Below are 57671 nucleotides of genomic sequence, written 5' to 3'. Positions count from 1 at the left end.
CCGTCCATGTCCCATATTGCATGAAGCAAAGCCGGCGCCATGCCGGCTTCGCAAATGGGCTCCGGCCTAGGAGCCCGAGTCGATCACGACAGGGTGAAGGTCCCGATGTTGGTGTTGTTGAACGGTGTTTCCGAGCCGCTGTCGATAATCACCCCGGTGAACAGGATGCTGAACGCCGAGCCCACGTTCTGCAGTTTGACCTGGGCACCCTTGCGCAGGATGACCGGGCCGGCGGAGGTGTCAGCGCTGAGAGTCTGGACAGTTGCGGTGTTGTTGACCTGGGTGGCCCACAGCAGGTTGTTCTGATAGCTGAAGGTCACTTTGGTGGTCTGGTTGGGGTCGCCGTTGTAGGTCGCGGTGGACTGGCTGTTGATGGTCAGGGGGGTGGTGACGGTGTTTACCGAGGTGAAGGCGTTCATGTTGAATATCCTTTTCGTGTGTTGGGCATGATTCAGCTGGCTGAACCGGGTGAGAGTCTAGGTGTGCTTGTTCGTCTGTCGAGGTCGCTGAACAAGCGTTCGAAAGGCGTTTTTGACCCTCTGGCGATGCTCCGGACCCACCGCGTTTAGCGCTGTAGGCCGCATAACTTAAAGGCTCTTGGCCTGAATTCGAGTTCGAGGAACAAGGCCTCTAATAGCGTTTTGTTATCACTGTTAATACAAAATAGTTGGACAGTCCCGAGTTCTGCGTCGATGCCCACGGATAGAGCGAAACCGCAACTAAGCCGGCAGTTGTGGGGCGAGGGGGATATTGGAAAGAGGACGCAGGATTAACTCAACTAAATTACTATTTAGTTGAGTTATAATTAAAATTCATATGATTGGGGTAGGGTATTGCAACCTTTATCTCCAGTCTGAATGATGATGACTTCCGGCATTGAGAAATCACTATGACTGAATCGCCTAATCAACAGATTGACTTCGTTGCTTTAGCTCACGCTTTCACCGAAAAGCTTGCCCAAATTGCAAGCCTTGCGGTACCTATCATGGCGGCTTTGGCCGAGGTGATCCCTAAGATTGCCTTAGAGATCCGTAGCGACTGGCGGGAGTATTTAGCGAAACTTGACGCGCTTCCTGCACAGTCGAAAATAGCTATGACTGTTGCCGCTGATAAGGGATGGTTTTTTGGCTGGTCAACATCTTTAGATGATTTGATGCCGCTAATCGAGCGCATTACGAGTCTGCCTGATGATGAAATTGATCAATGCATGGTCGATTACTACCGGGCTAATTTTCAGGAATTTGTTGATCGTCTGGTCGCTAATAATCCCTCCAGATCGGCCGCAATTAAAGCTGCTGCACGTGCTCATGTAGAACTAGGTGCTGATGGATTTTTCCTTTCAACCCCGGTTTTTATCGCTCAGGCTGATGGATGGCTCTCTGAAATGCTTGGCGTTGAATCACCGTTGGGCATGAAGCGAGACGTCAAAGGTGAACCTAAAGTCCGCTCCACAACGGCAGGCTATCTGCTCAAGCAAAGGTTCGAATCTGACCAGGAGTCGCTAGATCTTCTTCATCCGGTTTTCACGCTTCATGAATCTGATTTTCTTAAAAGCTCAGCAGCCCGAAGCCAGCCACCCAGTTCACCTGGATCATTCACAGCACTGAATCGTCATCAGGTAATGCACGGGGAGTGTTCGGACTACGGTACTGAAGTGAACAGCCTGAAAGCGTTTTCATTCCTTGTTTTTGTAGGCTTACACCTGCAATCCATTTGGGCTGATAAGAATCTGCTTAAGTGAGCTTCAAATCTGACCATTAGAGCCCCCCAGCTCTGCATAGGAAGGTTCGCATAATGTATATTATGTTAAATTACGTATTATGCTGGCATTGATCTGCTGCTCGCTCACGCGGTTATGCATCTTTCGCATTCAAGGCACTGAGGCTGATGGTTCATTCAAAATCAGTCGACTGGGTCAAGGTCATATCAGCGCCAACAACTGGATGACTCCACTGCTCCTTGAAGAATGATCCGTCTAGACGCGGTAGGCTTCATTCAGGCCAACCTAGTCATCCACACTGCCATCTGCAAGACACTTAAAGCTTCTACCATCTCCCATCAAGTACTGACTTGAGTAACACCTACAGTGCCACGGACTTAACCTTAACTAGGCGCCAAAGAAATTTCTCATCTTCATCGAACAGACTAGTTCTTTGCACTCAACAAGTCCTGGGAACAGCAAAGATCCTTACAATTTCCTCAGCGCAAACGGCGTCATGAAATCTACTTTCATAAAAATCAAAAGCAGTTTCTACCCCGCAGTTAGAAAAATGGCTTTTTACTTCTTGCATCTCCCATGACTCAAGACCTCCATCATTTTCTCGTACTTTTTCCAAAAAACCGACCGAGGCCGGCTTTGGATAAATAAATATATTAGGTATGAGGATGCCTTGTTCCTCCAACCCCTCAAAGTCTGTAAAGCTCACGGCAAAAAACACACTTTCACTTCTTGATACTTCTAACAATCTTAAAGTATTCAAAAGAAACACAGCGAGCCCTGTCAGAAAGTTAGAAGCCCCGCTGCCGCTCAGTTCATCCTTCAAGAGCTTTAAGCGACTGTATCTTGACACAAGTGGAATTTCTTCAAAGCTTTCATAGTTCTCGAAGAATACATCCATGTCATTGTACGGTTCTTCGCTGATTATTTTACTGTAGATATCTGTAAGCTTCATTTTTAGGAGGGGCTCCATCCGTACTTGTTAAGTCATTTATTTATTTTCTTTTGCTCTGCTATAAACTTTGAAAGCTTTTAATGAAGTGCGGACTTATATCTGGAACGTAAGTGCCACTCACCCCGTCACCGCCTGATAAACCACCCGGTGCGCCTCGGTCGGCAGCGGCACTTCCCACTTGAACAACATGCGGCGGATATCATCGTTGCGCAGCGAGGTGTCGCGCTTCTGGTTGCGCCGCATGATTTCGTCCTCGGGCCGCTCCAGGTAAAGAATTTCCACCTCGGCGCCGTAGCCGTAGAGCAAGTCCAGGGTGCGGTTGCGCATCTGCGCCGACAGGTGCGTGGAGTTCCACACAAAGGGTTTGTGCTCGCGCAACAAGGCCTTGGCCCGGTCGATGGCGTAATGCGCAGCGGCGCCTTCGTTCTGTCCGTGGCGCAGGCCCAGGGCCTGGCGCGCGTCGTCGAACGACACCACCGGCAGCTCCGGGTAATGTTGCGCGGTCCAGGTGTCCTTGCCGCTGGCCGGCAGGCCCGAGAGCATCACCACCGACGAGCCCTGCGGCGCGTGCAGTGGGTAGTCGGGATGTACCCGGGCGCCACGCAGGTACTGAATGCGTGTGTACTCGTCGACAAAGGCCCGCGGCCCGTGCAGGCAGCCCTCCTCCTGCGCCAGTTCGCGCCACAGTTCGATGGCGTCCAGTACATCGGCCTTGCCGGCGTAATCGCGGCCCTGCATATCGGCCTCGGCCACGGCACAGAGCATCCACAGCGGCAGTTCCCAGGACAGTTTGTGCAACAGGAACTCAGCGCTGCGGCCGCTGCGATCACCCTGCAAGGCGAAAAACGGCACCTGATGCACGGCGATGATGCGGCAGATCTGCTCGCGCAGCTCGAATGGCACGCCGGCGCGCCACAACAGCAACCGCGCGTCCACTGCGCCCCGGCGCGAGTGGCCGGGCTGGCCGATACGCCCGGTATCCGGGTCGATCACCGTGGTGTCGGGCTTGGCGATATCGTGCAACAGGGCGGCGAAAAACAGCACAAAGCGCTGCTCGGCGCTGGCCTGCTGGTAGGCGGGTTGCGCCAGCAAGGCTTCGACTACCAGACGGGTATGAATCCACACATCGCCCTCGGCGTGGTAGGTCGGGTCTTGCGGTGTATCGGCCAGGCGCGCCAGGGCCGGGATGGCCGCCAGGCAGGCGGCGACGTCCATATCGCGCCCCGGCTCGGGGACCAGTTGTTGCAGTTGTCGAATATCCATATCGGGATGCTCCTTCAGTAGCCGTGGCGTGGGCCCTGCCAGTCCATGGACAGGTGCGGGGCATAGAGGTCGACGCCGTCGGCCAGCTGATTGGGGATGAAGGGTTGGTTGGCATGGTGCTGGTCGGCATCGAGGATGGCCTGGACGAAGTCCTGGCGTACCCACTTGAGTCGGCCGAGGGTCTGCTGCTCGTCCTCGAGCTTCAGGTACAGGCCCTCCATGCGGCTGGAACGGTCGCACTGGCGCCAGGCACGGGCCAGGTCGAGGCCTTCTCGGCGCACCACCTGCTCGAACACCTCGCGCCAGCGCTCGGTCTTGGCCAGCGAATCGCCCACCAGCGCCATCAGCTCGGCATGCCGGCGCGGCGCCGGGCCTTCGTACAGCACCGGCACCGACAGCACCGGCCCGCCCTCGAGCAGGCACCGGCGCGCCGCGGTGGAGAGGAACAGCCCTGTGGCGCGGTCCCACACATCGAACTCGCAGAAATAATGTGGCAAGCGGTCGTAGAACACCGAGTGCTTCTTGTGCAGCCATTCGCCATACAGCACGAAGCGATCTTCCAGGCGCTCCAGCAACCAGTGTTCGTGAGCCACGGCCCACTGCTTGAACAGATTGAACTGGCGCTCGCGCCCACCGCCAGTGAGGTAGTGACCGCGAGATTGCAGGCGCAACTCGCCGCTTGCGCTAAAGCTGATGCCGGCGTTGGCGCCATCGAGTTTTTCTTCCACCACCAGCCACTGCCCGGCCAGGGCGGCATAGCGCACCTGGCCAGTGTCAGTGTCGCCATCTTGCAGGCGCGAGCCTTGCAGATGGGGCGTGCGGGGGTATTTGAGCAGTTCCAGGTTGTGCGCGGTGGCACGAATATCCGTGTGCATGGGTTTGTCCTCGAAAACAGAGAAAAACCAACGACAGGATCAGGCAGGCATGGCAGTGAAGCGCCGCCGCGCGCAAGCACGGGCAGCCATCAGGCAGGATGGACCGTCGTCGGTATCAGGCGTGTTGGCTGGCGTAGGGCACTGGCTTCACCACTTGGAGAAAAGGTTGCAGAGGCTTTAGGGCGCGCATTCAACAGCAGACAGCGGCATCAGGTCAAGCCCAGAAAGGACAAAACTCCAGCGGCCCTGTTTGCGCGCAACACCCGAGCTTTTGTCATGAAAAAAACCGCCTGGTGCTCATAGGGTGCAGCCAGTCATAACCCCGATAAGGAATCGATCATGAAACTTTCAAGCGTGCTGATGGCTGGCGTCATTGGCCTGGCCCTTGCACCTTTGGCCCAGGCCTCGTCCACGGCTGACAGCGAAGAAAAAGCCCAGTTACGCAAACTCTTCTGCGAGTCGAAGGGCGGCGCCGATATCACTGCGCTGGGTGAGTTGAAGAAGTCCGACGACGTCGGCGCCGTGGTGGTGTGCAAGCTCCCGCCGTCGCCCACCACCGTGGTGGAAAACCAGGCGGCATCGAGCCTTGCCGCCCTGCCATTGACGCCCGTCACGGCAACGCTTGCGCCACCGTCCGGGGTCTACAAGCTCGCCCCGGGCGCCAGCAGCGTCAACACGTCCTGCTCGGCCAACCTGGCCATCGCCAAATGGGCAGGCTTTCCCAATACCAGCAACGGCAACGCCACCTTGAACTGTCGCGGATACAATGCCGGCGCAGCGGGCGGTACGCTGGGGTGCAAGATCGAATGGACCGGGCCGACCCAGGTCGCCATCGGGGTCACCCCTTACGGCGGCCAGGTGGCGGTGAACTTCAATTGCCAGGCCCTGTACTTCGGCTCCGTCGGCACAGTGATGGATTTCAGCTACGCCGATCCGACTTATCCGCGCATCCGCTACGGCTCGGTCCAGGCCACCAGCAGCATGACCATCACCCAGTAAGGCCGTGCCGGCTCGGCTGAACTTCGGTCAAGCGCCGGCGGGGTCGCTCCCTGCCGGTCACCCTCCTCTGCATCACTGCTTGCCGCGCATGCTGTTGCGCCATATGCGGTAGGCCCTGATCCCCGAACGCACCGAACTGAACAGCAACTGGCCGTCCATTTCCCGGGTCATCCCCGAGCGTTCCAGCATCGCCAAGAAAGTACCGCGAGCGCGGGCGATCGCGAAGTAGATGCCCTGGGCGGCCAGGGTTTCGCGGATTTCCCGCAGCACCGCGATGCCGCTGACATCGATATCGGTCACCGCCTCGGCATTGAACAGCACCACCTCGGGCTGGCTCTCGCGCTGCACGGTTTCCAGCAGGCGCATCTTGAAGTAGTCGGCGTTGAAGAACAGGATCGCGTCGTCGAAGCGATACACCACCAGGCCGGGCACGGTGCGCGCTTGCGGGTACTGGCGGATGTCCACCTGGCCTTCGATGCCCGGCATCCAGCCCAGCACCGCGTCGGTGGGTTGGTAGATGCTGTACAGCAGGCGCAGGATGGCCAGGGTCACGGCGAAGATGATGCCCGGCAGCACGCCCAGGCCCAGCACGCTGACGGTGGTCAGCAGGCACAGCCAGAATTCGAAGCGGCTGAGGCGGTAGATTTGCTTCAGGGACTTGACGTCGAGCAAGCCCCAGCCCGCCATCAACAGCACCGCGCCCAGGGCCGGCTGCGGAATCCACGCCATGGGCGCGGTGAAAAACAGCAGAATCAGCGCAATCGCCAGGGCGGCGATGATGCCCACCAACTGGCTCTTGCCTCCGGCCATGTCATTGACCGCGGTACGCGAATCCGCGCCACTGATGGCAAAGCCCTGGGAGGCTCCGGCCGCCAGGTTGCTCAGGCCCAGGGCGATGAACTCATGGTTGGCGTTGATCGCGTAGCCATGGCGCGCGGCGAAGCTGCGGGCCGTGAGCATGGCGCTGCAAAAACTCACGGTGGCGATGCCCAGCGCGTCGCGCAGCAGGCTCTTGCTTTCCTCCAGGGTGGTCTTGGGCCAGGACAACTCGGGAATCCCGGCCGGCACAGGGCCGAGGATCGCCACCCCGAAGCGGTCGAAGCCCAAGAGCCCGGCCAGCAAGGTGAACAGCGCCACCGTCAGCAGCGCTGCCGGCAGCCGCGGGTAGCGTCGCGGCAGCCAGATCAAAAGGCCCAGGCTGGCCAGGCCAACGACCAGGGTCAGGCCATGGATCTCCCCCAGCCGCTGGAGAAAGTCCGCCAACCCCAGAATGAAGCCGTCGCCTTCGATCTTGAAGCCCACCACCTTGCCCATTTGCCCGGCGATCAGGCTCAGACCGATGCCGTTGAGGTAGCCGATGAGGATCGGCCGCGAGAAGAAGCTGGCGATAAAACCCGCCCGGGCGATCCCGGCGGCAATCAGCATCAGGCCCACCAGCACGGTGACGATCATCGACAATTCGACGGTACGCTGCAGGTCGCCCATGGCCAAGGGCGCCACGGCCCCGCCGAGCATGGCGCAAGTGGCGGCATCGGGGCCGACCATCAGTTGCCGCGAGCTGCCGATCAAGGCATAGACAATCATCGGCAGCACACAGGCGTAGAGCCCATATTGCGGCGGCAGACCGACAATCTGCGCATAGGCAATGGCGATGGGGATCTGGATAGCCGCCACGGACAACCCGGCCCGCAGGTCGGCGCGAAACCATTCGCGGCGGTAGTGCAACAAGTTGGACAGGCCAGATAGACAGCGCGATAACGACATGCCGGGTCCTTTCGAAGTATTGCGTTCTAATGTTTGGTTGCGCTCTGGCGGCCCTCTTGTTTGGCCAGGCGACGCGGGCGCGTATTCAAGCGAATCGGGCCACTTGGCGCCATGAGCTGGAGCAGCTTTTGCGTCGATCGAAAGGGTTATGTACTTTCACAAGTAATTTCACTAACCCCTAGGTATGCTCCGCTTTTATTGCCGATCACTGATACCGGGATGCCAGCCCAAGCCTCTGCTGCGCAGGCGCAGCTCATGGAGCCGTATCCTCAAGGATGTTTGAACGATGAGTACCCCCGCGCTGGATATCACCAGCCTGACGCCATTGCCTTACCACCAGCAGGTGGTCGACTACCTGAAAACCAGTGAACCTGCGGTGTGGGCTTGGGCCTCATCCCTGGGCGTTCAGCAGGAACACGCCCAGGATGTGCGCGCCCAATTGCTGCGAGACACCTATCGCCTGAGCCCGGAAACGCACTCGCAGGCTTATCAGGCCTGTGAGACGGCGTTGCAACGCCTGCAGATCGAGGCCCCCGCGACCCTCTACCAGGCCGGCGATGGCACCATGAATGCCAGCCTGTATTACCTGGCCGGTGAGGTGCATGTGGTGTTCTACGGGCCGATCCTTGAACGACTCGATGCTCAGGAGCTGCTGGCGTTGCTGGGGCATGAACTGGCGCATTACCGCTTGTGGTCGGAGCACGAGGGCGACTACCTCACCGCCGAGCGGATTCTCAATCACGCGATGGCCGATGTGTATACGCCTCCGAGCCTGGAACAGACCGCACGTTTATATAGCCTGCACACCGAAATCTATGCCGACCGCGGGGCGGCGTTGGCGGCTGGCTGTGCGCAAGCCTCCATCACCTCGCTGGTCAAGGTCCACACCGGGATTCTCAGCGTCGATGCCGCCAGCTATCTGCAGCAGGCCCGTGAACTGGATGGCAAGGATGCGCCGTTGTCCCAGGGCGTTTCCCATCCGGAGACTTTTCTGCGTTCCCAAGCGGTGGAAAGCTGGTGGCGACAGCTCCCGGATACCGACGCCTGGCTGCACCGCCGACTGCGCGGGCCCTTGTCGCTCAACCGCCTGGACGTGACTGACCAGGTCGAGTTGACCGCCCTCACCCGCGGCTTCATCGCCAGCTTCATCGGCAATACGGTGTTGCAGTCCGAGGCGGTGCTCAATCAGGTGCGCGGCTTCTTTCCCGACTGGAAGGCGCCTGAAACACCGCTGGACCTCGGCACGCTGAATGCCGAGCGCATCGACGCGAGCATTCACGAATACCTGCACTTCATCATGCTCGACCTGTGCCTGGTCGACCGTGACCTGCGGGATGAAGCCTTGCTGCATGCCGCTCGCACGGCGAAAAAACTCGGCAGCGCCGACGACTTCATCAACGTGCTCAAGCGCGATATCAAATTCCCCAAACGTGAGCTCGACCCGATTGTTCGTGCGCTCAAGGCGGAGGTCGACACATGGACCCAATAACTCAACCGCTGAACTTCGCTCAATTGCTGCAGAGCCACGATGGCGCCGCCGTGCCCATCGACGATGTGCTGTTCCTGGCGCTGCCGCTGCTGCGCCAGGTGGCGCAACTGCATGAGCGTGGGCATGTCGCCCAGCTCAGTTACCTGGATGTGGTGCTAGGCCCGGAACGCACCCTGCAACTGCGCCACCCCGACGGCCAGTCGCCGCGCCTGGCGCTGGAGGCGATCAAGCAGGTGCAGCCCAATCCAGAGTCGGCGCTGAACATCGTCGGCAAGGTCCGCCTGACCCGGGATTCGGAAACCGGCGTGGCCATTACCGACCTGCAAGTCCAGGAAGACCCGCAGCAGCCCATCAACCACCCGGTGTTCCTCACGGACTTGCACAGTTGGGAACATCGGCTCGGGCATCACGACGAAATCACCGATATTTTCCAGCTCGGTCAGTTGCTCGCGTGCCTGGCCTGCGGCTTGGATTTTGCCGACGTCAACGACCTCAAGTCGTTCGCCGCGCACCGGCGCAACCTGTTCCAGCTCAATGGCCGGCTCAACCCGGTGCTGGCCAACTTGATCGTCGAGATGACCGAGCTCAACCGCCATGAACGCGCCACTGATGTGGGCTCGCTGGCACGCCGCTTGGAGTCCTGGCGCGAACAGCCGGCCAGCCTGGATGTCGAGCGTGTATTGGCCCAGGCCGAAGGCCCGGCTTCGCGACGCACTGTGGTGCTGGAACATCTGCGCAACCGGTTGTTTGACCTTTCGCGTTGCAATCGCCTGCTGTATTTCCGGCCGACCCAGACCAGCGTCAACTTGACCGTGGCCAGCGTTCCGTTGGTGATGCGCATTGAAAGTATCCGGCCCGAAGCGCTGTGCACCTGGCAACCCACCTTCGGCGGATTCTCCGAACAAGTGCTGGGCGGCAAACCTGTCGGCCTGCAGCAATGGCTGCGCTTTGAAGACCAGACCTGGCTGCAGGCGTCGCTGGAGCGCATCATCCAGGAAACCCGTCGCGACCGCGCCGAATTCGGCTTCAGCAACCTGCGCCTGGTGGTGGCGTTCATGCGCTGGCACAACCTCAAGGACACGCCGGAAGAACGCATCGTCACCCCGCTGCTGTGGTTGCCGGTAGAGTTGAGTCGCAAAAAAGGGGTACGTGACCAGTTCGTGTTGCAGTGCGACGAAACCGAGGCCGAATTCAACCCGGTACTGCGTCATCAATTGCGTCAGCTCTACGACATCCAGTTGCCGGAAACCGTCGACCTGCAAAAGACTTCGGTGGAAGACATCCACGCCGATATTGCACGCCAGATCAAACTGACCGAGCCCGGCGTCGAGTTACACCTGCAAAGCAAACCGCAAATCGAACTGATCCACCAGAAAGCCGTGCAGCATCTGCACCACTTCCAGCGCCGTCGTGCCCGCCAGCGCATGTCGACGCCCTTGGTGAAGCCGGATTTCAGCTACGACCGCGAAGATTTCCGTCCGCTGGGCCTGCAGTTGTTCCAGCAGAAGGTGCTGCCCAGCGAGTTGCCGCTGCGTCTGGCCATAGGCGCCAAGCCCGTTCTGCGCAACCAACACCCTCAGATGGTTGCCAGCAGCGCCGAAAACAGCACCTTCGCCATGCCCGAGAACCAGGGGCATCGTTACGCCTGGGACATAGACCTGACCCAGGTGACCCTGGCCAACTTCAATTATCGCAAGATGTCGCTGGTGCGTGACTATGCACAGTTGATCGACGAACCGGCGCAGAACGAAGCCTTTGACCGGATGTTCTCCATCGAGCCTCGGGACGTCGAGGTCCAGGCCCCCGAGCCGACCCCGTTGCCCGAACAGTGGAACGTGGTGGCGGGTGACGCCACGCAGAATGCGGCCGTCAGCCTGGCCCGTACCGGGCGTAACTTCATCATCCAGGGACCGCCAGGCACCGGCAAATCCCAGACCATCACCAACCTGATCGCGGACTACGCCGCTCGTGGCCTGCGCGTGCTGTTTGTCTGTGAAAAGCGTGCAGCGCTGGACGTTGTGTTCCATCGCCTGCAACAAAGTCAACTGGGTGAGTTGTGCTGCCTGATCCACGATTCCCAGACCGACAAGAAGGCCTTCGTGAGCAACCTGCGCGAGTGCTATGAGCGCTGGATCGCCGGTGATGCGCAGTCGTCGCAGTTGCAAGCCCAGCGCGACACCTTGCTGGCTGGCCTGAGCCAACAGCTGGGCTTGATCGAGCGTTTTGAACAGGCAATGCGTGGGGTGCCGGAGTCCTTGGCATGTTCGGTACGCGAGCTGGTACGTCATCTGATCGAACTGCCGCCCGTTGCTGCCAAGCTGCCCCCCGAAGCCTTGGAACGTTTACCCGAATGGCGTCAGTGGCAGGCACAAAGCGAGCTGACGGGGCGCGTGTATCAGGCGATCAAAGAACGTTTCGGCCTCGACAGCTTCGCACGTCATCCTTTCAGCCATTTGGCCTCAAGCCTGATTACCCACGAACATGCCTACGGCCAACTCAAGGCGTTCCTGGATGAAGCCAGTGGGCTGATGGACAGCGTCGAGCAATTTTTGGAGTCATCGTCGAGCCTGTTGTCCGGGGACACCCGCCTGGCGGATGCGTGCGTGCTGACCCAGGCCGCCGAACAATTGACCAGCGCCAACCTGGCAGCGCACCTCGACCTGCTGGAACCGGGCTCATCAGGCGCCCAAGCGCTGCACGCCGAGCAGGCCGCGCTGCAAGCACTGGCCGTACAGCAACACAACGCCCGTGAATCCACCCACCACTGGCGTGAAAAACTCGCGCCCCAGGACACCCAGGCTGCCATCGATCTGGTACAGCGGCTGGAAGGCTCGCTGCTGCGTTGGCTGCAACCGGCCTGGTGGCGGCTGCGCGGTGAATTGCAACGACGCTACGACTTCAGTCAGCACGCGATTCGACCCAGTTTCGGGAGCGTGCTAGACAACCTGGCCCGCGAGCATCGCGTCACTGCCGAGCTGCACGCCGAGCAGCAACGCCTGCAAGAGCGTTACGGCATCCCGGATGTCGACCTGTTCCTGCACAACCTGCAAGCCTTGCTCCAGCAACTGAGCGCATCACCGCTGTTGCGCCAATGGGTTGAGGGCCTGCGGGGAAATCCCGACGCCCTGTCCGGTGTACGCCAGGAAGCCAGCCTGCGCCAGCCGGTGGCGCGCTTGGCCGAGCTGGTCGCGCAACATTGTGTGTTCGACCCGGCGCTAAGCCTGGTCGAGTTGGCCGAGTACCTGCGCGATCTGCGTGAAGAACTCGACGAACTGCCCGACACCCTGCCCCTGCTCAATGAGCTGCACCAAGCCGATCCTGTCTGCCTGGCGGTCGTGCAACAGTACGCCTTGGCGCAACGCGTACTGGACGGTTTGATTGCCCAGGAAAACCTGACCCGCCTGTACCGCGCCAATCCGCAGCTGGCGCGCTTCGACGGCCCGGCCTTGAGTTTGGCCGCGCGCGAGGTCAGCCAGGCTGAATGCAACCTGCTCAAAAGCAACGCGCAGGTGCTTAGCGCCACGTTGCACCAGCGTTTTCTGGAGCATGTGAAGCAATCGGCGATGTCGGTGACTCAACTCGACGCCCAGGCCCGTGAGTTCAAGAAAGCCTACGCCAAAGGCCGACGTGAACTGGAACATGAACTGGGCAAGACCATGCGCTATCGCTCCATTCGCGAAATGGCGAGTGGCGACAGTGGCCGCGTGATCAACGACCTCAAGCCCATCTGGTTGATGAGCCCGCTGTCGGTGTCCGACACCCTGCCTTTGACCCCGGACCTGTTTGACGTGGTGATTTTCGACGAAGCCAGTCAGATCCCCAGCGAAGAAGCCGTGCCGGCACTGAGCCGTGCGCAGCAGGTGATTGTGGTCGGTGACGAGATGCAATTGCCACCGACCAACTTCTTCTCCAGTGCCGGCGACCAGGACGACAACGAACTGATTGCCATGGAGGATGGTGAGCAGATCGCAATCAACCTTGATGCCGACAGCCTGCTGAGCCAGGCCGCGCGAAACTTGCCGGCAACCCTCCTGGCCTGGCACTACCGCAGCCGCCACGAAGCCTTGATCAGCTTTTCTAACGCGGCGTTCTACGAAGGGCGGCTGATCACCATTCCCGACCGTCGTATCGAGCGCCCTGCCCCGGCCCAAACCGCACTGGACTCCACGGACGCCCAGGCCGTCATCCGCGGTGCCGACGCGCTGCTCGACAGCCCGATCAGCTTCTTGAAGATGACCGATGGTGTCTACCTCAGCCGCAGCAACCTGGCCGAAGCGCGGTACATCGCCAACCTGGTACGGGAGCTGCTGCAACGGGAGACGGGTCTGAGCCTGGGTATCGTGGCCTTTTCCGAGGCCCAGCAAGGCGCCATCGAGCAGGCCCTGGAAGACTTGGCCAGCGGCGATTCGGCCTTTGCCACACGGCTTGAGCGCGAGTACGTGCGTGAAGATGCCGGGCAATTCAATGGCCTGTTCGTCAAGAACCTGGAAAACGTCCAGGGCGATGAGCGTGATGTGATCATCCTGAGCATCTGTTACGCACCAGGACCGAACGGCAAGATGCTGATGAACTTCGGCCCGATCAACCAGCGTGGTGGGGAAAAACGCCTCAATGTGATCTTCAGTCGCGCCCGCAAGCGCATGGCGATTGTCTCCAGCATTGAGTCCGAAGCCATCACCAACACCCACAACGATGGTGCCGCCGCACTGCGCGCGTTCCTGCAGTTCGCCCAGGCCAGTGCCAGCGGGGATGCGCCGCGCTCCCAGGGTATCCTCGCCAACCTCAATCCGGGTGCTAAGCAGTCCTTTGCCGTCAGCCTGCCCAAGGATCACCTGCGCGGCGCCCTCGCTGCCGCGTTGCGAAAGCGCGGGCATTCGGTTCAGGAATATGTCGGACGTTCGCAGTTCCGTTGCGACCTCGCGATCAGTGACGCCAGTGGTGAACACTTCAGCCTCGGCGTACTGCTGGACAGTGATACCGCGGCCGCCCCTGACGTACGTGAGCGCTACATTTTCCGCCCGACGGTACTACGCAGCTTTGGTTGGAAGATCATCGACGTGCTCAGTAATGACTGGCTGCGCGACCAAGAAGAGGTGCTCAATCGCATCGAAGCGTTACTCAGGGGCGAGGAAGCCGCTGCACTTCCAGAACCGCAACAGCCAGAGGAAACCATCGAGATCCAAGCCCAGCCGCCAGTCACCACTCAAGCGTCACCCTTGATGCGCGAGTTCACCTTTGGTGAGGGCAATTCCAACAAGTTCTGGCGTATCGGCGTCGCCGAGGCTGAGGTGATGGTGAATTTCGGCCGTATCGGCACCAAGGGCCAGACCCTGATCAAGTCCCTCGACAGTCCCGAACGCGCTTTGCGTGAAGCAGAAAAGCTGATCGCGGAGAAACTGCGCAAAGGCTATCAAGAGCAGGCAGGGTCAATCGCCCAGGGGTGAGCTGCGTCGGTCTAGCACGAAAGAGACAAGCGCATTCAATCTGCACGCGCTGCAGCGGCTCGAAAAAGGGGCGGCCCCATAGGGAGCTGAATGCTCATGAACATCAATTCATGAGCATTCAGCTCCACAACATGAGCAAGGCGCCGGACGCTGCGCTATTTCATCACCCCCAGGGCGCAAATCAAAAGTGCTTGCCCGCCTTATTCAATGGATCAGACATGCTTAGAGTGATTGGTGAAGAGCAAGAGATCCGTTCAGCGATCAACAGCTTCAACTCCTCCTACCATGAGGACTTCTTTCGGGTTAGGGAGGTCTCCAAGGCCTACCTGGCGACACTTACGCCGCATAACGCCGAATTATTAGCCGACGTGCTTCGAAATGCCTTGTTGAACTGGGGCGCTGGCTCGCGGAAAGCCCCAATACTGCATCTGCCGGCTGAAGCCGCAGCCGGGCTTTGCAATCCGAACCTACACGCCAAGCTTGTCCGTTTTGACACTCACCAACTGGGGGCATTCGCGCTGTCATCCGAAGATCGACGGATCTTCACCACCGAGGGAATGTATCCGTCAGCGGTTCACTTTGATGCAGAGCTGCTCGGGGTCTTGAGGATGTTGGCAGACGCGCTGTTCGCTAATAACACCAACGTCACCTACCCCATGAAAGCATTACTCCTCATAACGGGATTCATGCCAGCACTGGATAGCCAGGTCAGGAATGGATTGAAGCACGCGGGCTTTCGAGGATTCAGTAGCACTCAGTACCTGCTCCCCAACGACACCCTCAAAGCTGCTGGTCAAAAGCTCTGCAGACTGCCCTTCTCGCTTGGCCACTGTTGGGGGCAAAACAAGGAGTTATTGATTAAGGCCGTTCAGAAGAGCGATCACCCTGCCCTTCAAGTCGAACCGGGTCGGGTTTTCGACATCCTGCTCTTCATGCAGCAAGACCCGAGCAGGAAGCTAATCGCCCTCTGAAGTGTAAAGGCGTACTCCAGCCGCACGCCTTGGATTCGACACTGGCCATCAGCACCGCCACAGCTGCCGCAGCATAGTGCGGATGACTGCGGTGTCGCCCCGAAGGGCGAACTCGGCGGGCTTAGCCCTTGGCTATGCAAGATGAGTTGACGAACGTTGCGGTGTGCTGCAAGGACTGACGTATATCCGGCTTGGCGATTCCATGGCTTTTGGCAAACTGCTCGACCGCCGCCGTATCAAAACGAGTGGTCTGGATAAAGTCCAAGGCTTCGGGTTTTGTATTCATAAACCGGGCGACGGGAGGAATGCTCAGCAGCAACTTCAGCAATCGCAGCGAAATGTGATGCCTGGGAGGCTTCAAGCCCAAAGGTTGTGCCACCTGTACCAGCAGTTCTTGCAAGTTGGGAGTTTGCTCATCCAGCGCCAGCAGTTCCTGGCCCACCATGGCAGGATCAAAAGCGCTCACCACCATCAGCTCAACCAGGTAATCCACGGTGACCAGTGGCAGCCAGTGCTTGGCGGTACCGGGCACGGCAGTGAGCTTTCCCTGTATCAGGTTGCGTATCAGCTCCACCAGCGGCTGGCCGTCAAGGATATGCCCCGTGCGGCTGTGGCCACAAACTGTCGCGGGGTGGACAACGGTGATCTCCCCGCCTTTGGCGGACATGAGCTCCAGGGTCGCAAAATGCGCCTCCAGCTTGCTCGCCTCGTAACCGCCGACACGCCGGTAGACGGCAGGCCAATGGGTCTGCTGCGCAGAACGAGGATCTATTCCGATGCGTTGCAGATGTTCATGGTTTTTCAGCATGTAGCCGCCGATCATCACTAAGCGGCTGTTTTGCTCCACCGCCAACAGCGCCACCCGCTTTGCCCCTTCTACGTTCACCGCACGAGACTGCTCCAAGGACAGCCCCCAGGCGAAGTGGGCGCCCAGGTGAAATACGACTCTGGCCTGCCTTAGCTGTTCTCGGTCAGCAGGACTCAGACCGAGGTTGTCCCGCTCCAGATCGCCAGCTACGGCAAATACCCGGGCTGCACTCCCTCCCAATTTGACGACTTGCTCGCGCAATTCAGTCAGTCGCTCTGGGCGCCGCATCAACACCCGAACGGTGTGACCTTTTGCACTCAGATGAGCCACCAGATGTTGGCCGATAAAGCCGGTACCCCCCGTGACAAAGCACTCCACGCTCATTTCCCCGTTCCTTGTTTAAGGTAAGAAATCAAGCGTAAACTATCGACCCAACTCTACAGTCAAGGGATGTTTTATGAAGATCGGTGAAATCGAGGCCCGCAGTGGTGCCAGTCGCCATACGCTGCGTTACTACGAGCAAATCGGCCTGATCTCATCGCAGCGGCGAACGAACAACTATCGCGTTTACACAGCGCAAACCCTGCAAGATCTGGACTTTATCCAGCGCGCGCAAAGCATGGGGTTTTCCCTGGGGGAAATAGGCGAGATTCTGGATGCGCAACGCAACAAGCAGATCGATTGTGCTGAAGGCGCTAAGTTAATCGAAAAGAAGATGGCAGAAATCACACAGAAGATCGCCAACCTCCAGAGCATTTATCAGTATCTGGATGAAGAGCGTGCCAACCTCGAAGCCAGTGCCGCCAGGCAACTTGAGCTTCAGCGATTGAGCAACGCTTCCAACTGAACGCTAGGTAGTGAGCAAACCTTCCACATCAGTCAGCGAAGGAGCATGGGCTCCGGCATGGCGGCAGGATATGGATGCGCAAGCCGCTGAAAATCGCAGGCGCTCTCTCAAGCCTGCGATCCCCAACAACTCTGCAGCCAGCCAACCGGCCATACAAGCGTCCCCTGCTCCAACCGTGTCTTGCACGTTCACGGCAATAGCCGGCTGATCGAGTTGGCTGTCCGGGGTGTGGAGAGTCATCCCGTGTTCCCCTCGGGTCAACAATATCTGCGCCTGAGGATTAAGCGCGCGAAGCTCATGCATTGCCTGCTGTTCGCTCAGCCCTGGATAAATGTGCCGCAGGTCTTCGTCGGACAGCTTAATCATGTCAGCAAGGCTGGTCATGGTCGGGAAGGTCTGCTCCCGATAATGGCTACCCATTAAATTGCGCCAGTTCGGATCATAGCTAACCCGTTTACCGGCTGCTTTGGCCTGCTGAGCAATGTTAACCAGCGTATCTGCGAGTGGCTGTCGAGCTAAACTGATGCAGCTGAAATGACACAGCTCTGCTTGCTTGAGCCATCCTTCGGGCATCAGGTCCGGATCAAAAAACAGATCGGCCTCTCCAGCAAAAAAGTACCTTGGAGGACGGCTCGATGGAACGATGGCGACCAGAGGATCTCGATCGACTCGTTGGATAAAACGCATATCCAATCCTGCCGCTTCCGACTGCAAAACGATCTCGTCACCCAATGAATCTAAGCTCACCGACCCAGCAAAAGCGCTGCTGACACCCAAGCGACTTAAGGCTCGTGCAACGTTCCAGGGTGCACCACCGGGGTAACCCTTCCACTGTCCAGGCGTGCCTTGGACAAGGTCGATCAGGGCTTCGCCAAATATGACCGCGCGAGGCAATACCATCTCATTTCCTCAATTTTTTGTTACCGGGATAACTGCTGGCTGATCAGTTCCGACCGGTAGTTTCTTACTCAATGCAACAACAGCCGGCAGACGCGCTGAAGGCGTGTTTGCCGGCGCGTTCAACTATTAAAACCAGGTTTCCATTTGTATACCGTATTGCCATACACCTCCGGCGTTGAAGTCCGTCTTGCCGAAGGAGTCTGAGGTACTGTACTTGTCCAGATCCGAAGACCAATTCATGTAGCTTGCGAACACTCGCATTTCCGGACGTGTGAGAAGGTCTCCAACGTCAAGTTTGAATGTCGGGGCGACGGTGAACTTCCAGAAGTTACCGTCGACCGCATTACGTTGTAGATAGCCCTTGGGGTCGAGGTCCATGGTTTGCCAGCTCAGTTCGTAGGCCATCTCGAAGTTGCTGTTGATTGTGTTCGCCAAGCGCATGTTCAGGGTCAGCCAGCGGTAGTCGTCACCCTTGACGTATCTATCCTTGCTCTGCTCGGCCAGCAAGCTGGGTCCGATGCGCCAGTCAGGCGCAATTGGAGTCTCGCCGTAAAGAGCAAGACGCAGAGCCCGGGCCTCGTCAATCAGTTCACCATCCGAACCAACGTTCTTGACCTCGGCCCCCAGACCTTGCCCATAGAGCAGTGCCGTTTTGAAGAAGCCTTCTCTGCCGAAAAAGTTTTTCTGGTGATTGGCCAGCATGCTGTGCAAGCCGGAATCCGCAGGCGTCAAACCCGCTTTATTGGTGCGGGTACCGAAATCGTTTTTCTTTGCGCCGATGCCATTGAACATCCACTGCCACTGGCCCTCCTCGAAGAACTGGTTGGAGGTCAGGATGTAACTCGCCACATCGGCATTAAGCCCCCCTTGACTGAAATCCCCGTAGCTACGCCCGATCAAGGAGTAATTCGAGCGCCAATTCTTGTTCATCTGCACGTCGTAGATTCCACCGCCGGTACCGGCCAGGTAGACGACGTCCGAGTCCATCCAGTGGATATCGAAGTTATCCCGGTCAAATCGCTTGCCTGCCCACAGGGTGGCGTTCTCGAACACGGGATTGCCCTTGAACGCAGCGATATGGTCGAGCGTTGTGAACACCTGGCGCACGTTCAGTTTGCTTTCGTCGGCGGTCCAGTCATTGGAGCTTTCCACTCCGTCGGCGATGGACACCGTGAATTTGGAACGGGTGCCATTCTGCGCATAGATTTCTTTCGACAGGTCTATGCGCATGTAGGTGTCGTCTTCGTTACCGAGCCGCCCGACTGCTCCCCCCACCGATCCGGCCGGAGTCGTATAAGGGCCGCCGCGACCACCACCAAGCCCCTCGTCGATCAGCAATCCGGAACGGGCGTAGCCGTTGAAGCTGAATCCATCAGTGAGGTTTGAAGTGCTGGCCTGCTTTTCCATGCTTTCCTGGCGGGCTTCGAGTTTTGCCAGTCGGGTGTCCACAACGGGATTCGTGGCCTGGGATGCAGTGGATGCTGCAGGCTGCAAAGCGGAGGTGGCGAGCTTGATCTGTTGCAATTCTCTGGCAAGTGCCTGGGTTTGCTGTTCGGCTGCGGCTGCGCGCTTTTCCGCTGCACTGGCGCGGGCCTCGAACGCGGCCATGCGCTCTTCCAGAGTCGCGGCCTGAGAGGTCGCCGCCGAGCTGCTGAGCACGCCTGCAAGTAGCCATCTTGATGCTTTCTGCATGTGGATTTCCCTGTTTTATTTTTATTGTTTTGTTCCAGCGACAGAGCGCTTTTTTCGCGAGTGGTGAGGGTCCAATTCGACAAAAAAGATGCCTTATCGAAAATGTGCTGTTACATTTGCCGTGTTAACGTTAACTTCTCTAAAAACAAAAATAAAGAGGCCTTCATGAAACAGCTCAAATCTCTCCTTCCAGCAGTGCTGCTCACCCTCAGTGCCGGACTTCCGTCTGTCTCCAGCGCAGCTGATTTGACGATCTCGTGCGGTGCGGTAGGTGCAGAGTTACAACTCTGCAAGGAGGCAGTCGACGCGTGGTCGAAGCAGACCGGCAACCACGTCGAGGTGGTCTCCACGCCTAACTCGGCGACCGAGAGGCTGTCGTTCTACCAACAGATCCTCAGTGCGCAGTCCACCGACATCGACATCATTCAAATCGATATGGTGTGGCCGGGGATGCTGGCCAAACATCTGATGGATCTGCGCGAGGGGCTGCCAGCCGACGCGACCCAAGGCTACTTCCAGGCCCAGATTGATAACGCCACAGTAAACGGACGGCTGGTGACCATGCCCTGGTTCACCGACTCGGGCCTGCTGTATTACCGCAAGGACTTGCTCGAGAAGTACAACAAGCAGGTGCCCCAGACGTGGGAGGAAATGACCGCTACCGCCAGAGATGTGCAACAGGCCGAGCGCAACGCCGGCAACCCCAATGTGTGGGGCTACATATTTCAGGGGCGCGCCTACGAAGGGCTGACGTGCAATGCGCTGGAGTGGATCAGCAGCCAACCGGGAGGCGGACTGGTCAATCCACGAGGAGACATCATCGTTAACACCCAGGCCTCAAAAGCTGCCTTGAGCCTGGCCAAAAGCTGGGTAGGAGACATCTCCCCGCGTGGCGTGCTCAATTACACCGAGGAAGAAGGACGTGGCGTATTCCAGTCGGGAAATGCGCTGTTCATGCGTAACTGGCCTTATGTCTGGGCCCTGGTGCAAAGCCAGGACAGTGCCGTAAAAGACAAGGTTGGGGTCGCTCCCCTGCCCCGAGGCGGCGAGACCGGCAACCATGCATCCACCCTCGGCGGGTGGGGCCTGGCGGTATCGCGCTACAGCACCCACCCCAAACTGGCCGCAGAGCTGGTGAGCTACCTGACCAGCGCCCAACAGCAAAAACACCGTGCCCTGATAGGCGCCTATAACCCGGTGATCGAGTCGCTGTATCAGGATCCCGAACTGCTCGCGGCCATGCCTTACTACGCTCAGCTCCACAGCATCCTCAACGACGGGGTCATGCGCCCCGCCTCAATAACCGCCGATCGCTATCCACGGGTCTCCAATGCGTTCTTCGATCGCGTGCATGGCGTGCTGGCGGGCGAATTGCCTGTCGATCAGGCACTGGCCGAACTGGAAAGCGAACTCACACGCATCAAACGTCGGAACTGGTAAGCCACAGGGAAGGAAATCACCATGTCTGTCTCTACTACCCACGTCTCCAGTGACGCACTCCTGCTCACCCGGGAGACGCCTATACAGCGTCGCCGAGTACGCGCCGCATGGCTGTTTCTGACACCAATGCTGCTGTGTCTGGCCCTGGTGGCGGCCTGGCCGCTGTTGCGCACATTCTGGTTCAGCCTGACCGACGCCAACCTGGCGGACACCGCTGGCGGCACCTTTGTCGGCTTGAGCAATTATCTGTTCCACGACGGTTCCAACTGGTCGGGCATCCTGGTCGATCCACAGTGGTGGAACGCTGTGCGCAACACGTTGTATTTCACCCTGGTGTCGGTGGGACTGGAAGTCGTCCTGGGGCTGCTGGTGGCGTTGCTGCTGAACATCCAGTTCACAGGCCGTTCCCTGGTGCGTGCGCTGATCCTGATTCCATGGGCGATTCCTACCATTGTCTCAGCCAAGATCTGGTCATGGATGCTCAATGACCAGTTCGGCATCATCAATCACCTGATGCTGAGCCTCGGGCTGATTGACGCGCCTCTGGCCTGGACCGCAGATGCGGATCTGTCGATGTGGGCAGTGATCATCGTCGACGTCTGGAAGACCTTGCCTTTTGTCACGCTGCTGATGCTGGCGGCCTTGCAGATGTTGCCGAGCGATTGCTACGAAGCCGCCAGGGTCGATGGGATTCATCCGCTGAAAGTGTTCTGGCGCGTCACGCTTCCACTGTTGATGCCGGCATTGCTGGTGGCCGCGATTTTCCGCATCCTCGACTCCCTGCGGGTATTCGATGTCATCTATGTGCTGACCTCAAATTCGTCCAGCACCATGAGCATGTCGGTCTATGCCCGCCAACACCTGGTGGAGTTCCAGGATGTTGGCTATGGCAGCGCGGCCTCGACTCTGCTGTTTCTGGTCGTTGCGCTAATCGCCACGCTTTACCTGTACCTCGGACGCCGTCAGATGGAGGTTCGAGCATGAGCCCGCGCCTCCTCAAAAAAGCGCTGTTGCGCTGCGGATTCTGGTGCCTGATCGGGGTGCTGTTGCTGTATGCGGTCTTCCCTTTCTATTACGCCATCGTGACCTCACTCAAGCCGTCCAGTGCCTTGTTCGCAGTCAGCTACTGGATCGACAGCCCCGACTTCTCCCACTACGCGGCGGTACTTCACCAAGCCTCATTCCTGCGGGCGATCGGTAACTCGCTGATGGTCGCACTGTGTGTGGTGGCCCTGGCGCTGTTCCTCAGTGTGACGGCCGCCTATGCCTTGGGAAGGGTGAAGTTCCGTGGGCGTGGCACGGTATTGATGATGGTTCTCGGCGTGTCGATGTTTCCCCAGGTCGCTGTACTGTCGGGGCTGTTCGAAGTGATCCGCGCCCTGGGTCTGTACAACACCTCTTGGGCGTTGATCCTGAGCTACACCATTTTCACCCTGCCCTTCACTGTCTGGGTGCTGACCACGTTCATGGGGCAGCTCCCTCACGAACTGGAGGAAGCGGCAATCATGGATGGCGCTTCGCCCTGGGTCGCGCTGACTCGTGTGCTGCTGCCGCTGCTCTGGCCGGCACTGGTCACCACTGGCTTATTGGCCTTTATCGCCGCGTGGAACGAGTTCCTGTTTGCCCTGACCTTCACCCTCACAGACACCCAGCGCACGGTGCCGGTCGCCATCGCCCTGATTTCCGGCGGGAGTCCCCACGAGCTGCCTTGGGGACTGTTGATGGCCGCATCCGTGCTGGTCACCGTTCCCCTGGTGATTCTGGTGCTGATCTTCCAGCGCCGAATTGTTTCCGGTCTCACGGCCGGCGCGTTAAAGGGTTGATGCCCAACAACTACAAGGAACAGCATCGTGATCAAACTGAAGCTAGATAACGTGAACAAACAATTGGGCGGCGTGCGGATTCTTCGTGATGTCAGCCTGGAGATCGCTGCGGGCGAATTCGTGGTCTTCGTCGGCCCTTCGGGCTGTGGAAAGTCGACCCTGCTGCGACTGGTCGCAGGACTGGATTCGATCTGCGCCGGCGACCTGCTGATCGATGGGCGACGGGTCAACGACCTGGAGCCGCGCGAGCGTGGCGTCGGCATGGTGTTTCAGTCCTATGCGCTGTACCCGCACATGAGCGTCTACGACAACATCAGTTTTGGTCTCAAACTGGCCAAGACTGAAAAGAGCAGCTTGCGCGAGCGGGTGCTGAAAACCGCGCACATCCTGCAATTGGACAAACTGCTGCAACGCAAGCCCAAAGAACTGTCTGGAGGGCAACGTCAGCGTGTGGCCATGGGCAGAGCCATGGCGCGGGAACCGGACATCTTGTTGTTCGATGAGCCGCTTTCCAACCTGGATGCGTCCTTGCGGGTGCAGATGCGCAACGAGATCGCCCGCCTGCATGCTCGACTGGGCTCGACCATCATCTACGTCACCCACGATCAGGTGGAAGCCATGACCCTGGCCGACAAAATTGTCGTGCTCAATGGCGGTCGCGTAGAGCAGGTCGGTTCACCGCGCGAACTCTATGAACGTCCGGCCAGTCGCTTCGTCGCCGGCTTTCTCGGCTCGCCCAGAATGAACTTTCTGGCGGCGCACCTGCATACACCCGGCCAAACCAGCCTGGTCGACACCCCCGTTTGGGGCATGAGCTCCCTGCCCTTCGACAGTTCGAACCTGGCGGCAGACACGCCGCTGAGCCTGGGGATTCGCCCGGAGCACATTTCCCTCAAAGCGGCTGAGGGAGCCGCCGGCATCGTCGTGACCGGGGTCGAATACCTGGGCAGCGAAACCTATGTGCACCTCGAAACAGGTCAGGACGAGCCCCTGGTCTGTCGTTGTGAGGTGAGCGCCGGATGGCAGGCGGGTGATCGGGTCGAACTGCAGCTGGAAGTCGACAACCTGCATCTGTTCGCCGCCGACGGCACGGCCTTGAAGCGCCACCCACAAGCCGTTGAAAACCTGCCGAATGACGTCTCTCTGCGCTCTGCCCGCGCCCTATGACCTTGTCTTTGAATAGCGTGAACGCCCCGTCGCTCCTCCGTCGAGGTGTTTGACGAAAACGGGGGCTGCAGTACATGACAGCTGCGACGGTTCGCCGCAGTGCCGGCTCCCCGTGCCAGGGTCCAGAGCGGCCACCGCCGCAACTGGGGGTTGTAGGAAGCGTCTGTGCAAGCAGGAAACAACCTGCGTCAGCCTGTCGCATGTAGGTCCTGCAGCCCCCGGCAAGACTTTCGATCCTGGCCCGCGGACAATAAGCCCCATCACCGCCCCCATCTCCTTTCCCCAGCCGGCGTAGCGGTTCGGCCGGCGATTTGTGCCCCAGGGAAAACCTGGCTGTCTGGAAGTTGCTTATGCTCATGCCTGTTCGTGTTGCTTTGCCTCGGGCAAAGACTGTGTCCGTCTCCCCTGCCCTCTGGCCGCTGCTGAGCTGCGGTCTGCTGGCCCTGAGCCCGCTGTCTGCCGCCCTGGCTGAAACGCCCAAGGTCGAGAACTCGACCCTGACCCTGGGCACTGTCACCGTCCAGGGCGGTGATGCCGAAAGCAGCGGCCCCTTGAGTACCCGCAGTGTGCTCAGTTCGGTGGACATCCTGGGCAGCGACATCCTGGAAAAAATGCCGGTCAACTACAGTTGGGAACTGTTCAGCCGCGCACCGGGGGTGATGCTCACCGAGTTCAACCAGGGCACCACCTCCGGCAAGATCTCCTTTCGCGGATTCAACGGCGAGGGCGAGGTCAACGCGGTCAAGCTGCTGATCGACGGCATCCCGAGCAACAGCAACGACGGCAACATGCCGTTCATGGACATGATCTTCCCCATGGAGCTGGACAGCATCGAAGTGGTGCGCGGCACCAGCGATGCCCGGTACGGCCTGAACAACATCGCCGGCAACGTCAACATGCTCACTCGCAGCAGCGGCGACTACACCAAGGCCCGCCTGCGCTACGGCAGTTTCAATACCCAGGAAACCCAACTGGCCAAGGGCATCGAGGGCAGCAACTGGACCCAGAACTACTTCTTCGCCTACCAGAAGGCCGATGGCTATCGCGACCATGCCCAAGCGGACAAATTCTCCCTGTCCGGCAAATGGTTCTACACACCGGACGACGGCAGCTACCGCCTCGGCCTGATCGCCCGGCACTACGAAACCGAGGCTCAGGAGCCGGGTTACCTGAGCCAGAGCGATGCTCGCCAGCACCCGACCATGAGCAACAGCTACAACGCCACGGACAAAGGCACGCGGCGCATGAATCAGCTCAGTCTGCATCTGGACACGGACCTGGCCGACACCCTGGCCTGGTCGGCCAAGACCTACGTCAACACCTTTGATGACCGGCGCTGGACCCAGTACTGGCGCACCAGCTCGCAGCAGGAGCGCGACACCTACGAAACCCAGTACGGCGCCCTCACCTCCCTGACCTGGCGCCCGCAAGTCAGCTGGCTCTACGCCTTTGCGCTGGAAGGCGGCGCGGATGTGCAACAGCAACAAAACCGCAGCGAGCGCTACCGCACCCAGAACCGCGCACGCCTGGCCCAGACCCGGGATCAGCAGTTCGACTTCGACACCTACGGCGCTTACGTGCAGGCCGAGATCAAGCCGTTCGAGTCGCTGAAGATCGTGCCGGCCTACCGGGTGGACAAGATCCAGGGCGACTTCACCAACCAAATGACCGGCCTGGACTACGACATCAACGACTACGGGCTGATCAAGCAACCCAAACTCAGCGTGGTGTATTCGCCCTGGACCGTGGCCAGTCTGTACGCCAACTGGGGCCGCACCTTTCAGGTCGGCACCGGCGCGGCGGCGTACAAGATCCCGCCCCGCGACACCGACCTGGCGCCGTCGATCAACGAAGGCTGGGAAACCGGGGTCAAGTTCACCCCAACCGATTGGGTTGACGGCCGAGTGGCTTACTGGCGGCAGGATGCCAGTGGCGAAGTCAGCCGCCGGCTCAACGACCCCAGTGGCGAGTCGGACAACGTCGGCGAAACCCGGCGCTGGGGTTACGACCTGCAACTCAACCTGCGCCCCGACGAACGCACCGACCTGTGGCTGGCCTATTCCTGGCAGTACTCGAAAATCCTCAAGCCCAGTGCCACCTTGCCCAACAGCCAGGGCCAGGAAATCGATCACATTCCCCATCACCTGTACAACGCGGGGGTCAGCTACCACCTGACCCCTGCCCTGCAACTGACCGCCTGGATGAACGGCCAGACCCACTATTACCTGGAGCGGGAAAACACCCAGGGCACCTATGGCGGTTACGTGCTGATGAACCTTGGCGCTACCTACAAAATCAGCGAATCGGTGAGTGTCGACCTGCAGTTGAAGAACCTCACCAACCGCTACTATGAGTACGTCTGGTATGACCCGGACGGCGCCAAGGCCTCGCTGCACTCGCCGGGCGACGGTCGCGCACTCTATACCGGCATCACCCTGGACTTCTGATGAACCACCCTGCCCGGGCGCAGGACGTCCGGGTTGACCCACGCATCTGTACCCACCCCTGACAAGAGGCACTCCCCATGACCGCCTACGGTTCGAAAAAAATCCTCACCACCCTGGCCCTGCTGGCCTCCCTGACCAGCGCTGGTTCGGCATTCGCCCATGCTCATCTGAAGAGCGAAACCCCGGCCGCCGACACCACCGTCAGCGCGCCGAAGGAGTTGCGCCTGGTGTTTTCCGAAGGCGTCGAAGCCCAGTTCACCCAGGTCAAGGTCAGCACCGCGGGCACGGACGTGGCGATCAAGAGCATTGCCAACGCTGCGGGCGATCAGAAAACCCTGATCGTCACCCCACAACAGCCACTGGCGCCCGGCGAGTACAAGGTTGAATGGCATGCGGTGTCGGTTGACACCCACAAGAGTGATGGCGCCTACGGTTTCACCGTCGGTCATTGAATCCTGTCGCCGCGCATGGCTTCACAGAGCCCGCCGGGGTGCGGGCTCGTTGCGCGGATACACTGAATGCGCCTGGCCAGCCAAAGCAGGGCCAGCACTTCCGGTACCAGCACATAGCCGTAGGCAACGAGGGGCATGTCCAGGCGCAACCCGAGCACCAGGAGCGGCAGGCCAACCGCCCATCCCAGCAGCGCATCCAGCTTGGCAATGGCGACAAACTCACCCAGGCTCTGCAAAGCCGCGCGCAACGCATTGGTGGCCAAACGGACCGGCAGCGACACCCCCAGCATCAGCACAAAGCTGCTCCACCACCTGCCCTGCTGGGCATACACCCATTGCCCCAACCAGGGGCCGAGCAGAATCAGTAGTCCACCCAGCAATGCCATGCCCGGCACCCCCAGGCGCAACAGCTGCTTGAGCAGTCGCGACACCTCGTGCGGGGCCAGGCCGGCAAAGCGCATGGCCAGAAAGCGGATCAGCGCCACCAACGGCGCAAACACCAACAGCGCCAGAAAGCTTGCGGCCGCGAAGGCATCCAGACGCTGGGTATCGACCGGTGCAATCTGCGGCGCCGCGAACAGCACCAGGGTCATCAGCCCCAGCAGTTGCATGGACAGCAGTCGCAGCCCTTCCCAGGCGCTCTGACGCAGCACCGCTCTGGCCCAGTCCGCTGCGGGCAGCCAGCGCCCCCGGCCCATCAGCGGCCGCAAGCGCCACAGCACCCAGGCGCAGGAACCCAGGTGCATCAGCAGCGATGCCATGAAACAACCGGCGAAGCCAAACCCCAGGCACTCGATGAACAACAGGTTGAGCACCACCTTGGCCAGCAGCTCCCAGAGTTTCCAGCGCACCACCAGCGGCCCCTGTTGCGAGGCGTGCAGGATGAACGCCGCGCAGCCATTGAGCAGGCGCAACGGCGCCGTCGCCGCGAACCAGGGAATGGCGCTGAGCAGCAGTGCTCGCAGTGCGGCATCGTCAGCGCTGAGGCTGGCCGCCAGCGGCGGATAGGCCAGCAAGCCGACAAGGCTCAGTAGCAGCCCGAGGATTGCCGCCAGCGTCAATGCACCACGCATCACCGGCCCCGCTCGCCCCTCGCGGAGCGCTCGGGCGACCTGGACCGAAACCACCGATCCCAGCGCCATGCTGGCCAGCAGATCGAGCAGCGCCAGACGCGCCAGCATCACGTAGGCCGCCGGCATGCCCGGGGCCTGGTGCGCCAGCATGCCGAGGTCGATCTGGGCCAGCATCTGCGCTACCGCGAAGGCCAGCACCAGGGCCGCAAAGCCGGCCCAGAACGCCCTGCTGCGCACCGTCAGCGCTGGCCTGTCCCGCTGTTCAACGCGGGACATCGGTCCAACCGGGAAAGCCGTCTTGCAGATGCCGACTGTGCACCGTGAAATAGCCAAAGGCGGCCTCCGGTGCCGGCAGTGGTTCGGCCAGCTCGATCTGCTCGATGTCCCTGGCGCCTTCCAGGGTCTGGGTTTTCCAGCCACAGACCAGATCCGGCAGGTCCGCGGCGGCGAGGAAGATGCCGTTGGCCTCGCTGCGGTCACCGGTGGCCCAGCGCGCCGCCGAGGCGCCCATCAGCTGGTAGCGCAGGGCCGGAGTCACTTGCCGGGCAAAGTCCGATTGCTGCAACCAGACATCCAGCCACAGGTAGTAGGTCCAGTTCAGCGACAGCCGCTGCTGCGCCGCCCAGCTCATGAACGGGCGAAAGATCGCCAGCCCGTCCGGCCCGGACAGCTCCAGCAAGCCCGGGCAGATATCGAACAGGGTGTGCCAGTAGACCCGCAGGCTGCTGTCGATGCGTACGAAGGCGCGGGAGTCACGGGGGTAATCGCCCTGGCGTTGCGGCACGCTCAAGGCATGCAGCAGCTGCTTGTCGGTCCTGGGCAATGGGTGCTCGGTCTTCATGTCCGCGGCTCCACAGGCGACGAGGGAAAAATGCCCCGCAGCCGTTGCAGGTCGCCGATGATTTCGGCCTCGTCGAAACGGCCGTCGCGTTCGTAGGTCAGCGTTGCCTCGGGACCGTCGAACAGCCCGCGATAGCGTTGCAAGAACCCCAGGGTGGCCTCGGAAAGCACCTGATCATGGGTGTCGAGAATCAAATGCGGCTGCAGGATCGACAGGTTGTAGCCGGCGGTATGAAAGTGCGATGAGTGTTCAATCACGCCCTCCCAGGCCTCCAGGGGCACGCCGCAGTTGAGGTGAGCACAGACTGCGTTGGAGGCGTCGAACAGCACCCCGGCACCGGTATCGCGATAGAGCCGTTCATGAAAGGCCGGAGCGTCGTGGCCACCGTCCATGATCGACGGGTAATTTTCCAGCAGCAACTGACAACCCAGTTGCTGCTGCCACCAGTCGACGCGCTCGCGCACTTGCGGGTAATCGCCCACATAGTCGATTTCCGCCAGGTGATACAGCTGACGCCCGTCATGACTGAAGCGCGCCACGTGATCGGACACATACAGCGGCCGCAAGCGCTCGATCAGCTCGCGCAAACGTCGGGCCAGGCTTTCAAGGGCCGGCGTGTCGTTTTCAATGAACTTGGAAAACATGATGTGAAAGCCCACCGGCGCGGCAAAGCCAGCCTCCAGTTCGTCGATGGGCACGGCCAGAAAGTTGTCGATCAACAGCTCGACATAGTCGATGTGACCGGCCTCCAGCAGCTTTCGTACCAGGGGCGCGGTGTCTCCCAGGGTGTAGTTGAAGCCGATACGCATGGTCTTGCACCTCCTTGCTCAAGACCCGCCACGCACGCCGGGCGCCCGTGGCGGGAAGGCTTTTAGTTAACGCCTACCGGGGCACAGCACGAGGCGCAGCAGGCCCCGGCGCGACCGGCGATGTGCAGGGTGTGTTTTTTAGCGATCTTGATGCTCATGGGTATTGCTCCTTGCTTGATTGAATGGGCGCAGGCGCCCGGGGTTTGGCGAATTCGCCGTTGAGGTAACGCGGCGCAGCGGGTGGTTTTCTTACGAGCAGCCTCCTTGCTCCCGGCGGGAACGAGCGTGGTGATGGGGGTCGGATCAAGGCCGGCGCTTCCACGGGTCTTGCCAGCGCGGGTCGTGGAGCAGCGAGTCGTCGGTCAGGGCCTTGAGAAAGGCCAGCAGGTCGCGCTTCTCTTGCGCGGTGAAATCGATGCGCGCAATCAGCCCACTCTTGTGCGGGTTCAGGCGCCCATCGCCCTGCTGCGGGCCGCTGGCGATCAAGCGACCACCCTCGGAGTAGAAGTCGATCACCGCTTCCAGCGTGGCCAGGCTGCCGTCGTGCATATAGGGCCCGGTGACCTCGACGTTGCGCAGGCTCGGAGCACGAAAGGCGCCCATGTCCTCGGGCTTGCCGGTGCTTTCATAGAGCCCACGATTGGGGAAGGGAAAGCCGCCGGCGCCGTCGATGTTGTACAGCCCGGTGTTGTGAAACGGGGTGTCCACCACCCGGCTGCGGGCATGCACCACCTGATCGTTGAAATTGAAGCTGCCGTGACAGTGATGGCATTCGGCGCGCTCGCCAAAGAACAGCGCCATGCCCCGCTGCTCGCTCTCGCTCAGTTGCTCGCGGCCCTGCAGGTAGCGGTCATAACGGCTGTCCACCGAGACGATGGAACGCTCGAAGGCCGAGATCGCCCGGATCACCGAGGCCATGCTCAACGGCTGCGGCTGATCGGCGAAGGCCTGGCGGAACAGCGGCGGGTACAGCGGATCGGCCGCCAGCCGCGCGAGGATCTGCTGGCGATTGCCGTCATTGACCCCCATCTCGATCGGGTCGTCGCCAAACAGCGGGACTTCCATCTGCCGCTCCAGGCTGACGATGGCCGGCGCCGCCCAGTTATAGGTGGCGTTCCAGGCACTGTTGGCCAGCCCAGGGGCATTGCGGTGAGTCAGTTCCCCGGTGCCGCCCACCGACAGCGCGCGACCGTCGCTGAAGGCCCGCTCCTGCAGGTGGCAAGCGCTGCAGGAGCGGTTGCCCGTGGCCGACAGTCGCGGGTCATAGAACAGCCGCCGACCCAGTTCGACCTTGGCCGCCGACATCGGGTTGTCCACCGGCACCCGCGGCTCCGGCACATGGGACGGCAGTTGCCAGCGCCAGTCCTGCGCAGCCACCGGCCAGGCCACAACCACGCTCAGCAGCAGCCCTGCGAGCCGGTATCCGCCCCTGCCCTTCATGGCTTGGCGCGCGCCGCAAAAGCCGGCGACTGTCCCGGTTGCAGCGGCAGGCCGCTGCTCAAGTCCAGGCCCAGGCGCGGAAACAGCGTGACGCACTCGGGATCGCTGGGGCCGCTCATGCAACCCACCGCGGCGCCCCGGTCCTGGCCCAGGGTGCTGTCCTGAAACAGGGCCGCCAGATCCAGGACCACCCGCTGTCTGCCCGGATCGAAGTCCGGCAGCGTCAGGGGAATGCGGTTGGCCCGCTGGCACGCCACCGTCTCACCGGTCACCGGGTTGCCGTTGCAGCCAGTGGCGCCCAGGTGCAGGTACCAAGTGTTGGCCCTGGCGCCGTCGACCTTGGTCACGCCGCCGACAGGATCGACCTCGACCTTGATGAACTTGCGCCCGGCCTGCCAGCTCCAGCCCATGGCGGCCAGGTCAAGGGGCGCGCCCTGCAGTTCGGTGCTGGTGTGGTTCAACGCCTCCGGCACGCCCAGGGTCAGGCTCAGACCCCGGTAGTGCCCGGGTGGTACGTGGCCGGATACCTGGGTGTGGGTGCCTGGCGTGCCACCTGCGCAATGCCCGCTGCCGTCTTCGAAGTCGAGCAAGGCCACCTGGGCGTCCTGCCAGTCATTGATATCCAGGCGCAGGGGCACCCGCTGGCCCGCCGCGTCGATCAGGGCCACGTCCTGTACATAGAAGCGCGCATCGTGCAGCGACAGCCTCTTGCGGTCGCGGCCTAGTGGGCCAAAGGGTTGGCCGCAGTTCACCGGCTGAGCGCCGGCCACCAGGGCGAAATCCACAGTGACCGCCTGCTCGGCAGGGGGCACTGGTTCCTTCGCGGCGCACCCGGCCAGGCCGGCCAGGGCGATCAGGGCGATCAGGGCAAGGCGTGAAGTCAAATAACCCATCGTGAAGCTCCCGAGGTCAGAAACGCGCGCTCAGCGTGAGGTTCACGCTGCGGCCTTCTTCATAGGTAAAGGTGTTGGCCAACGACTGCTGATAAGTGCTGTAGGCCTTGTCGAACAGGTTGCTGACGCCCAGGTCGGCGCGGTATTGGCGGTACTCGAAAGCACCTCCGATGTCGTGGATCACGTAGCCCTTGCGCCGCCGCAGCTCGGTGGCGTCGTAGTCCTGGGCCCAGACGTACTGGCCCTGGTAGTTCAGGGACCAGTGCTCATCCAGGCGGTACTGGCCGCCGAGCACCAACTTGTCCGGCGGTGCATACAACTGCGCCCCAGTGTCGGCATTGCGCGAGCGCAGCCGCGAATAGCCGGCGCCCAGGGACAGGCGCTGCCATTGGTAGCTCAGTTGCGCCTCGCCGCCATGGCGCTGGGCCTGGGCCACGTTGACCCGCTGGAAGATCATCCCGGTGCCGGCAAACGGCGCCTGTCGCGCATAACGGCCGACCACCTGCTGATCGATCAGGTCGTCGACGTCTTCGCGAAAGTAGGTGACCTTGGCCTGCAGGCTGTCACCCCCGGCCAGCAGGTCATCGAACGCCAGCGTGGCACCGACCTCCCGGGTCTTGCTGGTTTCCGGCTTGAGGCCGGGATTGGGGCGAAAATTGAACAGCGCCCGGCGAGTGTTCAGGTTGCCGAACATCTCGGTCATGGTGGGCGCGCGGAACGCCTCGCCGTAGCTGACGAACACCCCGAGGAATTCCCAGGGCTGATACTTGAGCGCCACCTTGGGCGAAAGCCGGCTGTGGCTGGAGTCTTCCTGGCCGGGGGATGTCAGGCGATAGTCGTCATGGCGCAGGGCGGCAATCAGGGTCCAGTCGTCGAGAAAGGCCATCTCATCCTGAACAAAACCACCCAGGGCGCGCATCTGGCCATTGGGCAACACGCTGTTGGACTGACCGTCGGAGGCGTTTTCGTTGGTGTCGCGGTAACCGTCCACGCCGTAGGTCACACGATGGTGCGAACCGCTCCCCACCTCAATGCGGCTGGTGTTCTGCAGGCTGGCGCCCAGAGTCTTGGTCTGGGTCGCGGTGGTGGGTTGGCGTGGCACCGAACGGCTGTCGCCGTCGAGGGTGAAGCGCGTCTGGTAAACCGCCAGCTTGCCGTCCAGCAAACGCTGCTCGGTATCCTCGAAGGCCCAGCTGGCGTTGTACTGCTCCTGTTCACGCTGGAGTTTCTGCGAGAACGGAAACAGCAGGTTGCCACCAGGGTTGGTCGGGCCGACCATCTCGTCGGCAAAGCGCTGGTAACCCAGCTCGAAATGGTTCAGCTCGTTGGGCGAGAAACGGGTCTTGAGCAGGCCACTCTTGAGCTGGCCGTCATTGGGGTACTGGGCGTCGGCGCCGCTGGCCCCGGTATGAATGGTGCCGTAGTCACGGTAGGTGCCGCTGGCCAGAACATCCGCCCGATCCCCGCGCGCGGCCAGGGTCAGGTTGCTCGACGACTCGCGGTTGGCGCTGCGATAACCGGCCTTGATCCGGCCACCACTGCTTTGGCCCGGGTCAAGAATGTCGTCGGCATTGAGCGTCTCGATGGCCATCACCCCGCCCAGCCCGCCGCTGCCATAAGCGGCGGACATTGGCCCACGGACCACGTCGATCTGCCGGATCAGGTCCGGATCGATCAGCAGCGGAGTATTGACCCCGCCGTCATTGTTACGCCGTGCGCCATCCACCGTGAGGATGATCCGCGGTCCCTGCAGGCCACGGATCGCCGGACTTTGCGCGGCGGCCCGGGGGCCACCGCCGTAGTTCACGTTGGGCAGGGTGCGCAGGGCCGTCGCCAGGGTATTGACCTGGGCGTCATCGAGTTGCTGGCGATCGACAACCGACACCGACGCCGGCAGCGCAAACCCACTGTTGGCGGTGCGGGTTGCGGTGATGGTGGTGGTGTCCAGGGCGAAAGGCGACATGGCCTCGTCCGAGGCCGAGGCTTGCCCATAAGCGCTGTTGATGGCCAGCGCGCAGGAAATCGTCAGCAGCGACAATGGCCAGCGGCGCCGGCCCGGCCCGCCATGGGCGGCGCCAGAGTGATGAAAAGAATGCACGGCAAAAGGTTCGGCAACGCGCAAGGCGGCCGCTACCGGGGTCATAGCAGACATGACAGGACGTCCAAAGGTGATCACGAAAGTGCGCCAGGCCTACAACTTCAGGGCTGGCGTGATGACAGGCGATCAGCCGATGGCCGGCGGCGCCCTGGCCTGGGACGTGTCGTCGCTATTGCAGACGGGAGGACGGGTATTTTCAGGGGCGCCAGGGACCTCATGGCCGACGCGGGCTGTCGACAACCTGGGCCAGGCTGGCTGCAGCGCCACACCACCGACAAAGGGGCACAGGGCACAACCTTGGGCAGCCCCCTGCCCCTGGCTGTCATCCTGATTCTGATCCTGATCCTGGCCGGCGCGGGCCTGGAACTCGGCAAGGGACACGCGCTGCATGCCTTGGGCGGTGCACACCAGCAGCCACTCATCGCTGGCGCTGGAGCCCGCGACGGGCATCGGCATGCTGGCCCAGGTCACCGCCTGCAAGACCATGGCCAACAGGCAGACCAGCAGGTCGAGCGTGGGCCGAGCGTGTCGCCGGTGCCGGTTGAAGATCATGCAAGTGTCCCTGCCGTTTGGGTGTATCAGCGATGCCCGGTGAAGGGGCATGTTCCGTGCTTGAGTGCCTGATCGTTGGCGTCGATGCCTGCCAGGCCCGAGCCGTGAAATCTGCAAAAGAGTGCCGGGCTCCTCGCGAAACACCGGCACTCAGTGACGTGATGTAACCCTGCCTAGAGAAAGCACCACGTCGGCCGGCAATGTAGCACCCGGGCTTTGCCGGCCCGCAGTGCGACAATCCGCCACAGGCCGTCTATCGCCGGCCGACGGATCGCCTGACTGCGCGCTGGCCGCCGGCACCTGCGGCAGGCTGTCGCAGTGGGTGCGTAAAATCCCCCTCCCTACACTGCGTCGAGCGCGCGCCTGCGCGACAACCTGATGATAAGAACACGATAAGGACCCTTATGAAGACGCTATTGGCTGCTGCCTGTTTACTCGCATTCACCACGGCTCACGCCGCCCAGGACCCGGAGGCGGTGTTCAACCGCGCCTGCACCGCCTGCCACAGTGGGCAGTTGCCCATGGCGCCGAAAAAAGGCGATCAGGAAGCCTGGAAGCCGCGCCTGGCTCAAGGCACTGACGTATTGGTCAAGCACGTGACCGAAGGCTTCAATGCCATGCCGCCCCGTGGCTTGTGCATGGATTGCAGCGCCGAGGATTACCAAGCAGTGATCAGCTGGATGTCGAAGTAAGGCGCCGCGCGCCCTGCCCTGTTCTGCGGTTGCAGCGCAACCGCAGTCAGGTCGATAGCCGGTGTCGATCACCGGCTGGGGGTTAGGCCGAGGCCTGCATCAAGAGCCAGTAGCCGTAGCCCAGCAGGCACCCGCTCAGCAGCGGATGGATCAACCCGCGTGCCCACACCGATGCCGGTGTGAAGCCCAAGCCATGAATGAAGCCGCTGCAGATCCCCAGCATCACCAGCATCAGCAGCGGGTGGCTGTAGTGCCCGTCGGCGCCGACCATCGATCCCGGGTGGATCAACAGCAGCAGGCCCAACGGCGCCGCGAGGAGCAGCAACACAGCCCGGCACGCGCCGTGCTGTGTCCAGCGTCTGCGCTCAGGCATCGGCCTCGGGCTCCGCGTCCAGGTCCAGAACAGTTTCCAGCCACAGGGCATTGATGATGCCCAGGCTGCAGGCCAGCAACACACCCAGAATCCAAGCGAAATACCACATAGCAATCGTCTCCCGTGTGCCTTAGTAGAGGCCGTGATCATTGGCTTTGATGTGCCCGGCCGTGAGCCGGCCCCACATCTTGAAGTAACCCCAGAGCGTGTAGCAGAGGATCAGCGGCACGAAGATGCTCGCGACCACCAGCATGATGCCCAGGGTCTTCTGACTCGACACCGCGTCCCACACCGTCAGGCTGGAGGCAGGGTCGAGGCTGGATGGCAGGACAAAGGGAAACAGGGCAAAACCGGCGGTGCACAAGGTGCCGACTATGACCAGGCTGGAGCCGAGAAAGGCCCAGCCGGAACAACGGGCGGTGACCGCGGCAAAGCTCAGGGCTGCGCCCAGCAGGGCCAGGCCGGGCGCCAGTTTGCTCAGAGGGTAACGCCCATAGTTGTCAAGCCAGCCGTGATTGTTCAACGCCACGACCTTGGCCAGCGGATTGAGCACCGCCCCCGGATCGAAGGCCGAGGCCACAACCAGCCCCTGCAGATTGCCCAGCACCAGCCAGGCGCCAGTTGCGATAAACGCCACCAGATACACCAACAGCGACCACTGCGCGGCGCGCCGGGCACGCTGAGCCATGGCCTGTTCGGTACGCATCATCAGCCAGGTGCCGCCGTGCAGGCACAGCATGCTCAGGCTGACTAAGCCACACAGCAAGGCAAAGGGGCTGAGCAGGTGCCAGAAGCTCCCGGCAAAGGCCAGGCGCAAATCATTGTCGAACTGAAACGGCAGCCCTAGAAACAGGTTGCCAAAAGCCACGCCGAACACCAGCGACGGCACCACCGCACCCAGGCACAAAGCCCAGTCCCAGCTGCTGCGCCAGCGGCTGTTGGGCAACTTGCTGCGATAGTCGAAGCCCACCGGCCGCACGAACAAGGCGAACAGCACCAGCAGCATGGCCCAGTAAAAGCCCGAGAAGGCCGTGGCGTACACCATCGGCCAGGCCGCGAATAGGGCTCCGCCGGCCGTGATAAACCACACCTGATTGCCATCCCAGTGCGGGGCGATGGTATTGATCACCACCCGGCGTTCGTCATCGTCTCGGCCGACAAAAGGCATCAGGGCCGCCGCCCCCAGGTCAAAGCCGTCGGTCAGGGCAAAGCCGATCAGCAATACGCCGATCAGCACCCACCAGGCCAGCTTCAGGGTTTCGTAATCAAACATGCTCATCTCCTCAAGCGTGGGCCGGTTGTACAACCTGGGGTTGTTCGAAGTGATAGCGCCCGGTGTGCAGGCTGCTCGGCCCAAGCCGGGCGAACTTGATCATCAGGTACATCTCGATCACCAGCAGCACGCTGTAGAACGCCACCAGCGCCAGCAGAGAACCCCAGATATCCGTACTGGCCACGCTGGAGGCAGACAGGTGGGTCGGCAGCACTTCGCCAATGGACCAGGGCTGACGCCCGTGTTCAGCGACAAACCAACCGGTCTGGGTAGCAACCCAGGGCAGCGGCAAACTCCACAGCGCCCACTTCAGCAGCCAGGGCTTGTGCTCTTCGTTCTTGCGCGCCGAGGCCCAGAAGGCACAGATGAACAGCGCCAGCATCAGCACCCCGCTGAGCACCATCAGGCGGAAACTCCAGAACAGGCTGAACACATTGGGGATGGTGTCCTGGGCGGCAAGGTGGATCTGCTCGGCGCTGGCATCGACTACCCGGGGCGTGTACTTCTTCAGCAGCAGGCCATAACCCAGATCGCGCTTGGCCCCGTCGAACGCGGCCAGCGTCGCTTGCGACTTGTCCCCCGCGCGGATCTGCTCCAGCAAACCGTAGGCCAGCATGCCGTTACGGATGCGCGCCTCGTGCTGCACCAGCAGGTCACTGATACCGGTCACCTGAGTGTCCAGCGAGCGAGTGGCGATGAGGCCCAGCAGGTAAGGCACCTTGACCGCGTAATCGGTGTGCATGGTTTCGCGATTGGGCAACCCGAACAGGGTGAACGCCGCCGGTGCCGGCTCGGTGTGCCACTCGGCTTCGATGGCCGCCAGCTTGGTCTTCTGCACATCGCCGATCTCGTAGCCGGATTCGTCGCCCAGCACGATCACCGAGGCGATCGCCGCCAGCCCAAAGGCCGAGGCGATGGCAAACGAGCGTCGGGCAAACCCCAGGTCGCGCTTGTTCAGCAGATAGAAGCTGGAAATGGCCAGCACGAACACCGCGCCGGTGACGTAACCGGAAGCCACGGTATGGACGAACTTGACCTGCGCCACCGGGTTGAACAGCAAGGCGCTGAAGCTCACCAGTTCCATGCGCATGGTTTCGATGTTGAACTCGGCACCCACCGGGTTCTGCATCCAGCCATTGGCGATCAGAATCCACAGCGCCGACAGATTCGAGCCCAGCGCCACCAGCCAAGTGACGGCCAGGTGCTGGCGGCGTGACAGACGATCCCAGCCGAAGAAGAACAAGCCGATGAAGGTCGACTCCAGGAAGAACGCCATCAGGCCTTCGATGGCCAGCGGCGCCCCAAAAATGTCCCCCACGTAGTGGGCGTAATAGGCCCAGTTGGTGCCGAACTGAAACTCCATGGTCAGTCCCGTGGTCACGCCCAGGGCAAAATTGATGCCGAACAACTTGCCCCAGAACTTGACCATGTCCTTGTAGACTTGCTTGCCGGTCATCACGTAGACCGACTCCATGATGGCCAGGATCACAGACAGTCCCAGGGTCAGCGGTACGAACAGAAAGTGGTAGAGCGCGGTCATTGCAAATTGCAGGCGCGATAGATCAACAACGCTTTCCGAGATCATCTCGGCTCTCCTTCATAGTTTTTTTCAGCAGAACCCAACAGGTGTTGGGCCATGGGCTGGGGGGCAGAGTCCGGCACGCTGGGCTGGGAGAACCAGATGCACTTGATGAGCACAAGCACCAGGAGCTTGATCACCAGAATCACAGTGATTTCCTTGCTCAAAGAACTGTTGAACATCGTCTTTCCTCCTGCCTGCGCCAGACTCGTGCCAGCCCTGCAAGGCACGACAAGGCAAGCCGGTCATTTCATGAGTGCCGGAGATCGGGCCCCGACGCGATGACCTGGTGTTATCAGGTAAAAAAAAGCCCTCCGGGACGGAGGGCCATGCAACCAGCAGCAACACTGGTTCAAATGCAGCGTTTTGAGCTAACCGTGGAAGTGTCTGCCTCCGCTCAAAGCCCGCACACTGTATGAGGGCTTGCGGGGGGGCAACAACTGCGACATTCGGGCACACGCGCCGCGGCTTTTCGGGCATGGCGCGACGGGCGCGGGTCATGGCTGATGCCGCCACAGCTGTGGTGCTTTGTCGCAGGTCATGCAAGGGGCCAAAGCACAATCTGAGCTAAGCGTGCCGGCAACCCTCGCAAGCCGTTCGCGTTCCCCTCAAGGAATCGGCAACCAGCGCCGGAAACCCGAGCCTCCCTTGCTGCTTAACGGGCACCAGGCAAAGTCCCAGGGCACTGGCGGGTATTCCTCCGGCTCGCCATCGGCCGCCGGCACCAGGCGCGGCGCCACCTTCCAGTCAAACACCCAGTCCGGTGACCCGCGCCAGGCCAGCACCAGCCCGCGGGCCTGACTGTCGTCGGTATTGATCCAGCGCGCGGCCGCTGCGCTCATGAACGCCTCTACGTGCTCCTCGGTGATCTGCGCCTGATACCGCGAACCCAGTAGCCAGCGGCACACGCTCAGGTAATAGGTCCAGTTCAGCGGAGGATGATTGCGATAGGCCCAGGTCATGAACCCGCGAAAGATATTCAAACCATCCGGAGGATCAAGCTTGAGCAGCCCCGGACAGACATCGAACAGGGTGTGCCAGTACGGCAGCAGGCGTGCGTCCAGGTGCACGAAGCTACGGGCGTTGCTCGGGTAATCGGGAAACGGCAGCAAAAAGTCGCCGTGGTTACGCGATTGTGCGTTCCGACTGACCAGGCGCGAGGCGCCGGACGCAATGGCTAGTGCGCGCATGCAAGGCTCCTTTGGTGATGAATCCTGTTGTTGGCAGCGCTGTAAGGCGCCTGCAGTGGCAGCCACAGAGAGGGCATCGTCTGCTGATGCCCACCTTGAATAATCCGAGCCATGAGGTGCTCCTTCCCATCTCACCAATAACCATGAGCACACTCGGTCCGACCTAAGGTCCGGGGTGTGCTGTTAACTGCGGTCATGCGCAAGATGCAGGAGAAGCCCTGGGGTTGAGCGACGGCCAGCGGTCACGGGGTGTAACGCTGAACAACAGAAACCTTGGCAGGCGCGGCGCCAGGCCGAGAAAGCCCGGCAAGACCAGGGAGGACGCCCCCAGGGGCGCGGCGCCGATCGATTGCGAGCAGCAGCAATGGGCAGAATCGCCCTGCACCGCCGAACTGGACGGTTCCTTGTCCAGGGACACGGCAATCTGCCGCACGCCGCCGGACGAACAGAAGCTGCCCGACAGCAGCTGTTCCAGGCTCAGGGTGCCCAGGGCGCTGGCCATGGGCAGTGCCATGATCTTCAGCACAATTGCCAGCAACGCCGCGACCCAGGCGTTCTGGTGGCTGGCATTGCGCATGCCGCACCAGACCATCAGCCGCGCGCGCCCAGACTAGGGAGCCAGCATTGAAAACCGTTCATGCCACGCACTCGAAATCATGAGAATCGAACGGCCCGCATTCAGCCACACAGCAGCGGCCGCGAACGGCAGCCAGAGACATGATGGATACAGGCCTACCTGCGGTCAGCGGCGAAGGCGGCTGTCCGCTTGCGCGTTCAGGTCAGTGGGGAGGCACGAGGATTGGCCGAGGGCCAGGAATAGCGCGGGGGCGCCTTGCAGCGCGGTTCAAGCGCACGGCGCCGGAGCTGGCCGATACGCAGCAGCCAGCTCAGGCAAAACAGCAGGACCAGACTGAGCGCGGCTCCCGAACAGACCGGGCAGGAAAAACTGCCAGCCCAGGTACTGGCGCTCTGGTCGCTGAAATCGGATGTCTGCACCGGGGCCTTGCTGCCCAGGGAGGAGCAGAACTGCCCGCCTACGCCGTTGAGGGCAAAGCCCATCATCTGGCCGTGCCCCAAACCGCAGGCGAACACATTGAACAGGACACAAAAATACAGGGTCCAGGCAATGAGCGAACGGTCGGGGCGGGACAATTTCATGGCGGCGACTTTAACACCGAACAACCAAACGGATGAAGCGCGACTTGGGTCGGGGCAACCTGCCGCCCGGAGAGTCCGGGCGGCAGAAGCCGGCCAGTGTCACGCGACGTGCAGCGCCTTCACACAGGTAAAACGCGCCACCAGGGTGTTATCGGCATAGCGCTTGAGGGTGCGGGCAACAAGACAGGTGAACAGCGGTTCACACACCACCAGCGGCAGATAGGACAGAGCGAACCAGGCCCAGTTGCTCAGCGGCGTCGGCTCTTCGCCCAGGGACAGCCAGAAGCCCACCATCATCACCACGCCGGTGTAATACAGCGCATCGAACTTGACCACTTCGGCCCAGCGGACACTGCGGCCTGTGACATCGAAGAAGCGCCGGCCGAGCAGGCCGTGGGCGGCGATCAACGGCAACATCAACGACAGCGAGTTGACCCCCAGATGCAGCAGATCCTGGGGTTCGAACAACAGCCCCTGAAGCAGCAAACCGATGGCAAAGCCGAACAAGGTGGGGATGAAGCCGAAGATGATGTACACCGCCGAGGCACCGACAAAGTGCAACTCTGATGCCCCCACCGGCAGGTGGAACACTTCCATGAACACCGAGAAGAAGGCCGCCGCGAGCACGGTCTTGATCAGGTTGTCAGGGCGCAGCAACTTGGGGGCGAACGCCGCCAAGGTGGCGATGGCGGCGGCATTGGCGTATAGCACTTTGGCGGCATTGAGCACGCCGGGTTCGATATGCATCGGTTCTCCCTCCGAGGGATGCGAGTCTGGGAACTGCCGAAGGCATCGGCAGTACTCGTGGCAGGTCTCCTGGCTCAAGGCTCGACACGCGAGTGCGCCTTCCCGGCCGGACCCGGCCAGTGGCGCATGCACAAGCGCTAACCTTTCACAGTTGCGGGGGCAGCGCAGGACTGGCCATAAGGCGTACCTGCTTCCCTATTTTCCACCCAAGGGTGAAACCACGAAGCGGCGATAGATTAAGGGCTTTTTCGGGCTTGCGCACTCGCTGTTTACGGCCAACTGCGCGCGCTGCCCAAGCCTCGCCTGTGACACCCTGCCGCACCTGACTGACTAGGGATCGGGCGCCAGGTCGTGGCGCATGGCCTGCGGCGGTTCGTCGCAGGTTATTAAGAATCAATCCCGTCGTTAGACTTGCGCCCCCTCCTCTGGTCCGGTTGGCAGCAATGCTCGAAAAGCCTCATTGGCCTATGCGACAACGGCGTCTGTGCCCTTCACACAGCGGCTTGGCGATTGCCGCGCTAGTGGCTTGTCTGAGTGCCTGCCAACCGCCGTCGGAGCTTGCCATCGTGGAGCCGGGCGAAGCGTTTTCCGGCGGCGCAACCAGTGTCGCCAAAACCGACAGCAATGCGTTTTCCATGCCCTCGGCCAATCTGTCACCCAGCAGGCGGATGGAGTTCTTTGTCGGCAATGGGTTCTTTCGCAACCCCTGGAAACCCGCCTCGGAACGGGCCAATGTCCGCGATGGCCTGGGGCCGCTGTTCAATACCGATACCTGCCAGGGGTGCCACATCAAGGACGGCCGCGGGCATCCCCCTGGCAACTTGCCAGGCCCGGCCGTCTCGCTGCTGGTCCGGCTGTCGATCCCGCCCTCGTCCGGTGACGCGCTGCAACTGCAACGCGGCGGCGTCGTGCCGGAACCCACCTACGGCGGGCAACTGCAGGACGCGGCGCTGCCAGGCCATCGTCCTGAGGGACAGATCCACATTGAGTACAGCGAAATCCCGGTGCTGTTTTCCGATCGCAGCCAGATCAGCGTGCGCAAACCCAGCTTGAGTATCGACCAACTGGGTTACGGCCCAATGCACCCTGACACGCTGTTCTCCGTTCGGATTGCCCCGCCCATGATCGGCCTGGGTTTGCTCGAAGCCATCGACGAAGCGGATATCCACGCCAACGCGACGCGCCAGGCAGCCAACTCGCGATGGGTTCGCGGCAAGGTCAACCGGGTGTGGGACGAGTCCCTGGGCCAGACCGTGACCGGCCGCTTTGGCTGGAAAGCCGGCCAGCCCAGTCTCAATCAACAGAACGCCCACGCCTTTGCCGGGGACATGGGCCTGACCAGCAGTCAGAGGCTGCGCGACGACTGTACCGAGCGCCAGAGTGCCTGCCGCAGCGCGGCCAATGGCGGGACGCCGGAAGTCAGCGACAAGATCCTCGCCAGCATCCTGTTCTACACCCGCCACCTGGCGGTGCCCATGCGGCGGCAGGTCGACGACCCTCAGGTGTTGCAGGGCAAGGCGCTGTTCCATCAGGCGGGTTGCGCCACCTGCCATGTTCCCTCCTACGTGACAGGGGACGCGGCGGAGCCGGAACTGCGGCGGCAGAAGATTTTCCCCTACACCGACCTGCTACTGCACGACATGGGCGATGAGCTGGCCGATGGTCGATCCGAGTACCTGGCCGATGGCAATCAATGGCGTACGCCGCCGCTCTGGGGCATAGGTTTGACCTCGCAAGTGAACGGGCACACCCAGTTTCTGCATGACGGCCGTGCGCGCAACCTGATGGAGGCGATTGTCTGGCATGGCGGCGAGGCGCGAGGATCACGCAATGCGGTGCTCAAGTTCGAACAGCCAGAACGTGAAGCATTGCTGGCTTTTCTGAATTCTTTATAAAAAGCCAGCCTATGCTTGGCGGGTGCCCAAGCCGCCCTTGAGCGGGACAGGATGAACGTTCCGGCTCAGCATGCGGCGAAGCGGCTTCGCTGGCGTCACTTGTTTCACTGTGTCATCAACTGCCAAGGATACTGTCGCCACATGGAACGCCCTCGACACCACCGCTCCCTGGTTGCCTGGATGCTCTACGGCTGTGTCCTGTTCAATCTAATGGCGTGTGGTATCGCCCATGGACAGATGAGTGGCCTGATGCTCAACGGCGCGGGGACAGCGTTCTGCTCAATGGCCGAGGTGGCGATCAGTCCTGCAGACGATCCTGGACAGGCCGCCGTGAACGGCTGGGCAAGTACGTTCAATTGCCCCATGTGCAGCACCCTCAGCCTGAGCTTGGCGCTGTTTTTCTGCCTGGCATGGCTGCTGCGCACACGAAGTGTCCAATCGCGTCCTGGCCACATCCGCTGCAAAGCCCCGCCCCGTGACTCCTGGCCTTCGGCCAACCCCCGCGCCTCCCCCCGCTACTGAGCCGGCACGCCAGAGCGCCCGCAGAACCTGGAGTTTCATCCAGCGCCAGTCACTCCCTGCGGCGGCCGCGTGCCTGTGCACCTCAAGCACAAACCGCAGATTCATGGCGGTGAATCTGTGAATGCATTCCCGAGCTGACAGATCGGGTCTCGATGACGCTTCGAAACATCGAACCTGAACCATAACAAGGAGAAAAAAATGACTCACACAGCTATGTGGTACGGCGTATCGCTGTCGCTACTGAGCGTAGCGACGGTTGCCAGCGCAGAAAACCTGCCTGTTGAACTGCCGCCAACCACGGTCGTGGGCTCTTCGGTGATCGACCAGAACAAGACCGACTCTTTCGCCAGCCTGACCACCGTCGTGGGACAGGAGCAGATCCGCGACCTCAACGCGCTGGACCTTTCCTCGGCGCTGCGGCGCACACCAGGGGTAACCGTTTCGCGCTTCAACCCGGTGGGTTCCTTTGGCGGCGCCGAGGGCGGCGCGGTGTACATTCGCGGGATGGGCGCCAGTCGCCCCGGGAGCGAAATCAAGACCTACATCGACGGCGTGCCGTTCTACATGGGCGTCTGGGGACACCCGCTTCTGGACTTGCTGCCGATCAACGCGATGCAGAGCATCAGCGTCTACAAGGGCCCGCAACCGCAGAAATTCGGCAACACCTTTGCGGCGATCGACCTCACGCCACGGCTCGCTGATAGCGGCGACAACCAGCACGGTGAACTGCAACTTACCGGCGGCAGCTTTCGCACGGCGACCGATCAGGCCTCGCTGATCGGCCGCAGCGGTGATTGGGACTATCTGCTGGCCCAAGGCGCAGCCCGTTCCGCCGGCGACCGACCCGACGGCGACGGGCGCCTGAACAACGGTCTGGCACGCATCGGCTATCGCTTGAACGACAACTGGCACGCCGGTGTACTGCTGTTGCACGCCAACAACCAGGCGTCGGACCCGGGACAGGAAGGCTTGCCCGATACCCGGGCCGGCCAGTTCAACACCCGCGGAACCCTGGCCTCGCTGTCCCTCGAGCATGAATACGACTGGGGCAACGGCAGCCTCAAGCTCTACCACAATGAAGGCCGCGGCAGTGCCCTGGAGCAGCAAGGGCTGGATGGCGACACCATCAGCGATTTCACCCTGCAAGGCTTGCGCTGGGAGGAAACACTGCGGCCCTGGCACAACGCTGAAGTGGCCCTGGGCCTGGATGTCGACGAGAGCCAGGGTAACGTGAAGTTCAAGCGAGTGAGCCCGGCGCCTTATGCCGACTTCGATGCCCCGACCCTGCGGGTGACCTCGCCGCACCTGGCCCTCAGCCAAGCCTTTGAACTTAACGACAACTGGACCCTGACCCCATCGGCCGGGGTGCGCACCTACCAGCACAACGTTTTTGAAAGCGCATCAGCGCCCCACGCCGGGGTGCTGCTGTCGACCGACAATGTCGAGTTCCGCGCCAATGCATCGCGGGGCATCAACTACCCGGGCCTGGAAGCCTCGGTGATGTCCAGCCTGATTCCGGCACTGGGCGAAAGCTGGAGGGACTTGAAGCCGGAAAAACTCGATCACCAGGAATTGGGCGTCAAGTTCAACCCGATCGACAGCGCCACCCTGGACCTGGCAGTCTTCAAGGACAAGCTCCAGGATCGCTATCTGTTCGCCTTCCCCCCCACCGTGTCACGCCCCTCCTACATCAACCTGGGTGACTACCAGATCAAGGGCGCCGAGGCCAGTTGGCAGCAGCGCTGGACCGATCAATGGAGCAGCTTCGTCGGCTTCACCTGGCTCGATCCCTCACTCAAGACCCTGCCTTACGCGCCCAAGCAGTCGCTGTCACTGGGCACCACCTACGAAACCGGGCCTTGGCGCCTGAGCGCTGACGCCCAGTACCAGAAAGACATGTATGTCCTGGCCGAGGAACGCAGTGCCGGGGCCAGCAACGTCTCCCGGGTGGACAGTTTCACCGTGGTCAATGCGCGGGTCGGCTACGCCGTTCCGGCCCTGGGCAAGGTCGGTGAAGTGTTTGTCGCCGTAGAAAACCTGTTCGACCGTGACTATGCCTACCGCACCGGCTACCCGATGCCTGGCACCTCGGCGCAACTGGGCGTGAAAATGGGCTTTTGAGCCTGACGCTTTCCCTCAGCGGCCATCTTCCGATGGCCGTTTCAACTCAAGGACACCGCATGAAAATTCCAGCATTGATGGTCTTGCTTGCCACCCTCAGCAGCGGCGTACTGGCCGACACATCCACCGATCAGCAACGTATCGAACAGATGATGCGCCATACCTGGGAGCGCCCCGACGCACCTTTGCACGTCGGGCCAGTCACGGTCGAGGGTGAGCACGCCGTGGCCGGCTGGACCCAGGGCGAGCGTGGCGGCCGTGCCTTGCTCAAGCGAAACTCCATGGGCTGGCGCGTGGTGCTCTGTGCCGGCGACGCCCTGCTCGACCCTGCCACCTTGCACAGTGCCGGGCTCACGCCAGAAGCCGCTGCCAGCCTGAGCAAGACCGTGGCACAGGCTGAAAGCACCCAGGCACCGGAGCGAGTCAAGCAGTTCGCCCTGTTCAAGGGCGTGATGCAGGTCGACAAGGATGCGGCGCACCAAGGCCACTAACGCGCGAAAACCGCGCGGCCTTCGACAGACCTCGGCGCCAGGAAAGCAGATAGGCGCCGATTTCATAGCCATTTTCCGCCCTTGACCTGGAATAATCCTAATAACATCGAGGCCTTGCATCGCGCTCTGACAGTGTAAAAATTTTACATAAACTTTACGCGACTAAAGGGTCGCTCATCAGATACTGCGCGGCGCAAATTCAGCAGGCTATTTTTATGTCTCTCGCAGCATTGCGGCTTATCGGTTTCATCCTGGGCATCTTTCTAATCACGCTGGCAGTGAGCATGGTCATCCCCATGATCACGCTGGTGGTTTTTGAGCGTAACGATGACCTCTCGGCCTTTCTCTGGTCGAGCCTGATCACCTTTGTCTGTGGCTTCTTGCTGGTGGTGCGCGGGCGTCCTGAGGCTGCCCAACTGCGGCCCCGCGACATGTACCTGCTGACCACAGGCAGTTGGCTGGTTGTGTGTATCTTTGCCGCATTGCCCATGGTGTTCATTCACCAAATCAGCTACACCGATGCCTTCTTTGAAACGATGTCGGGTATCACGACCACAGGCTCGACCGTCCTTACCGGGCTGGACTCGGCCTCGCCTGGTCTGCTGATCTGGCGCTCCATGCTGCACTGGCTGGGCGGTATCGGTTTCATCGGCATGGCCGTGGCGGTGCTGCCATTGTTGCGGGTCGGGGGCATGCGCTTGTTCCAGACCGAATCCTCGGACTGGTCGGAAAAGGTTGCGCCTCGCTCCCACGTCGCAGCCAAGTCGATCCTGCTGGTCTATCTGGGGCTCACCGGCTTGGCAACCCTGGCGCTGTGGATTGCCGGGATGACGCCTTTCGAAGCGGTCAATCACGCCATGTCACTGATTTCAACTGGAGGTTTTTCGACTTCCGATGCTTCGCTCGGACATTGGACTCAACCGGCCATACACTGGATCGCGGTGGTCATCATGATCCTCGGCAGCCTGCCCTTCACGCTCTATGTGGCGACGTTGCGAGGCAATCGGCGTGCACTGTTCAAGGATCATCAGGTCCGTGGCTTCCTGGGTTTCCTCATCGTCATCTCCCTGGCGGTGGGAACCTGGCTGTCCTGGCACAGCGATTACGGATGGTGGGATGCACTGCGGATTGTGGCGATCAATGTGACGTCAGTGGTCACCACCACCGGCATTGCCGTGGGTGACTACACCACATGGGGTAGTTTTGCAGTGTTGCTGTTCTTTTACCTGACCTTTGTCGGCGGCTGCTCGGGCTCCACGGCCGGCGGTTTGAAGATTTTCCGTTTCCAGGTCGCTGCAAGTCTGCTGATCAGCAGTCTGAAGCAGTTGATTCACCCACGGGCGGTGATTCAGAAAAAGTACAACGGCCATCCCATCGACGAGGATATTGTGCGCTCGCTGCTGACATTCTCGTTCTTCTTCACCATCACCATCGCACTACTGGCCCTGGGGCTTGGCCTGATCGGCCTGGACTGGATGACGGCATTGAGCGGCGCTGCAACCGCAGTGTGCAACGTCGGCCCCGGGGTGGGCAGCATCATCGGGCCTGCCGGCAACTTCTCATCGTTGCCTGATGCGGCGAAATGGCTGCTGACCATCGGCATGCTTCTGGGGCGCCTGGAGATCCTGACGGTGCTGGTACTGATTACCCCGGTTTTCTGGCGCTATTGAAGGCTGCGGTTCCTGGCGTCCTGGCGAAGCTGACGCAGGTTATCAACCATCAGTCCCATCCTTAGGCTTTGTACGAAAAGCCTTGATACTCGGTCTCGCATCCCCTCCCCCGCGCCCGGCCTGTGTACCGGCCGAAGCGTGGGTGCAGCGACTGCGGCAGCTGGACGCTAGGAGCCCATAACGCAAATAAGTTAGACTGCCGGCCTATTTTGTTCAGGCCCCTCGTCATGCCCGCAGAGCATGCTTCCAAGCCCTATACCCTCCTGGCGATCGACGACGATCCGCAGTCGTTGATCGTGCTGTCGAAAACCTTGACCTGCGAGTATGAAGTGCTGCTGGCGAAAAACAGCGAGCGCGGCCTGGCCCTGGCGCGCAGTGCCAGTCCCGACCTGATCATTCTCGACATCCTGATGCCTGAGATGGACGGCTTCCAGGTGCTCAGCGCGCTCAAGAGCGACCCGGCGACTGCAAGCATTCCGGTGATTTTCCTCACCTCGCGCAGCAGCGTCGAAGATGAACGCCTGGGGCTGCTGCTGGGCGCCGCCGATTACATCGCCAAGCCGATTTCGCCGCCGGTGGTACTGGCCCGGGTGGCCACGCAACTGGGCTACCGCAACAAGCCCCTGCATGGCCTGCCAGCGGCCTCCGGGCCTTGCGCCGGCAGCGACATGCGCGACGGTTTTGTCAGTGCATTGACCCTGCAACTGGCCGGCAATCCGCTGATCCGTCTCCAAGCCCTGCTCGACAGCCTGTCGATTGTGCTGCGCAGCAGCCTGAGCCGGCGCGACCCCGCGGCCTTTCGCAGCGCCGCCTGCCTGGCGCTGATGGGCCTCAATCAGCCGGGCAGCCGCATCGATCAGGCCCTGGGCCACAGCAGGCTGCTGATCGAAGAGATTCTCGCCCACGCCGAGCCGGAAGATCCGATCCTCAACCTCGCCTGGAAAATGACTCACGCCGACGCCTTGCTCAAGGGCCCCGGGGAGCTGCCCAGCGGCGAGCAGTTGCCACTCTCGGCCCGTCTGTTCGCCCTGGCGCTGAACTACCACCTGAGCCTGCTGCAGAGCGCGCCCGAGGACCTCCACAGTCGGCATGCGCATGCCATGGGCCAGCTGTACCGCCAGCCCGGGTTCGAGCAATGCATCGACGGCGACCCGCAGGCGCTGTCGGCGGACTTGCTCAGTTCGTCACAGACCTTTTTTGGCCGGTGAACGGAGGGTGAGCCTGGCCAATGCCTAACTTCGCGGATCTGGAGCTGTTCATTCTGATCGCCGAGCTGCAGGGCCTGTCCCCCGCTGCCCGCGTCATGTCGATCACCCCGGCTGCCGCCAGCCTGGGGCTCAAGCGCCTGGAAAGTCGCCTCGGGGTGCGGCTGTTCACTCGCTCCACTCGCACCATGAAGCTCACCCCCGAAGGCGCACGCTACCTGGACAGTGCCCAGCACGCGTTGAAGATCCTGGCCAACGGCAAGCGCTCGTTGCGCCACGATGACGGCATGCTGGAACTCACGGTGTCTTCCGACCTGGGCCGCAACTTGCTGCTGGACATGCTCGCCCGGCTCAAGCATGAGCGGCCGCGCATGTACATCAAGCTGGCGCTGAGCGACAAGCAAGAGGACCTGCTCAAGGGCCGCTTCGATGCCGCGTTGCGCTATGGCAAGAACCAGGCGCTGGATCTGGTCGAGCTGCCGGTGCTCAAGCAGCATTACTTCATCGCCTGCGCCGCGCCCGATTACCTGGCGGAACATGGCCAGCCTGAGTCGCCGCAACAGTTGAGCGAACACGAATGCATCATCTGTCACAGCATCGGCCGCCCGGAGAGTCGCTGGCGTTTCCATGGCGCCGGCAAGGTCGAGGACGTGCCGGTGCAAGGGCACTTTTGCTGTGATGATGGCGATGCCGCACGGCGCTGGGCCGTGGCCGGCCACGGCGTGGTCAACCTGCCGCTGCTGAATGTCGTCGAGGACCTGCTCGCCGGTCGCTTGCTGGCGCTGCTGCCGGGCTGGCAATCGGACCCTGCGCCGCTGAATCTGGTGGTATCGCACCGCTCGCAGATCACTTCGTCGTTGCGCGCCTTGCATCAATGCCTGGTCGAGCACTGCACTGACCGCATGGCCCGCTATCAGGCCCTGAGCCAGAACAGCCGCTAGCCCTGCAAGTCCATTAGCAGGTCAAGGGCCTGCTGGAACTCCAAGCGGTAGATCCGCTCTTGAATGGCCCGCAGCGGGCCGCACGGGTATTGCTCGTACAGCTCATCGATCAGCGCCAGGGCCTGGGCATTATGCTTGCGCAGCAGCTGGGCCAGCCGCTCCAGCGCCAGCACCTGCTCCGCGTCCAGCCCCTGGCTCGGCGCGGCCAGATCTTCGTTCGCCACTGGCAGGGAGGCCAGGCCGGCCAGTACCGGCTCCAGGCACTGCGCCAGATGCTCGATCAGCGGCCCCAGCGCTGCTGGCCCGGCCGCCTGTTCCTCAAGCTGTTTAGCGGCCTCCTTGACCTCCGTGGCGCCGATGCTCCCGGCATTGCCCTGCAGGCTGTGGGCCAGAAAGCCGATGGCAGCCAAGTCCCCGGTGGCGTGGGCGTGCCACAAGCGCTCGATGACCTGCTGCTGGCCGTCACGAAAGTCGACCAAGAGTTTGCGGTGCAGAGCCAGGTCCTGGTTGACCACCGCCAGCCCCAGCGCGGTGTCGATCCCTTGGTAGGCCGAGGTCAAGACGCTTGCATCCGGCAGCGCTGCGCTCTGCGCGAGCGGTATGTCCGTGGCTGCGATCCAGCGCACCAGGGTCCGATAGAACGCCGCGACCTCCAGGGGCTTGCTCAGCAGATCGCTCATGCCGGCCGCCAGCGCCCTGCCCTGCACATCGGTCTGATTACTGGCGGTCACGGCAATGATCGGCAGGGACTGCAAATGGGGGTAGCCACGAATCTTGCGCGTGGTGGCGAAGCCGTCCATGACCGGCATCTGGCAATCCATCAGCACGGCATCGAAATGCCCCTGCTCCAGCAACAGGCGCAAGGCCTCGGCCCCATTGACCGCCAGCACCACCTGGACCCCGACGCGCTGCAGCAGGCCCTGCAGCACTTCCTGGTTGAGACGGTTATCCTCGACCACCAGCACCCGTTTCCCCGCCAGCCAGCGGGCCGTGGCATTGACCAGACCCGGCCCCGCGACGTCGCCCATCGATGGCCCGGCAGGCGCAGTGCCGCTTGAGGCGTGCCCTTGCTCAAGCGCTGGCGGCGCCAGCCCCAGCTGCACGCTGAACTTGAACGTCGCGCCCTGCCCCAGCCGGCTATTGACCCAGATATCGCCCTGCATCAGTTGCACGATTTTCTTCGAGATGGTCAGCCCCAGGCCGCTGCCGCCGTAACGCCGACTGATGGTCCGGTCAGCCTGGACAAAGGCATTGAACAAACGGGCCTGCTGCTCGTCGCTGATGCCTACCCCGGTGTCGGTGACGCTGAAGCACAGCAGCGCCTGATGATCCCACTGGCGCACCAGGCACACACCGATACAGACATGGCCGGCCTCGGTGAACTTGATCGCGTTGTCCACCAGGTTGGTCAGCACCTGGGCCAGACGCAGGGGATCACCGACATAGCGGCGCGGCAGTGACGCCGGAATATCCAGCTGCAGTCGCAGCGCCTTTTCCTCTGCGCGCTGGCGAACCAGCAGCAACACATCGTCCACCAGCTCCCGCAGGTCAAAGCCGGTTTGCTCCATGCTCAGCTTGCCGGCCTCGATCTTCGACAGATCCAGCACGCCGTTGATGGTGCCCATCAGGTGCTTGGCCGCGCGGTCGATCTTTTCGATGTAGTCGCGCTGCACCGGCTCCAACGGCAAGTCCTGGACCAGATGGGCCATGCCGATGATCGCGTTCAGCGGCGTGCGGATTTCATGGGACATGCAGTCGAGAAATTCCGACTTGGCCTGGGTCGCCCGCTCGGCATCGCGCCGTGATTGCTGGATTTGCGCTTCCACCGCCTTGCGCTCGCTGATGTCCTGCAGCACCCCGGTGACCCGCGTCGGCGCGCCGCTGGCGTCGCGCTGCATGATCTTGCCGATGTCCATGACCCACAGCCATTGCCCCTCTTTGTTGCGCATGCGGTATTCGGCGCGGTATTCGCCGACTTCATCGTTCAGGTGCGCCTTGAGCCGGGCCATCACCGGCTCGTAGTCATCCGGGTGCACCAGAGCGGTCCAGCGCTCCAGGCCATGGCCGAAGGCCTGCTCCATCTGCTGTTTGCTGTAGCCAAGAATCTGCAGCCAGACATCGTTGTTGATGACGGTCCCCAGGCGCAGGTTCCAGTCCCACAGCCCCAGGGCCCCGCTTTGCAGGGCCATGTCCAGGCGCTGTTCGCTCTGCTCGATCTGCGCCACGTCACGCTTGTGTCGTCGGGCGTCGGCCAGACGCCGCAGGCCACCCCACAGCAACAGCAAGAACACCAGGGCACTCACTCCCTCGATCAGCAGCACCTGTTCCGCCGGTAACAGTGCATCCAGGTCGCCCAGGGTGATCAGGGTCCAGGGGCCGCTCGGGTCATTCCAGTCGAAATCCACCCGGGACAGGCTGTAGCGCCGACCGTCCAGCCGGACCACCGGCTGGTGGGCATCGAAGGGCAAGCGCTCGGGCACCCCGTTGGCAAACCGATAGTCGCCGAACTGGCGGCGGATCTCCCCGGTGAAGCGGTTCCAGGGCCAGGCGCGGTCGGACTTGAGGACCAAGTCCGGGGAACTGGCGGCCAGCACCACGCCACTGGGGGACAGGATCATCTGCAGATCGGCGCTGTACGGCTTGCTCAAGCTGGCATCGAGCGTATCGGCGTCAAACCGCGCCACCAGCACCCCGATCACCTTGTCCTGGCGCGTACGCGACTCGAAGATCGGCACCGCCATGTAGAACATGCGCGTACCGGTGCTGGTGCTGATGGCGCCGTAGACACTGCTGCCGCCATTGAGGGCCACTTTGAAGTAGGGACGAAAGGCCACATTCAGCCCCAGGGGCGTCTGTCCCTGCTGGTCGTAGGCGGCCACCACCACCCCGTCCCGGTTGAGGACAAACGCATGGTTGGCATCCACCACCAGGGACAGGGTCTTGAGCGGCTGGGTGGCCCGTTCCATCAGCTCGGCAGAGGGCGCAGGCTCCAGGACGATGCGCTTGAGCCAGGGGTTGTGGCGCCCGAGGATCGACAGTGCGCCAATGGCAAAGCCGTTGGACTTCCATTGCTCCAGGTCCTGGGCCTGCTCCTGGGTCTGCATCTGGACGCTGGCCCGGTAGACGTCTTCGACCTGCACCCGGTAGTAGTTGCCCAACGCCACTGCGGCGCCGACCGCGATCACCACACCCAAGGCATAACAGCAGCGTTTGTGACTGTCGAAGAAGTCCAATAACCCGTACAACCGCTCGCCCCTTTACCTTGAAAAAACCATGCCCGCCAACCCCGGTCCGGTGCCTTGCCAGGCCCTGTCAGCGTTTTGCCAGCCGGCGTGGAAACTCCGGCGGCAGAAAATCCAGGTCCGGATCGTAGTCGGCCTTGAGGTAATCACAAAGCGCCTTGAGGTCCTGGGGCGACAAGGTTCCCACCGCTTGCTTGAGCCGCAGGGTGTCGAGAATGTAGTCATAGCGGCTGTTGTTGTACTGGCGCACGGCGTTGTACAGCTGACGCTGCGCCTCCAGCACATCGACGATATTGCGGGTTCCGACCTGAAAGCCCATCTGCGAGGCCAGCACCGCGCCCTGGTTGGAAATGATCGACTGGCGCCGCGCCTGCACCTGATCGACACCGCTGTTGAGGCCACGATGCAGGTTGCGGGTCTGCTCCACGACCTGACGCCGCAAGCCGTCGTTGAGGGACTCGCGCTGGTTCATCCGCTGGTGGGCTTCGCGCACCTGGGAGCGGGTCTGGCCGCCGCTGAACAGCGGAATATTCAACTGCAGCCCGACCGTGCGCTGCTCGACGTTGCCGCCGTAGCCATTGCCACGGATGTCGCTGTTGCCGTAACCCAGGCTGTCGTTGTCACCGATCTGGTAGCGCAGCACCGCATCCAGGGTCGGCGCGTGCCCGGCCTTGCGCGCGCTCAGGGTCTGCTGCGTCGCCTCCAGGGCGAACTGGCTGGCCTGCAGGGTCAGGTTCTGGCGCACGGCGGTGTCCACCCAGCGCCGGGCGTCGTTGGGTTCGGGCAACAGCACCGGCATGTCGTGGCGCAGCCCCTGGATCGCCTGGTACTGCTGATGCGTCAGAGTGTCCAAGGCTTCGAAGGCGTCATCGGTCTGCTTCTGCGCGACGATGCGGTTGGCCCGCGCGGTGTCATGCCCGGCCTGGGCCTGCAGCACATCGGTGCGGTCCGACAGGCCCAGTTGCAAGCCGCGCTCGGCCAGTTGCTGCTGGCGCTTGAGCGCCGCTTCCTCGGCCTTGGCCGCCGCCAGGGCATCCTGGGCCTTGAGCAGGCCGAAATAGGCCTGGGCGCTGTCGAACATGAGTTTCTGCTCGGCGGCGGCCAGCTCCAGCTGGGCCTGCTGGTCTTCGGCTTGCGCGGCCTTGAGGGCGAACCAGCGATCGGCGCGGAATATCGGCTGGTTCAGCACCGCCTGATAACTGCTGCCACCGCGCCGGGTGTCCTGCCGCGGCTGTTGCAGGGAGGTGCGGGTGGCATTCAGATCGGCGCTGGCGGACAGCGTGGGCAGCAGGCCGGCCCTGGCCTGGGGCACTGCCTCGGCGCGGGCCGCCTGATCGGCCTGGGCCGCCGCCAGCTCGCTGTTGTTCTGCCGGGCATCCAGGTACACCCGCCACAGGTCACTGGGCAGCGCCTGGTGCCGCTGTTGTGGCATATGGGGTGGCGGATGCTGCGCTGAGTCTTGTGGCAGGTCTTGCCGATGCAATGGCACCGCCTGCGCCAGGGGCGCCGCCAGCAGCGGGACGACAAGCAGCCAGCCGGCAAGGGCTCGCTGCCGCGAATTCATGGGTTTGCTCATGGTTGGATCTAACACCGGGAAAAGAGGGAGCCGCAGACAGGAGAGGCTTTGCGCCCCTCCTGTGTTGCTTCTGCGCGGTCAGGTCAGTGAAGGCACCAGCACCGCCTGCGCGGCCTGATGGTTTTTCGGCAGCTGTTCGCGAGCGCCGCCCGTGTCAGCGAAGGCCGCCATGGCCCCGCTGAGTTTTGCCAGGCTGGGGCCCTGGCCATCTGCCGCCGAGTCCAGCTCATTCGCCGCCGAGCTCAGAGCATTCGCCGCCGGCAGCGTCTCGCGCTGGCTCCAGGCCAGCTCGAACACGCTGTCCCGGGCCGATCCGCTCGGGCCAAAGCCCTTGAGCAGCTGCTCGACGCTGAGCATCGACGAATCGCCTTTGAGTTCGATCAGCAAATGCCCATGGGCGGCCGCCTGGCTGCCCAGCACCTGGCGCAACACCAGGGCGGTGCCATTGCCCGTGTCGGTCAGCTGCACATCCTCACCCCGCCGGCTGACGAGGATGTTCTTGCCATCGGCCACTGGCAGGATCACCCGATCCAGGGCCAGGCCCGGATCGTCGTTGTCGATGACCACCGAGCGGTAATGCGCCCACATCGCTGGGCTGAAACGATAGGTGTCATCCCCGGCGCCGCCGTGCAGCACCACGCTGTCGACCCCGGCAATCAACGGCGGCGACAGGTCATCCTGACGAGCATTGCCGCTGGCTCCCTGAAGCAGCAGCGAGGAGCCGATGCGCTCGACATTGGCGTAATGGCCCAGCTGCAGCGCCTTGCCGTCCTTGACCTGATACAGCGCCTGCGCCGTCGGGCTATAGACATAGGCCGAGTTCGGCGTCCCGGCAGCGACTCCGATAAAGCGCAGGTCGCTGCCCGCAATGCCGTTGCTGGCAAACATCTGCCCACTGGCGATATCGAACCAGCCACGGCTGGCACCACCCTGCAAGGTCAACACGCCTTTGGCGCCCCACTGTCCGGCCACGGTCGCCAGGGCCTGGGGCAGATTGCCCAGATGTGCCTGCTGCCAGCCCTTGTCCACGGCCACCAACTGCACATCGCCGTTGTTGCTGCGCAGCAGCACTTCGCCCTGCACGGTGGTCAAGCGCAAGCCGGCATCGACCTGGACTGCCGAGCGCAGTTGCAGCGTGGGCATCCAGTCAATGGCGGCCGGCAATTGGGCCGAGGCCTCAAGCACCTCATCGTTGCCAAACGCGCTCGGCAGTGCCTGTGATGTCAGCGGCGGCTGCAGATAGAGCTTGCCGCTCTCGGGCTCGAACAGCCGGGCACTGCCACTGGCACCGTCGAAGCCGAGAAACTGCAGCGGCTTGTCTTGCAGCGCGGACGACGCCACCACCACCTGAGCGTTGTGGTACCACACTGGCAGCGCACGCTTGCCGTCGGCGGCCTTGACCCCGAATACCGCCAGGGTGGCGTTGCTGCCGGCGACCTCGGCGAGGTCCTTCCACCAGCTACTGCGCCCCTTGAGCCAATGCTCGTTGACCGCCTCATAGCTCAGGCGCCCGGTCGCCTCGATCCGCGCCATGCGCCCGTCCTTGGTCACGGCCAGCAGATGGCCGTTGAGATTGAGCACATTGGCCAGGGGCGGCGTGGTCAGGCGCAAGGCGCTTGGCTGGCCGGCATCGAGCACCTGCTGCCCCGGCCCTTCCTGGCGGAACAGCACCTGCTGCGCCTGGCTGTAGAAATAGAACACCTCCTGGCCACCGGGCTGGGCCAGGCTGCCGGCCAACACCAGGTCCGCCGGAATCTTCCAGGCACTTTGCACCTGCCCCGATGCATCGGCACTCGGCGCCTGCCCGGCCGGTGGCGCCAGGTTCGGCTTGATCACCACACCATCGCTGCTGCGCACCCAGTAGCGGTGCGCGACTTTGGCGTTATCCAGGCCAAACACCGTGATCAGCTCTGCCGCGGTCGGCTCCAGCAGGGGCGCGCCCAGGCTGTACACCGGGGTATCGCGCGGGGTGGTCTGAGCCTCGTAGCCCTTGAGCAGGGTACTGAGCAGGGTCTTGGCGTCCTTGCCATGCTGACTGTTGCTTGCCGACAGTTGCAGCAGCGAGTCATCGCCGACCACCCCCACCAGTTCCATCCGGTCACCGAGGATGCGAAAGCTCAGCTCGGCTTCTCGTTCCTTGAGCTGATAACGACGGGCCAGATACACCGCATCGCCCTCTTGCCAGAACCGGCTGATCTGGCCGGTGCTCTGGTTGAACGACGGGGCGAACTGCGCAT

Annotated in this window: 48 protein-coding genes and 1 riboswitch (1 of these 49 running past the window's edge); of the genes, 20 read left to right on the top strand and 28 right to left on the bottom strand. The window is 61.8% G+C overall.

The features are described from left to right. Positions 1-83 precede the first annotated feature (83 nt). Positions 84-419: a hypothetical protein gene (locus WIN67_RS15525; RefSeq protein WP_102879333.1), complete on the bottom strand. Its 336-nt coding sequence runs from the start codon at positions 417-419 to the stop codon at positions 84-86. A gap of 470 nt (positions 420-889) precedes the next feature. Between WIN67_RS15525 and WIN67_RS15520 the strand changes: the two genes are divergently transcribed. Then, entirely contained in the window at positions 890-1741 is an 852-nt protein-coding gene (locus tag WIN67_RS15520; RefSeq protein ID WP_339069082.1) for a hypothetical protein, read from the top strand. Positions 1742-2159: 418 nt separating this feature from the next. On the opposite strand, the gene WIN67_RS15515 is transcribed toward WIN67_RS15520, so the two are convergent. The 3 genes from WIN67_RS15515 to WIN67_RS15505 form a co-directional block, all read right to left on the bottom strand. Continuing rightward, positions 2160-2672 (bottom strand): Imm15 family immunity protein, encoded by a 513-nt coding sequence (locus WIN67_RS15515; RefSeq protein WP_339069080.1) that lies wholly within the window; start codon positions 2670-2672, stop codon positions 2160-2162. Positions 2673-2789: 117 nt separating this feature from the next. Continuing rightward, positions 2790-3935: an AAA family ATPase gene (locus WIN67_RS15510; protein ID WP_102879336.1), complete on the bottom strand. Its 1146-nt coding sequence runs from the start codon at positions 3933-3935 to the stop codon at positions 2790-2792. Positions 3936-3949: 14 nt separating this feature from the next. Further along, positions 3950-4810 carry an RNA ligase family protein gene (locus WIN67_RS15505; protein ID WP_339069078.1) on the bottom strand — a complete coding sequence of 287 codons (861 nt, stop codon included), beginning with the start codon at positions 4808-4810 and terminating at the stop codon, positions 3950-3952. A gap of 339 nt (positions 4811-5149) precedes the next feature. On the opposite strand from WIN67_RS15505, the gene WIN67_RS15500 reads away from it, so the two are divergent. Then, positions 5150-5809 (top strand): hypothetical protein, encoded by a 660-nt coding sequence (locus WIN67_RS15500; protein WP_123728193.1) that lies wholly within the window; start codon positions 5150-5152, stop codon positions 5807-5809. A 72-nt stretch (positions 5810-5881) separates the two neighbouring features. On the opposite strand, the gene WIN67_RS15495 is transcribed toward WIN67_RS15500, so the two are convergent. Next, positions 5882-7573, bottom strand: coding sequence for a SulP family inorganic anion transporter (locus WIN67_RS15495; protein WP_267268193.1), 1692 nt, complete (start codon positions 7571-7573; stop codon positions 5882-5884). A 286-nt stretch (positions 7574-7859) separates the two neighbouring features. On the opposite strand from WIN67_RS15495, the gene WIN67_RS15490 reads away from it, so the two are divergent. The 3 genes from WIN67_RS15490 (at position 7860) to WIN67_RS15480 (ending at position 15477) form a co-directional block, all read left to right on the top strand. After that, positions 7860-9062: a M48 family metalloprotease gene (locus WIN67_RS15490; protein ID WP_110595693.1), complete on the top strand. Its 1203-nt coding sequence runs from the start codon at positions 7860-7862 to the stop codon at positions 9060-9062. After that, positions 9050-14506: a WGR domain-containing protein gene (locus WIN67_RS15485; protein ID WP_339069072.1), complete on the top strand. Its 5457-nt coding sequence runs from the start codon at positions 9050-9052 to the stop codon at positions 14504-14506. The genes WIN67_RS15490 and WIN67_RS15485 overlap by 13 nt, the downstream gene beginning before the upstream one ends. A gap of 110 nt (positions 14507-14616) precedes the next feature. Continuing rightward, on the top strand, positions 14617-15477 hold the full coding sequence (locus tag WIN67_RS15480) for a hypothetical protein (protein ID WP_339069070.1): 861 nt from the start codon (positions 14617-14619) through the stop codon (positions 15475-15477). Between the two features lie 121 nt (positions 15478-15598). On the opposite strand, the gene WIN67_RS15475 is transcribed toward WIN67_RS15480, so the two are convergent. After that, positions 15599-16669 (bottom strand): SDR family oxidoreductase, encoded by a 1071-nt coding sequence (locus WIN67_RS15475; protein WP_110595690.1) that lies wholly within the window; start codon positions 16667-16669, stop codon positions 15599-15601. A 73-nt stretch (positions 16670-16742) separates the two neighbouring features. On the opposite strand from WIN67_RS15475, the gene WIN67_RS15470 reads away from it, so the two are divergent. Further along, positions 16743-17132 (top strand): MerR family transcriptional regulator, encoded by a 390-nt coding sequence (locus WIN67_RS15470; RefSeq protein ID WP_102879344.1) that lies wholly within the window; start codon positions 16743-16745, stop codon positions 17130-17132. A gap of 3 nt (positions 17133-17135) precedes the next feature. Here the strand turns inward: WIN67_RS15470 and WIN67_RS15465 are convergent, their stop codons facing one another. Further along, on the bottom strand, positions 17136-18032 hold the full coding sequence (locus WIN67_RS15465) for a carbohydrate kinase family protein (RefSeq protein ID WP_300239569.1): 897 nt from the start codon (positions 18030-18032) through the stop codon (positions 17136-17138). Between the two features lie 126 nt (positions 18033-18158). Further along, the gene (locus WIN67_RS15460) at positions 18159-19724 is read right to left on the bottom strand and encodes a carbohydrate porin (RefSeq protein WP_339069063.1); all 1566 of its coding nucleotides are present in this window, start codon (positions 19722-19724) and stop codon (positions 18159-18161) included. Between the two features lie 165 nt (positions 19725-19889). Here WIN67_RS15460 and WIN67_RS15455 point away from each other — a divergent pair, with 165 nt between their 5' ends. The 6 genes from WIN67_RS15455 (at position 19890) to copC (ending at position 27053) form a co-directional block, all read left to right on the top strand. Beyond that, entirely contained in the window at positions 19890-21164 is a 1275-nt protein-coding gene (locus tag WIN67_RS15455) for an ABC transporter substrate-binding protein (protein WP_339069061.1), read from the top strand. 21 nt (positions 21165-21185) lie between these two features. Beyond that, positions 21186-22148 (top strand): carbohydrate ABC transporter permease, encoded by a 963-nt coding sequence (locus WIN67_RS15450; protein WP_102879348.1) that lies wholly within the window; start codon positions 21186-21188, stop codon positions 22146-22148. Next, positions 22145-22987: a carbohydrate ABC transporter permease gene (locus WIN67_RS15445; protein WP_110595686.1), complete on the top strand. Its 843-nt coding sequence runs from the start codon at positions 22145-22147 to the stop codon at positions 22985-22987. The genes WIN67_RS15450 and WIN67_RS15445 overlap by 4 nt, the downstream gene beginning before the upstream one ends. Before the next feature lie 27 nt (positions 22988-23014). Then, positions 23015-24154 (top strand): ABC transporter ATP-binding protein, encoded by a 1140-nt coding sequence (locus tag WIN67_RS15440; RefSeq protein WP_102879350.1) that lies wholly within the window; start codon positions 23015-23017, stop codon positions 24152-24154. Positions 24155-24510: 356 nt separating this feature from the next. Beyond that, entirely contained in the window at positions 24511-26601 is a 2091-nt protein-coding gene (locus tag WIN67_RS15435; RefSeq protein WP_372342527.1) for a TonB-dependent receptor, read from the top strand. A gap of 77 nt (positions 26602-26678) precedes the next feature. Beyond that, on the top strand, positions 26679-27053 hold the full coding sequence (gene copC, locus WIN67_RS15430) for a copper homeostasis periplasmic binding protein CopC (protein ID WP_273922604.1): 375 nt from the start codon (positions 26679-26681) through the stop codon (positions 27051-27053). Here copC and mbnM read toward each other — a convergent pair. From mbnM to WIN67_RS15390, 8 genes are all read right to left on the bottom strand, one after another. Next, on the bottom strand, positions 27047-28402 hold the full coding sequence (gene mbnM, locus WIN67_RS15425; RefSeq protein ID WP_306408044.1) for a hypothetical protein: 1356 nt from the start codon (positions 28400-28402) through the stop codon (positions 27047-27049). The genes copC and mbnM overlap by 7 nt on opposite strands. Further along, positions 28389-28967 (bottom strand): methanobactin biosynthesis protein MbnC, encoded by a 579-nt coding sequence (gene mbnC, locus WIN67_RS15420; RefSeq protein ID WP_306382077.1) that lies wholly within the window; start codon positions 28965-28967, stop codon positions 28389-28391. The genes mbnM and mbnC overlap by 14 nt, the downstream gene beginning before the upstream one ends. Continuing rightward, positions 28964-29776 carry a methanobactin biosynthesis protein MbnB gene (gene mbnB, locus WIN67_RS15415; RefSeq protein WP_115580033.1) on the bottom strand — a complete coding sequence of 271 codons (813 nt, stop codon included), beginning with the start codon at positions 29774-29776 and terminating at the stop codon, positions 28964-28966. Before mbnB ends, mbnC begins: the two co-directional genes overlap by 4 nt. 62 nt (positions 29777-29838) lie before the next feature. Beyond that, a complete protein-coding gene (gene mbnA / locus WIN67_RS15410) occupies positions 29839-29934 on the bottom strand; it encodes a methanobactin (RefSeq protein ID WP_016963189.1) in 96 nt (31 codons plus the stop codon). Positions 29935-30079: 145 nt separating this feature from the next. After that, positions 30080-31171: a methanobactin export MATE transporter MbnM gene (locus tag WIN67_RS15405; protein WP_306382076.1), complete on the bottom strand. Its 1092-nt coding sequence runs from the start codon at positions 31169-31171 to the stop codon at positions 30080-30082. A 41-nt stretch (positions 31172-31212) separates the two neighbouring features. Further along, positions 31213-32109, bottom strand: a complete 897-nt coding sequence (locus tag WIN67_RS15400) for an MbnP family copper-binding protein (protein WP_339069047.1) — start codon at positions 32107-32109, stop codon at positions 31213-31215. 16 nt (positions 32110-32125) lie between these two features. Continuing rightward, positions 32126-34261: a TonB-dependent hemoglobin/transferrin/lactoferrin family receptor gene (locus WIN67_RS15395; RefSeq protein ID WP_339071667.1), complete on the bottom strand. Its 2136-nt coding sequence runs from the start codon at positions 34259-34261 to the stop codon at positions 32126-32128. Between the two features lie 72 nt (positions 34262-34333). After that, positions 34334-34759: a DUF2946 family protein gene (locus WIN67_RS15390; protein ID WP_339071665.1), complete on the bottom strand. Its 426-nt coding sequence runs from the start codon at positions 34757-34759 to the stop codon at positions 34334-34336. Between the two features lie 404 nt (positions 34760-35163). On the opposite strand from WIN67_RS15390, the gene WIN67_RS15385 reads away from it, so the two are divergent. After that, positions 35164-35451: a c-type cytochrome gene (locus WIN67_RS15385; RefSeq protein ID WP_253084788.1), complete on the top strand. Its 288-nt coding sequence runs from the start codon at positions 35164-35166 to the stop codon at positions 35449-35451. Positions 35452-35533: 82 nt separating this feature from the next. Here the strand turns inward: WIN67_RS15385 and WIN67_RS15380 are convergent, their stop codons facing one another. From WIN67_RS15380 to WIN67_RS15340, 9 genes are all read right to left on the bottom strand, one after another. Continuing rightward, on the bottom strand, positions 35534-35779 hold the full coding sequence (locus WIN67_RS15380; protein ID WP_372859212.1) for a cyd operon YbgE family protein: 246 nt from the start codon (positions 35777-35779) through the stop codon (positions 35534-35536). Positions 35780-35816: 37 nt separating this feature from the next. Then, positions 35817-35933 carry a cytochrome bd-I oxidase subunit CydX gene (gene cydX / locus WIN67_RS15375; RefSeq protein ID WP_273922597.1) on the bottom strand — a complete coding sequence of 39 codons (117 nt, stop codon included), beginning with the start codon at positions 35931-35933 and terminating at the stop codon, positions 35817-35819. Positions 35934-35954: 21 nt separating this feature from the next. Next, on the bottom strand, positions 35955-37097 hold the full coding sequence (gene cydB, locus WIN67_RS15370; RefSeq protein ID WP_273922595.1) for a cytochrome d ubiquinol oxidase subunit II: 1143 nt from the start codon (positions 37095-37097) through the stop codon (positions 35955-35957). A gap of 10 nt (positions 37098-37107) precedes the next feature. Next, a complete protein-coding gene (locus WIN67_RS15365) occupies positions 37108-38682 on the bottom strand; it encodes a cytochrome ubiquinol oxidase subunit I (RefSeq protein ID WP_306382073.1) in 1575 nt (524 codons plus the stop codon). Continuing rightward, entirely contained in the window at positions 38679-38858 is a 180-nt protein-coding gene (gene cydP, locus WIN67_RS15360) for a cytochrome oxidase putative small subunit CydP (RefSeq protein WP_273922593.1), read from the bottom strand. The genes WIN67_RS15365 and cydP overlap by 4 nt, the downstream gene beginning before the upstream one ends. A 426-nt stretch (positions 38859-39284) precedes the next feature. Further along, positions 39285-39866, bottom strand: coding sequence for a putative natural product biosynthesis protein (locus tag WIN67_RS15355; protein ID WP_273922592.1), 582 nt, complete (start codon positions 39864-39866; stop codon positions 39285-39287). 193 nt (positions 39867-40059) lie between these two features. Then, entirely contained in the window at positions 40060-40443 is a 384-nt protein-coding gene (locus WIN67_RS15350; protein ID WP_273922591.1) for a DUF2946 family protein, read from the bottom strand. Between the two features lie 197 nt (positions 40444-40640). Beyond that, positions 40641-41024 carry a DUF2946 domain-containing protein gene (locus WIN67_RS15345; RefSeq protein ID WP_273922590.1) on the bottom strand — a complete coding sequence of 128 codons (384 nt, stop codon included), beginning with the start codon at positions 41022-41024 and terminating at the stop codon, positions 40641-40643. A gap of 99 nt (positions 41025-41123) precedes the next feature. Continuing rightward, positions 41124-41771 carry an energy-coupling factor ABC transporter permease gene (locus tag WIN67_RS15340; protein ID WP_273922589.1) on the bottom strand — a complete coding sequence of 216 codons (648 nt, stop codon included), beginning with the start codon at positions 41769-41771 and terminating at the stop codon, positions 41124-41126. Positions 41772-41813: 42 nt separating this feature from the next. Further along, positions 41814-42009: riboswitch (cobalamin riboswitch) on the bottom strand. Positions 42010-42238: 229 nt separating this feature from the next. Between WIN67_RS15340 and WIN67_RS15335 the strand changes: the two genes are divergently transcribed. The 7 genes from WIN67_RS15335 (at position 42239) to WIN67_RS15305 (ending at position 50616) form a co-directional block, all read left to right on the top strand. Further along, entirely contained in the window at positions 42239-43666 is a 1428-nt protein-coding gene (locus WIN67_RS15335) for a di-heme oxidoredictase family protein (protein ID WP_263010980.1), read from the top strand. A gap of 141 nt (positions 43667-43807) precedes the next feature. Further along, complete coding sequence (locus WIN67_RS15330; protein WP_253166561.1) at positions 43808-44188, top strand: DUF2946 domain-containing protein; 381 nt, start codon at positions 43808-43810, stop codon at positions 44186-44188. A gap of 198 nt (positions 44189-44386) precedes the next feature. Continuing rightward, positions 44387-46309 (top strand): TonB-dependent receptor, encoded by a 1923-nt coding sequence (locus WIN67_RS15325; RefSeq protein WP_253166562.1) that lies wholly within the window; start codon positions 44387-44389, stop codon positions 46307-46309. A 59-nt stretch (positions 46310-46368) separates the two neighbouring features. Further along, a complete protein-coding gene (locus WIN67_RS15320) occupies positions 46369-46800 on the top strand; it encodes a copper uptake system-associated protein (RefSeq protein WP_253166563.1) in 432 nt (143 codons plus the stop codon). 215 nt (positions 46801-47015) lie between these two features. After that, the gene (locus tag WIN67_RS15315) at positions 47016-48470 is read left to right on the top strand and encodes a TrkH family potassium uptake protein (protein ID WP_339071656.1); all 1455 of its coding nucleotides are present in this window, start codon (positions 47016-47018) and stop codon (positions 48468-48470) included. 227 nt (positions 48471-48697) lie between these two features. Next, entirely contained in the window at positions 48698-49678 is a 981-nt protein-coding gene (locus tag WIN67_RS15310; protein ID WP_339071654.1) for a response regulator, read from the top strand. Between the two features lie 20 nt (positions 49679-49698). Then, the gene (locus WIN67_RS15305) at positions 49699-50616 is read left to right on the top strand and encodes a LysR family transcriptional regulator (RefSeq protein ID WP_102879364.1); all 918 of its coding nucleotides are present in this window, start codon (positions 49699-49701) and stop codon (positions 50614-50616) included. On the opposite strand, the gene WIN67_RS15300 is transcribed toward WIN67_RS15305, so the two are convergent. The 3 genes from WIN67_RS15300 to WIN67_RS15290 form a co-directional block, all read right to left on the bottom strand. Further along, a complete protein-coding gene (locus tag WIN67_RS15300; RefSeq protein WP_339071715.1) occupies positions 50613-53849 on the bottom strand; it encodes an ATP-binding protein in 3237 nt (1078 codons plus the stop codon). The two genes, WIN67_RS15305 and WIN67_RS15300, sit on opposite strands and share 4 nt — an antisense overlap. Positions 53850-53928: 79 nt before the next feature. After that, complete coding sequence (locus WIN67_RS15295; RefSeq protein WP_339071651.1) at positions 53929-55434, bottom strand: TolC family outer membrane protein; 1506 nt, start codon at positions 55432-55434, stop codon at positions 53929-53931. Positions 55435-55512: 78 nt separating this feature from the next. Beyond that, positions 55513-57671, bottom strand: the 3' end of a protein-coding gene (locus WIN67_RS15290) for a TcdA/TcdB pore-forming domain-containing protein (RefSeq protein WP_339071649.1). It continues 6853 nt past the right edge of the window; the window shows 2159 of its 9012 coding nt (coding positions 6854-9012); its start codon lies off the right edge, out of view — the gene reads right to left on this strand; it ends in the stop codon at positions 55513-55515.

The organism is Pseudomonas idahonensis, from assembly GCF_037903935.1.
GTDB classification, from domain to species: domain Bacteria; phylum Pseudomonadota; class Gammaproteobacteria; order Pseudomonadales; family Pseudomonadaceae; genus Aquipseudomonas; species Aquipseudomonas danubii.
This window is presented reverse-complemented; position numbering and strand designations above follow the sequence as displayed.

Excerpts from the sequence above, each read along its gene's own strand:
- mbnC (WP_306382077.1), bottom strand. The coding sequence starts at position 28,967 with ATGAAGACCGAGCACCCATTGCCCAGGACCGACAAGCAGCTGCTGCAT.
- mbnB (WP_115580033.1), bottom strand. The coding sequence starts at position 29,776 with ATGCGTATCGGCTTCAACTACACCCTGGGAGACACCGCGCCCCTGGTA.
- WIN67_RS15335 (WP_263010980.1), top strand. The coding sequence starts at position 42,239 with ATGCGACAACGGCGTCTGTGCCCTTCACACAGCGGCTTGGCGATTGCC.
- WIN67_RS15295 (WP_339071651.1), bottom strand. The coding sequence starts at position 55,434 with ATGAGCAAACCCATGAATTCGCGGCAGCGAGCCCTTGCCGGCTGGCTG.
- WIN67_RS15345 (WP_273922590.1), bottom strand. The coding sequence starts at position 41,024 with ATGAAATTGTCCCGCCCCGACCGTTCGCTCATTGCCTGGACCCTGTAT.
- WIN67_RS15455 (WP_339069061.1), top strand. The coding sequence starts at position 19,890 with ATGAAACAGCTCAAATCTCTCCTTCCAGCAGTGCTGCTCACCCTCAGT.
- WIN67_RS15310 (WP_339071654.1), top strand. The coding sequence starts at position 48,698 with ATGCCCGCAGAGCATGCTTCCAAGCCCTATACCCTCCTGGCGATCGAC.
- mbnM (WP_306408044.1), bottom strand. The coding sequence starts at position 28,402 with ATGTCCCGCGTTGAACAGCGGGACAGGCCAGCGCTGACGGTGCGCAGC.
- WIN67_RS15465 (WP_300239569.1), bottom strand. The coding sequence starts at position 18,032 with ATGGTATTGCCTCGCGCGGTCATATTTGGCGAAGCCCTGATCGACCTT.
- WIN67_RS15470 (WP_102879344.1), top strand. The coding sequence starts at position 16,743 with ATGAAGATCGGTGAAATCGAGGCCCGCAGTGGTGCCAGTCGCCATACG.
- WIN67_RS15330 (WP_253166561.1), top strand. The coding sequence starts at position 43,808 with ATGGAACGCCCTCGACACCACCGCTCCCTGGTTGCCTGGATGCTCTAC.
- WIN67_RS15305 (WP_102879364.1), top strand. The coding sequence starts at position 49,699 with ATGCCTAACTTCGCGGATCTGGAGCTGTTCATTCTGATCGCCGAGCTG.
- WIN67_RS15495 (WP_267268193.1), bottom strand. The coding sequence starts at position 7,573 with ATGTCGTTATCGCGCTGTCTATCTGGCCTGTCCAACTTGTTGCACTAC.
- WIN67_RS15445 (WP_110595686.1), top strand. The coding sequence starts at position 22,145 with ATGAGCCCGCGCCTCCTCAAAAAAGCGCTGTTGCGCTGCGGATTCTGG.
- WIN67_RS15500 (WP_123728193.1), top strand. The coding sequence starts at position 5,150 with ATGAAACTTTCAAGCGTGCTGATGGCTGGCGTCATTGGCCTGGCCCTT.
- WIN67_RS15485 (WP_339069072.1), top strand. The coding sequence starts at position 9,050 with ATGGACCCAATAACTCAACCGCTGAACTTCGCTCAATTGCTGCAGAGC.
- WIN67_RS15385 (WP_253084788.1), top strand. The coding sequence starts at position 35,164 with ATGAAGACGCTATTGGCTGCTGCCTGTTTACTCGCATTCACCACGGCT.
- WIN67_RS15365 (WP_306382073.1), bottom strand. The coding sequence starts at position 38,682 with ATGATCTCGGAAAGCGTTGTTGATCTATCGCGCCTGCAATTTGCAATG.
- WIN67_RS15325 (WP_253166562.1), top strand. The coding sequence starts at position 44,387 with ATGACTCACACAGCTATGTGGTACGGCGTATCGCTGTCGCTACTGAGC.
- WIN67_RS15390 (WP_339071665.1), bottom strand. The coding sequence starts at position 34,759 with ATGATCTTCAACCGGCACCGGCGACACGCTCGGCCCACGCTCGACCTG.
- cydB (WP_273922595.1), bottom strand. The coding sequence starts at position 37,097 with ATGTTTGATTACGAAACCCTGAAGCTGGCCTGGTGGGTGCTGATCGGC.
- WIN67_RS15510 (WP_102879336.1), bottom strand. The coding sequence starts at position 3,935 with ATGGATATTCGACAACTGCAACAACTGGTCCCCGAGCCGGGGCGCGAT.
- WIN67_RS15320 (WP_253166563.1), top strand. The coding sequence starts at position 46,369 with ATGAAAATTCCAGCATTGATGGTCTTGCTTGCCACCCTCAGCAGCGGC.
- WIN67_RS15475 (WP_110595690.1), bottom strand. The coding sequence starts at position 16,669 with ATGAGCGTGGAGTGCTTTGTCACGGGGGGTACCGGCTTTATCGGCCAA.
- WIN67_RS15355 (WP_273922592.1), bottom strand. The coding sequence starts at position 39,866 with ATGCGCGCACTAGCCATTGCGTCCGGCGCCTCGCGCCTGGTCAGTCGG.
- cydP (WP_273922593.1), bottom strand. The coding sequence starts at position 38,858 with ATGTTCAACAGTTCTTTGAGCAAGGAAATCACTGTGATTCTGGTGATC.
- copC (WP_273922604.1), top strand. The coding sequence starts at position 26,679 with ATGACCGCCTACGGTTCGAAAAAAATCCTCACCACCCTGGCCCTGCTG.
- mbnA (WP_016963189.1), bottom strand. The coding sequence starts at position 29,934 with ATGAGCATCAAGATCGCTAAAAAACACACCCTGCACATCGCCGGTCGC.
- WIN67_RS15400 (WP_339069047.1), bottom strand. The coding sequence starts at position 32,109 with ATGGGTTATTTGACTTCACGCCTTGCCCTGATCGCCCTGATCGCCCTG.
- WIN67_RS15525 (WP_102879333.1), bottom strand. The coding sequence starts at position 419 with ATGAACGCCTTCACCTCGGTAAACACCGTCACCACCCCCCTGACCATC.
- WIN67_RS15395 (WP_339071667.1), bottom strand. The coding sequence starts at position 34,261 with ATGTCTGCTATGACCCCGGTAGCGGCCGCCTTGCGCGTTGCCGAACCT.
- WIN67_RS15460 (WP_339069063.1), bottom strand. The coding sequence starts at position 19,724 with ATGCAGAAAGCATCAAGATGGCTACTTGCAGGCGTGCTCAGCAGCTCG.
- WIN67_RS15490 (WP_110595693.1), top strand. The coding sequence starts at position 7,860 with ATGAGTACCCCCGCGCTGGATATCACCAGCCTGACGCCATTGCCTTAC.
- WIN67_RS15480 (WP_339069070.1), top strand. The coding sequence starts at position 14,617 with ATGAGCATTCAGCTCCACAACATGAGCAAGGCGCCGGACGCTGCGCTA.
- WIN67_RS15315 (WP_339071656.1), top strand. The coding sequence starts at position 47,016 with ATGTCTCTCGCAGCATTGCGGCTTATCGGTTTCATCCTGGGCATCTTT.
- WIN67_RS15340 (WP_273922589.1), bottom strand. The coding sequence starts at position 41,771 with ATGCATATCGAACCCGGCGTGCTCAATGCCGCCAAAGTGCTATACGCC.
- WIN67_RS15435 (WP_372342527.1), top strand. The coding sequence starts at position 24,511 with ATGCCTGTTCGTGTTGCTTTGCCTCGGGCAAAGACTGTGTCCGTCTCC.
- WIN67_RS15515 (WP_339069080.1), bottom strand. The coding sequence starts at position 2,672 with ATGAAGCTTACAGATATCTACAGTAAAATAATCAGCGAAGAACCGTAC.
- WIN67_RS15350 (WP_273922591.1), bottom strand. The coding sequence starts at position 40,443 with ATGCGCAATGCCAGCCACCAGAACGCCTGGGTCGCGGCGTTGCTGGCA.
- cydX (WP_273922597.1), bottom strand. The coding sequence starts at position 35,933 with ATGTGGTATTTCGCTTGGATTCTGGGTGTGTTGCTGGCCTGCAGCCTG.
- WIN67_RS15520 (WP_339069082.1), top strand. The coding sequence starts at position 890 with ATGACTGAATCGCCTAATCAACAGATTGACTTCGTTGCTTTAGCTCAC.
- WIN67_RS15450 (WP_102879348.1), top strand. The coding sequence starts at position 21,186 with ATGTCTGTCTCTACTACCCACGTCTCCAGTGACGCACTCCTGCTCACC.
- WIN67_RS15505 (WP_339069078.1), bottom strand. The coding sequence starts at position 4,810 with ATGCACACGGATATTCGTGCCACCGCGCACAACCTGGAACTGCTCAAA.